This window comes from Promicromonospora sp. NPDC090134 (assembly GCF_044746965.1).
GTDB lineage: Bacteria > Actinomycetota > Actinomycetes > Actinomycetales > Cellulomonadaceae > Promicromonospora.
Genome location: NZ_JBIVCZ010000003.1, coordinates 1 through 55326 on the forward strand (window position 1 = coordinate 1; position 55326 = coordinate 55326).

Below are 55326 nucleotides of genomic sequence, written 5' to 3' on the forward strand. Positions count from 1 at the left end.
CTCATCCGTCAGATCATGCCGACCAACGACCCCGCTCACGACCCCGCATCATGCCGAACCCGCAGGTCAGAACCACAATCCAAAACACGCCCTAGACGATCTTCGGGAAGGCCGCGAGGAGACCCACGCCGAGCAGCAGGAAGACGCCCGCGCCCGCCAGCACGGTCCAGGACCTGCGTGGTGAGTCGAACCGGTTGGCGAGCGCCCCGAGGAACAGGACGAGTGCGAACAGCACGGTGAGCAGCGTGTAGTTGTCACCGCGGCGGTTGTCGGTGAGCGCGTCCGCGAAGTACTCGTCGGCGCGGGTGTCGGCCTCCTGCGCCTCCACCCGACCGGGCGGCACGTACGTGTCCAGCGCGAAGGGGCTCGCCGGCGCGTCCGGGTTCTTCAGCGGACGCGCCGCGAGCCACTCGTCGAAGGCGGGCGTGAAGTGCTCCGTGAACCGCTCCCGCGTGAACTCGGCCAGCGCCTCGTCGTCCTCGGCGGTCGCCTGCAGCCAGATGCCGAACACCTGCAGGTCGACCGCCCGCGCTGCCTCCGCGATCGTCGCCTGGCGGGTGGCCTCGATGCGCTGGGTGGACGCCCGGGAGAACGCGATGGACATCTCCCCGCCCCACTTGCTCGCCTCGAAACCGCTCCACGCGGTGAGCACCGCGGTGATCGCGAGGAGCGCCACGGCCACGTTCTCGACGGACCAGCGGGACACTGTCCGCCGCTGCTTCTCGCTCATGGCGCCCCCCTCCTTCGCGACCTACGTCAGCAGCCGAGCTCGTCCGCCATGGCCTGGCGTGCGTCCTGGACGTTCGCGGCCTCGTCCTTCAGCGACTCGGCGGCGTCGGACACCGTCTCGTCCCCCTGGACGTCGTCGACGGCCTGCTGCAGGCCGTCCCACGCGTCGTCGAGCTCCTGGCCCCGGTCCTCGGCCACGTCGGCGGTGGCGTCGCCCAGCTCCTGCCACGCCTGGCGCACCTCGTCCCGGGCCGCGCTGACCTCGTCCACGGTGGCCTCCGGGGTCACCGTGGTGTCGAAGTCGTCCAGCGCGACGTTCAGCTGCTCCGCCGCGGCACAGGCCTGCTCGGTGTTCTCCTCGGGCGTGTCGCTGGAGCATGCCGCCGTGCCCAGGAGCATCAGGCTCATCGTGACCGCTGTCGTGACCGCTGTCGTTCGTCTCATGTCGATCCTCTCTCAGCTCAGGAGCTTTGCTTTGGCGTCCGCGAACTCTTCGTCGGTGAGCACGCCCTTGCCGTGCAGCTCGCCGAGCTGCGCGAGCTGGGTCAGGAGCGCGTCGTTCGCCCCGTCCGACGGCGGCGCGGCGGGTGCTTGCTGCGCGGGTGCGTACTGCGGTGGCGCGGCCTGCTGGGGCGCGGGCTGCTGGGCCTGGTACTGCTGGTTCTCGTACTGCTGGTTCTCGTACTGCTGGGCCTCGTACTGCTGCTGAGCGCGGCCCGCCTGCCGCCGGCTGATCGCGCCGGCGGTGGCCTGGGCGGTGCCGGCGATGACCGCCGTGCGGGCTGCCGTGCCGATGAGGCCCGGCCGGCCGAAGCGTCGTAAGGGTGCCATGTCGCTGCTCCGTTCGGTGGTGGTGCTGCTCGGTGATGGTGCTGCTCGGTGCTGCTCAGAGCGGGGATGCGGCGGTGTCCGCCAGGGTGGCGATCTCGTTGACCGTCACGGCGGGCACCCGTTCGTGCAGGATCACGTCGGCCTCCGCGGCGACCGCCGCGGTCACCAGGTCGCGCGACCATGTGTGCTCGATCGCGAGGACGAGCACGGAGGTGCCCGGTTCGACCGCCGCGGCGATCTCCCGCAGGTCCTCGTCGCCGGTGAGTCCGGACGCGGGCAGCTCCACCGCGACGAGGTCGATCTCGTCGCCGAGGTCCTGCGCCTCCAGGATCTCGACGTCGCCGCCCTGGTCGCGGCGTACGACGGCGAGGTCGAGCAGCGTGACGGCGCCGGTCGCGCCGACGTCGAGCACGGCCTGGGCGACCGAGGGCGGGACGCGCGGGGTGTCGAAGGCGAGCGCGACGAGCTCTACGGGTCCGAACGAGGGTTCCATGACTACCTCCAGGGCGAGAAGACAGGTAGGACAACAGGTGCGGTCCGGCGGGTGCCGGCCGGGTTCAGTGGTTTCCGGGGCGACCTCGCATCCGGCGGCTGATCGTGAGGACCACGCCGCCGCCCACCAGGAACAGGAGGGCGAGCAGGGCCGTCGGGAACGGGTTCACGCCCGTCCAGGGCAGGCTGCCCGGCGGGACCCCCGGGTCGGCCGGCCCGACGCCGTCACCGCCCCCGGGGCCGCCGTCCGTGCCGCCGCCGGCGTCCCCGCACGCCTCGGGCAGCGTGCCGCCGTCCGACGCGAGGGCCGCGGTCAGGGCCGTGAGGGTGGGCGCCGCCGCGAGGCCGCCGGTCGACGCACCCCACGTGTTGGTCACCTCGACCGGCAGGCAGACGTCGTCGCCGGGCGGCAGGTCGAACGTCGCCGACCGCAGGTCCCCCTCCGCGGGGTCGGCCTGCGTGGTGGTCCCGTCGACAAGGATCGTGACGCTGTCGGCGCTGCCGGCGTCCGTCTCGGTGACCTGGCACGTCGCCCCCTGCGGCAGGTCCTCGTACACCGCCGTCCAGTCGTCGGCGGCGGACAGCGTGCGAGCCGGACCGCCCGGGATCTCGACGTCCACGACCACGCCGTCGACGTCCCGGGTGCAGGCCAGCTCGACGGTGAAGACGTCGTCCTCGTGCGCGGCGGCGTCCGGCCCGGACAGGGTCTTGACCACCTCCACCCGCCCCACGTCGAACGTGTTCGTCACCGCGAGCGCCGCAGGGTCACCGGCCGGCACGACGGCCGTACCGGCGGCGCCGTCGCCGACGGTGGAGACGGTCGTCGAGGTGGCGCCGCCCGTCGCGGTCTCGGTGACGGCGCACTCCGCGCCGACCGGTAGACCGTCGTAGACGACCGGGTCACCCGGCACCAGCTCGCGGACCGCCCCGCCGGGGATCCCGATCGGGGCGCCGTCGAAGGTGCAGGAGAGCGACACCTCGAACGGGCCGGTGCCGTACAGCTCGGCGCCGTCGCCGTCCACCGCCTTGTCGACCGTGATCGTGCCGAGGTCGAACGTGTTGGTGGCGGTCACCTCGGCGGTGTCGCCCGAGCCGACGGTGACGCGGCGCGGCGAGACGCTCGTGGACGTCGCCCCGCCGTCGCCGGGTTCGGTGACCCGGCAGACGGCGCCCGTCGGCAGGTCCGGGACCTGTGCCGTGAGCGGGCCGGCGCCGCCGAGCGTGACGGTGCCGTCGTAGACGACGCGGCGCCCGTCGTCCGTGTCGTCGAGGGTGCACCGCACCGCGAGCGTGAAGGGTCCCGCGCCGTAGGCCTCGGCGCCCTCCCCGTCCACGACCTTGACCAGGTCGAGCGCGCCCACGTCGAACTCGTTGGTGAAGGCGACCTCCGTCGTGCTCCCGTCGGCCCCGTCCGGCGTGACGGTGGTCGTGGCCTCGTCGCCCTCCGTGACCACGGGTTCCTGGCCCTCGTGCGTCACCGTGACGTCGACCGAGGCCGCGCCGCCCGTGCCGGTCTCCGTGGCGGTGCACTCGGCGCCGACCGGCAGGCCGTCGAGCACCACCTCTTCGCCGTCCTCGATGGTCACCACCATCGGGCGCAGCGGCCCGTAGCCGTCCGCGTAGACCGGCTCGCCGAGGAACGTGCAGTCGACCGTGACCTCGAACGGCCCGTAACCGACCGGCTCGCCGTCCTGGTCCACGGCGTCGGTCACGACGTCCTTCGACAGGACCAGGCTCGCCAGGTCGTAGCGGTTCACCGCGGTGAGCGTGACGACCTCGGGTTCGCGGCCGATCGTCACCGACCCGACCACGAGCGCCGTCTGGCCGCCCGCGGGGTCCTCGGTGACCGTGCACTCGGCGCCGTAGGGCAGGTTCGGCACCGTGACCGGGGTGCCCGGCGACACGGTGACCGGGATCGGGTCGAGCTCCTCCTCGACCCAGGTGCCGACGGCCGAGGTGCACTCCACGTTCAGCTCGAACGAGTCGGGCGCGTACGCGGCGCCCTCCCCGGTGACCCGCTTGACCACCTGGAGCGACCCGCTGGCGGTCGCGACCCCGACCTTGGTGCCCTCGGTGGGCAGCAGGTTCAGGGGGCCCTGGGGGGTCTGCACCGTGCCCGAGACGGCAGCCGAGTTGTACGCGATCGCCCCGTCCCCCGCCTCCGGCGCGACGGGCGGAGTGGTCGTGGTGCCCTGGAAGGCGACGAACTCGCCCGGCTCCAGCGGCTGGTCCTCAGGGAAGGTGACGACGACCTTCAGAGCGGTGATCGTCTCGTAGAGCTCGTCGCTCTCGTTCCCGGTGAGCAGGACCCAGCCCGTCTCCGGGTCGTCGGTCGGGCACACCGGTTCGGCCGTGGGCTGCTCGATGTCGTCCCGGCAGTAGTCGGTCGCCGTCGTGTAGGAGAACGCCGTCTCCGCGCCCTCCGGCGCATTGACGAGCTCCGGCGGCGGGTCGTTCGTCAGGACCGGCTTCCACTGGGAGCCGCGCTCGGACTGCGCGTACGACCCGGTGTCGCCCGGGACGGGCAGCCGGTCATAGGCGACCACCTTGGTGATGGGTAGGTTGCCCACGTTGTCGACGCGCACGCGCCAGGTCTCGTTGTGGCCCGGCGCGACGACGGGTGTGCAGGGGTAGGCGTAGAACCCGGCCGCGTTCGGTTCGCACACGGTGTCCGGGTCGGCCGCGGGGTCGACGATCACGTCGAGCTCGTCGTCGTCCGTCGCCTTGACCAGCTTGGACTGGGCGAGCACGCCGGCGGGGATGGTCGTGACGTCGGCATCGGCCTCGCAGGCGCCGGTCGCCTCGTCGAGCCGCGCGGCGCACTCGTCCCACGGCCGGTCACCGGTGACGCCAACGGTGTTGTCCACCACGGTCTGCGCGGGCAGCCCCACCCGGAACTGCACCTGGACCGTGATCGTGTAGGTCTGCCCGACCTCGAGCACCGATCCCTCCGGGAAGGTGAACTCGAGGTTCACGAGGTCGCCGGTCTGGTCGACAGTCACGTCGGCCGGGTCGGTCGGGAGCGGCGGCCCGTTGTCGGGGTCCGGGGGCTCGCCCGCCAGCGCGTACGAGAACGGCTCGTCGACGTCGGCGAGGCGCAGCTGGGCGCCGCCCTGCCCGACCGGCATCGGGTCGGTGACCGTCAGGTCGTAGACCGGCCGGTTCCCCGTGTTGGTGATCGCGATGTTCATCGGGAAGACGGCGTTCGGTGCCTGGGTACCACCGGTCACGGTGCCGTCGAAGTCCTTGACGATCTCGACGCCGTTGCTCGCGTGGACGTACACGACCTGCGCGGACGCGCTGTCGGCACCGCTCACCGGGACCAGGTCCCCCGTCTCCGGGTCGACCACCAGGTCGGCGCCCGTCACCGTGCCGTCCACCTCGTTGCTCGCGACGCCGGGCGCGGTCTCGCCGGGGGCCGGGGGGTTGGCGGCGAGATCGGGCAGCACGGGCCCGCCGGTGCGCAGCTCGTCGCGCCGCTCGACGCTGATCGGCACCGTCTGGGTCGGGTTCGCCGGGTTCTCCCAGATCGCCCCGTCGGCCCGCGTGAACGTGAACCGCAGGCCCTGCACGTCGGCCGGGCTCACCGACCCGGGCAGGGCGAACGCGTCCGACGGCGAGCCGGTGACCCAGCCCCCTCCGGTCACCTCGACGCCGTCGGGCCCCTCGGTGAACGTGCCGCCGGTGTACGCGTCGACCTGTACCCGGTCGATCGGGGACGTCAGGGTCGCACCGTCGAAGCCCGCGAAGTCGTACTGGTTCCAGAATCGCGGGTCGTCGTCGGTCAGCACCATCTCGACCGCCCGGGACGGGCCCTGAGGCTGCCCCGAGAGCGTCATGGTCACGGGGCCCGTGCCGGGCTCGACCACCTGGTCCGGGTCGAAGGACTTGCCGACGACGAGGCTGATGTCCGCGTCCTGGAGCACCATGTCGGCGTCGTCCCAGGCCAGCGGCGCGTCGTCGGTGGTTCCGCCGGGGTCGGTGACCTGCGCCGCCGCCACGTCGGGCACGGGCGAGTAGCCGGCGACGGTGACCGGATCGCCGGTGTACCGGTCCAGCTCGCGCAGCTGCAGCGTCAGGTCGACGCTCCCGGAGGCCTGGCCCGGGATCCGCCCGTCGAACGCGACCTCCACCCCGGTGACGTCCTGCAGGTCGTCCGCCGTGAGCGCCTCGGCCTCCGCCTCCGTGTACGTGGCCGTCGACGTCGTGGTGCCGTCCCAGCGGGTAAGCGTCACGGTCGTCGACCCGGTGCCGTCGGGCGGCGTGACCACGATCTGCCGGAGCGAGAACGCGTCGAACGGCGACGTCCCGGGGTCGACCTGCACGTCGCCGCTGCCCGTGAGCCCCGGCTCGACGAGCCGGAGCTGGTCCACCCGCGCCAGGGACTCGTTCGTGCCCGTGACCGTGACGGTGGTCGACGGGTAGAACTGCGCCGGGGTGTCCTCCGGCGGCACGGAGATCGGTCCCCCGGTCCAGGTCTTGGTGGCGCCCGCGTTGATCGGCTCGTCGATGATCAGCACGTCCGCGTCGGCGGTGTCGGTGTAGACCTCGCCGCCGAACGTCGCCTCGCCCAGCACCGTGTCGTTCACGAGGCCGGGGTCGGTCGTGTTGTAGATCGTGCCGTTCGTGGAACCGAGCACGGGCTCGCCGGTGCTGCGCCGGTCGTCCCGGACCTGGAACGTGAGCTGCAGGTGGCGCCCGTCGGCCTGCGTCGAGCGCGCCACACCGTCGCCCGGCTGCGGGGTCGTCGGGTCGGTCCCGGTGGTGCGGGACGGCGACTCGACGTAGGTGAGCCGCACCGAGGTCGCCGCGGCCCGTTCCTCGGCGGACGGGGTGTAGCCCGGGAAGGTCCCGTCGCAGGCCTCGGGACAGGGGTCGTCCGCGGCCTCGACCCAGGCGCCGTCGACGAAGAGCTCGACGCTCTCCACCTGGTCGTAGCCGATCAGGGGGTCGACGGCGGGGGTGATCGGCTCGACCTGGACGAGGTCGAAGGCGTCGTAGAACGAGTCGGCGACGTCGGTGCCCGCCGGGTCCGCGATGTCCGAGATCACCATCGGGTCCACGCCGGAGAAGCCGTTCGTCGACCAGGTGATCTGCGCCGTCACCTGGTCCTCGGACCGGGCCAGCACGGAGGGCGGATCGCCGCCGAGGAACGCCTTGTCGACGAAGTCGAGGTCGCCCGACCCGTCCACGGGGAACGGGTCGACCGAAGCGCAGCCCTCGGCGGGCTCCGTGGGTTCCACCGTGCCGGACGAGGCGCTCGACGCCCCGCAGTTGGCGATCGGGTCGTCGCGGTCGGCGGGGCCGTCATACGCGGCGGTGAAGTTGGGCTGGAACGAGGTGCCCGGCGGGAACCCGTCCTCGGAGTCGTAGACGAACTGGACGCCCTCGGCGCCCTCCGGCAGGTCACAGCTCACCGTCTGCGGGCCGGTCCACGGACCGCAGTCCGGTGCGGGCACCCAGTCGCTGCCGTCCCAGTAGTTCACGATGAGCGTCGCCCCGGCCGGCACGTCGGTCGTGCGCACCGAGGTGGCGGTGAAGTTCGCCCAGAACTCCCCGGGGTCCGCCGGGTCGGTGGGGTCCTGGATCACCACCTGGTCCGCCGACGTCGTCGACCCGTCCGGGCCGAACGGCAGGAGCTGCGTCGGGAGCTGGACCACCACGCTCTGACCCGGGATCGCCGGGACGGTCGACGGCGTGATGAGCTTGTCCGTCCGCGTCGCCAGGCGGTCGTCCAGGGTCACGAGGTCGGCCGACGCGGTGTCCTCCGCGTTGGGGATGGTCGCGGTGACCTCGTTCGGGTGCGTGACGTCGTCGACCTCCTGGTCGGGGTCGGTGTCCGCGGTGAACGGGACCGACGCCGCACCGCCGGTGACGATGGCTCCGGTGAACTCCACGGAGAACCCGGTCACCACACAGTCCGCGGGCGGGTTCGGCAGGGTGCCCGCCGTCGTCGTGCTGAGACTGGGCGCGGAGCCGTCCGCGCAGGTGAAGGTGACCGTCGCGGCATCGGCGTCGGCCGGCCACTGGATGCCGGTGCCGTCGCCGGACGGGCCGAACCCGGTGAAGGTGAGCGGGTCGTCGCCCTCGAACGGGCTGGGCGTGCCCGGCGAGGGTTCGGTGATGGTCAGCGAGGTCGTCGGGTCACCCGTGCTCGTCGCGCCGAGCGTCACGGTCGTCGGGGAGCCCGCGCTCACGGTCGCCGGGTCGAACGACTTGCTCGCCGTCACGCTGTTGTCGGGCGGGGTGATGACGTAGGTGTCCTCGTCGGTCACGGGGTCGGACTCGGCGTCGCCGTGCACGACGTACGAGGAGACGTCGTTGGTCACGGTGGTCGCGTCGGTGAGCTCGGTGACGTTCTCGCGCTGCTCCACCTCGACCGGGATCGTGGCCGTGGCCCCCGGCTGGATGTCGCCGCTGAACGTGTAGCGCACTCCCAGCACCGCGGCGGGGTCGACGGAGTCGTCGAGCGGCAGCCACTGGGTGCCGTCCCAGTACTCCTGCGTCACGGTGTCCGCGTTCGGCGGGAGCGTGATGTCGCCCGTCCCGGTGTACCCGAGGTAGGTGAACGGGCTGGGCGAGGCCGTCAGGTCGACGGGATCCTGGACCACCAGCTCGTCCACCGCGTCGTTGGAGGTGTTGGTCGCGGACAGCGTCATCGTGGCTGCGGTGCCCGGTGTCGCTACCGCGCTCGCCGGGTCGATGGACTTCGTCGTCCCGGAGTCCAGCACCAGCGGCACCACCGGCGTCACCGTCGCGTCGGAGGACGCCTGTGTCGCGTTGTCGGCGACCACCGTGGCCGTGTTCGTGATCGGCACGCCGTCCTGGCTGTAGGGCAGGTCCGGGTCGACCTGCGCCGAGACGATGATCTGGCCCTGCCCGCCGTTCGGGACGCTCGGCCAGGTCGCCGTGACCGTGTCCGTCTCCGTGTCGGCGACGATCTGACCGCCGGCCGGGCCGCTCTGGATCGAGGCGCTGACCAGCACCAGACCCTCGGGCAGCTCGTCGGTGACCACGGCGCCGGTGCACGGGTCGGCGTTCGGGTCCGAGCACGAGATCGTGATGACGTACTGGACGGTGTCGCCGGGCTCGTAGGGCCCGGAGCTCACCTCGGTCTTGGCGATGCCCCACTCGGCGGCGGCCGCGGACGGCGCCGTCAGGAGCACGAGCGGCAGCACCATCGCGAGGGCACCGAGGGTGGCGAGCGCTCGCGTGAACCGTCGGCGTGACCCCGGGCCTCGCTCCGACGTCGACGGCGTCATGCGCCCTGCCCCGCCCGCGCGACCGCGGACCGCGCGACCCCGGCGACCAGGCCCAGGATGGCGAACCCGACCACCACGTTGATGAGCGCGCTCGCCAGCTTGCTGTCGAGCGCGGCGTCGGTGGCGAACGGCGCCACGCCCGCGACGACGGTGGCGAGCACGACGATCCAGCTGAAGAACGACAGCGCCCGCGGTGTGCTCAGCAGCAGGAGGTGGACCAGCGCCACGGCGACCAGCGCCGCGACCGCGGCGGCCACCATCAGCCCGATCGTCGACGCGTCACCCCAGACGCCCTCGCCCTCCGGGGCGAGGATCGGGATGCCGAAGACGCCGCGGAAGACGACCACACCGACCAGCGCGATCAGCGCCACGACGAGCGCAGTCGCCACTCCTCCGGACCACAGGACCCGGGCGTCGACCGCCCTCGGTCGCGGAGCCGGATCCTGCGGTTGCTGTCGTTGGTAGGCCATGGATCGTCCTGTTCGCGCGGCTTCGGCTGGCCCCGCGACCATGCGTGGCAGCGCCGGGCGGCGCCCTCACCCGTTGCGGGTGATACCCGCGTGGGCACGTCACCACGACGTCCGCGCGTACACCACCGTCTGGCGCAGCTCGGCGTAGCTCCAGGAGTCCTGGTCCTGGAAGCTCTCCATCTGGGCGCCGTCGTACTCGGTCCAGACGACACGCCTCGCAGCCGCGGCGACGTCCAGCCACGCGGTCCCGTCCTCGTCCGGTCCCGGCCCGAGCGTGGTCAGGGCGGGCACGGCCACCCCGTCCCGTGGTGCCAGCCGCAGGAAGTAGATGTGCTCGCCGTCGGCCCAGAGGACGCCGTCGTCGAATGCGCCGACCGTCCACGCGGAGTCCTCCCGGACGACCGTGGCGTCGCGCGAGCCCGTGTCGAGCGCCACGATCCACTGATCCTGCTCGAACAGCAGCGTGTCTCCGGACAGGTACGCGTAGTGGTTCCACGCCGTGCTCCGGTCGAGCCGCACGAGGTCGCGCAGGCCGGAGCCCGGGGTGAGCAGACCGATCGTGCTGGGCCCGTCGGCGGGATTGCGGGACACGACCACACCGTCCTCACCGTCGGAGATCGCACAGACGTCCGTGGCCACGTCGCGGACGACGCCGGCGTCGGGGGCCCCCAGGTCGACCAGGTCGACGCTTCCTGGACACCGGTCCGGGTCGGCGGGGGCCTCGTTCTCGATGTGCAGGATCGCCAGGGTCTCCCCACCTGCGGCGATCTTCCAGACGTACCGGTCGGGATCTGTCGGGTAGCTCGTGACGGTACTGACCTCCCCGTCCGGCCCCTGCGCCTTGACCACGACCGACCCGTCCTCGCTCTCCTGGGTCCAGGCGACGTGGGTGTCGGTGAGGACCGGGCTGCCGACGCCGGCGTACTCGCGGGGCTCGCGGTCCGAGCCCGGCGAGGCGGCCGTGAGCTGCCAGTGCTCCAGCGCCGACCCGCCGGACGACCGGGTGGCTGCGGGCCGCGCCAGCGCGGTGACCGGCTCGGAGCCGGGTCCGACGTCGGGCCGGTGCAGCGCGGCGACCAGCGTCCCGTCCCGACGGACCGCGAACGGCACGTTGGGGTCCAGCCCGATGCCGGACCCGACCATGACGTCCGGAGGAGTAGCCAGGTCCACGCGGTGGTCGGTGACGTAGTCGACGCACTCGACCGCCCGGCGGGCGTCCTCGGCGTCGAGCGCGTGAACGATCGTGAAGTCCCCGGTCGGGGCGTCCGCGGGGACCGGGATGGTCCTCGTCGCGTCCGGCGCAGGGAGGTCGTGCCCGGCGCATGCGGGGGCGGTGGCCGGCATCTCGGGGATGTCGAGGTCGCCCAGCCCGACGGCGTCGTCCTGCCCGGCCACCGCGTCCTCGTCCCGGACCGGGGCGTCATCACGAGTGGTGTCGATCGCCGGCAGGTGGAACGTCTCCACCAGCCAGCGGTGGGCGGGGCCGGTGACGGCGTCCAGCACCGGCAGACCGACCGGACCGTGCACGACCAGCGCGATGAACGCGCACACCGCGACCCCGGCGACGCCGAGCGCGGCGTCGCGGCGGACCTGACGCGCTGCCGCGGCCTTGCTGCGGGTCAGCGTCTCGCGGCCGTCGAACACCGGCTCGTCCGCGGCCTCCGGAACAGCGGCGGTCAGGAGCGAGCGGAGCCGTTCGAGGCCTCGGGAGCTCGCGGCCTTGACGGTGCCGACCGATCGCCCGATCTCACGGGCGACCTGTGCCTCCGGCAGGTCAAGGACGTGCCGCAGCACCACGACCCGCCGCTGCTGCGGCGAGAGGCTTCCCAGCGCCCGGGCGAGCTCGTCCCGGAGCGCGATCTGTGCGGCGGGGTCGTCCGTGTGCGCGACCGGCAGGTTGTCGTCACCGGGGACGTCGGTCAGCCGCGTCCGACGCCACGCGTCGGTCCGGAGGTTGACCAGCACCTTCCGCGCGTACGCGAGAGGGTTCCCGGCCCGCGCCGTGTCCCAGCGCCGGTAGACCCGCTCGAAGGTGCCCTGGACCAGGTCCTCGGCCAGGGCACGCTCACCGACCAGGAAGTACGCCGTCCGAAACAGGTACGGGCCGTCCTCCTCCACGAACGCGACGAACTCCTCGTCCCGCGACCGGCCGCCCACGCGGACCTCGACCCGTCTTCCCAAGAGTGTCTCCATGCTCCTACCCACGCGCCGGCATCCTCCCAGGTTGAGACCGTATCCGTGCGGCGATCCCGCGGGCGCCCGTGGCAGAGTCCTCCTGTGCCCACGAACGACCTTTCGGCCTGGCTGGCGCGATGGTGCGGAAGTGGTGGTGAAGGCGGGCCCTCCCTCCTAGAGAACGTCCGGGTCGCCGGTGTCCTCGAGCCGTTCGGCGATCGCCGCCCCATGGGCCCGCGCCCAGTCGGTCAGGGCCTCGATGGGGCCGATCAGCGTCCGGCCCAGGTCCGTCAGCGCGTACTTCACTCGCGGGCGCGCCTCACGGTGGGCCTCCCGGTCGACCAGACCGTACCGCTGCAGCCGCCTGAGGGTCTGGGTGAGCACCTTCCGGGAGATACCACCGATCTGCTCGACGAGCTCGCCGTGCCGGTAGGGACGCCGGCTGAGCGCGAAGAGCACGACCACGGACCACTTGTCAGCGATGATCTCGACGGCCAGGCGCGTAGGACAGTCGGCAAGGAAGACATCGGCTACGGGAGCACGCATGGTCGAACGCTACTCAGACCAGCCCGGCAAGAAGGCCGGTGAGCTCGGCCGGAACGGTGACCATGCAGTCGTGCCCGCTACGGACCTCCAGGACCCGCGCCGGGTCACCGTTGGGCTGTACCGCCGGCACCGGACGTCGGACGAGGCCGTCCGGCTCGTACCCGACGCAATGGATGTGCGCACGCGGGATGCGGGCCAGTGCGGGGTTGCTCTGGTCGACACGCTCGACGAAGCAGGAGACCGACTCGTCGCCGAGGGTGCCCCGGAGCCAGGCGACGTCCTGCGGATCGGTCACCCCGAACAGCCCGGCCGGCGCGGGGAGCTCCGGGAGCGGTGGGACACGCCACGGCGAGCTGCTCCCGGCCGCCAGGTCGATCAGGTGCCGGGTGGCGGGCATGACGTCCACCGCGTTCTCGCCGTGCTCAGGAACCATGGCGTCGACGTACACCAGCTGCGCGACATGTTCCGGGATGCGGTGGGCGACCGCCGAGATCACCATGCCCCCGTAGCTGTGGCCGACGAGCACGACCTCTGACACGTCCTTGTCCCGGACGAGGTCCCGGACGAGGTCGACGACGTCGTCCGCGTGCGTGGTGAGGTTCACCTCCGGCCCGAGCCGATCGGCGGTGTCGCCGTGCCCGGTGAGCGTGGGCGCGTGGACGAGGTGTCCACGCGCCTCCAGCAAGGGGACGACACGGTCCCAGCAGGTGCCGTCGTGCCAGGCCCCGTGGACCAGGACAAAGGTGGTCGATGTCGTGATGTCTTCCATGTCCTGGACGCTACGGACCCGAAAGGTACCGGCGGGTACCTGTCGGGAGCACCGTGCGTCACCGACCGGAGCGAGACGACCGCGTCAGGGAGAACATGCGCCCGACAGCCCGGAGAAGGGACCGGAACTCGGCGCGGTTCGGCCGGACACCCAGGCGGGCATACATCATCGCGTTGCCGTACTCGGCCATGCGCACGATCTTGCCGTCGGTGACGTCGAACCGAGTCAGGTAGGTGTTGCGATAGGGGACGCCTGTGCGGGCGACGACCATGTCGCCGGTCCCGAGGAAGAAGACCTCGCGACCGTCAGGGTTGACGGTCCACCGATGGTTGCGCCACACCAGTGGTTCGAACTTGTCGAAGATGCCCCTCGTGTACCCGAGCACCTCTTCCCGGCCGCTCACGTCTGCGACGCAGAAGCCCCGCCGGCGGCCGGCGACGAGCTCCGCGACCCCCTGGTCGCTGATCACGGCGTTCGAGTGCATGAAGAGCTGCTCGACGTCGTCCCTGAGCGTGTCCGCGACGGCCTCGATGTCCTTCGCCTCGACAGCCCGGATGAACTCCCGCGCGGTCTCCAGCGTCGAGCGGGTGGTGGGTCCGGTGCTGGTCATGTTTCCTCCGGTGGCTCTGGTGCAGCGGAATCGTGCACACCATCGAGGATGCGAGCACTCACGACAGCGAGGAAGACCCGACCGAGACTAGTACTGCCGGTGTCACCACACGGCGTCACCGCAGCGGAAGGCAGCACCCCTCCTGAGGAAGAATGGGCCGATGACGAGCACGGACCGGAGCGACCTGGCGCACTACCTGCGGCAGCGCAGGGCGGGGATGACTCCGCCGCTCCTGCCCGGGCAGCCGAGAAGCTCTCGGCGCCGCGTGTCAGGTCTTCGCCGGCAGGAGATTGCAGATCTGACCGGTATCTCCGTGGAGTACTACACCCGCCTGGAACAGGGCCGGGCTCCACGACCGTCGCGAGAGATTCTCGCGGCCCTGGCACAGGGCCTGGCTCTGACCGGGCCGGAGCGCGCCTACCTGTTCCGGTTGGGCGGCGAGTCCCCGCCCGAGCTGCCCAGCCCCGATGGGATCGTCCGCCCAGGGTTGCTGCGGATGCTGCAGGGGCTGGACGACACGATGCCGGTCACCGTGCACGACGGTCGGCTCGACGTCCTGGCCCGGAACAAGCGCGCGGCCGAGCTGCTGCCGCCTCCTGACGAGACCGGACCCTTCGGTCGCAACCTCGCCTACCAGGCTTTCGCGACCACCGCCCTGACTGACCTGCTCGGTGACGGTGCGGAGCAGTTTCTGCGCGTCGCGGCCGCTGAGCTGCGCACGGCACTGAGCCGATATCCCGCGGACGCCTACCTCCGCGACCTGCTCACGGAGCTCACCGCGACCAGCCCGACCTTCCGCAACCACTGGGAGCGCGGCGAGGTCATCACGTGGCGATCGGCGACCAAGCAGCTGCACCACCCCACGTACGGCCGGGTCAGCTTCGACATCGAGCTCCTGCACGACCCGGAGCGAGACCACTGGGTGATGCTCTACACGCCCCGCGACGAGGCGCCGTCGTCGTCGTCGTCCGAGGAGACCGTGCCGACGTGAACTCGGGGTCGGCGTGTGCTCGAGGAAGAGGGGCAGGGGTCGGGCTGCGGGTCCTGCCCGTCAGGCGTTCATCCCGCTGCCGACCGTGACGACCGATCCGGTCATGAACCCCGCTTGCGGGCCCGCCAGGAAGGCGACGACACCCGCGACCTCTTCGGGTGTGCCGTAGCGCGCGAGCGGGACCAGGCTGCGGATGTAGTCGGCGGAATCGCCGTCGGCCGGATTCAGTGCGGAATCGATGGGCCCCGGCTGCACCAGGTTGACGGTGATGTCGGCCGACCCGAGCTCGCGAGCCAGCCCTCGCGGATCGTGCCCGCGTTGTTGACGAGGATGTCGAGACCCCCCAGGCCCTGGGCCACGCGGTGCACGAGCAGTTCGTTTGCCGCCGGATCGGCACCGTTCGCCTGGACGGCGAGACCTCGCCGCCCCATGTTCTCGATCTGACGCACGACCTCCCGCGGCCGGACCTGGTGCCCGCGCGGCCTGCTGCGAGCACCAGGTCCGGTTGGTGCCGGTGTGCCTACTGCCGGATACCGGTTCGCGCGGCCCGCTCGACCCGGGCGACCAGGCGGCTGTTGTGTGCGGCGTGCGCGAATCCCGGGGTGTGGTGGGTGTCTTCGGTGATGTCGCGCGCGAGGCTCGCGTACACCTCGCCCACGTTGATGGAGGCACCGGTCCAGATCTCGGCCGCGGCCGGACCGGTACCCGTGGCGACGGGGCTGTCGGGCGCGTCGAAGTCCACGCTCGAGGTCAATGTGAGGTCGCCGACCTGGACACCGGCGGGGTGGTCGCCGGTCAGCCTGAGCCAGCCGTCGGCGCCGCGCACCTCCAGGCTGAACCGGGCGTCGGGTACGGGCACGCCGGCCAGGACCTGCACCCCCACCGGGGCACCGGACGAGGTCCTGACGATCGCGTCGAGGTGGTCCGGTACCTCACGGGTGGTCGTCGTGCCGGTGTCGACCAGCTTCACCTCGGGCCAGAGCAGCTCCGTGCGCGCATCGATCTCGGTGATCTCACCGAGGACCGTCTCGACCACGTCGAGCACATGGCCCACCGCGATCGTCAGGAAGCCTGCCCCGGCGTCCGCCTTGTCGAAGTACTCGTAGGCGCTCATCGACTCGGGACCGTTTCCGAAGGTCGTCGCGCTGACCCGGGCCGAGAGCAGCCGCCCGAGCCGGCCCTGGGTGATGATCTCGGCGGCCCGGCGCACCGACGGGTTGAGACTGCCCTGCAGCCCGATGGCCGTGTGCAGGGTCCCGGCCGCCGCGGCCATCTCCTCGACCTGCGCGACGCTCGCCCCCAGAGGGGACTCCGAGTACACGGCCTTGCCCGCCGCGAGGGCCGCGAGCACGAGCTCGCGGTGTGCCGGGACCTTGACGGCGACGGTGACGAGGTCGATCGACGGGTCGTTGATCAGCTCGTACGGGTCGGCGTACCAGCGTTCGGCGCCGAACAGCTCGGCGGCCTTCCGCGCGCTCTCCTCACGCCGGGTCGCCACTGCCGCCAGCACGAGCCGCGGCTGGGCGGCCAGCGCGGGGATGTGGGACGCTCCGGCCCAGCTCGCCTTGGTGTCGGCACCGATGATCCCGACGCGGATCACGTTACTTGCCATGGTGTACTGCTCCGTTCGTTCTCGTGGTCCTGGCACGGTCGTCCCGTGCCGCTCGGCTCGCTGCGGAGCCGCTCGTCACCGGTCGATGGCGGCCATGCCGTTGCGGTCATGGCGGTCGCCGGACGCGGGGGCAAGATCGTTCAGCCGGCCGACCTGGTCCGGGCTGAGCCGGATCCCGCCGGCGGCGATGTTCTCCTCGAGGCGTTCGACGCGTCGCGTACCGGGGATGGGGTTGATGTCCTCGCCCTGGGCCAGGAGCCAGGCCAGGGCGACCTGCGCGGGAGCGGCTCCGGCCTCGGTCGCCACCGCCCGGACCTCGTCCACGATGCGCAGGTTGCGCTCCAGGTTGCCGCCGGTGAACCGTGGGTTGGTACGACGCCAGTCGTCGGCGTCGAGGCCGTCCAGAGAACGGATGTTCCCCGTCAGGAAGCCGTGACCCAGCGGGGAGTAAGGCACCAGCGCGATCCCCAGCTCGCGCAGCACGGGCAGCACCGCGTGCTCGGGGTCGCGGGTCCACAGCGAGTACTCGCTCTGGACCGCGGCCAAGGGATGGACGGCATGCGCGCGGCGGATGGTGGCGGGGCCGGCCTCGGACAGGCCGATGTAGCGGACCTTGCCCTGAGTGACCAGGTCTGCCAGGGCGCCGACGGTGTCCTCGATCGGGGTGCCCGGGTCGACACGGTGCTGGTAGTACAGATCGATGTGGTCGGTACCCAGGCGCCGCAGCGACCCCTCCACAGCGAGCCGAATGTTCGCCGGGGTGCTGTCAGCCCCTGGCCGGCCCGTGTGAGACACCAGGCCGAACTTGGTCGCGAGCACCACCTCGTCCCGACGACCTCTGACCGCCCGGCCCAACAGGGCTTCGTTGGCGTAGCCCCCGTACACCTCGGCGGTGTCCAGGTGCGTGACACCGAGGTCAAGGGCGCGCTGGATGGTGCGGACCGAGTCGCCTTCGGACTCGCCCTTGCCCGTGTAGAAGTCAGACATACCCATGACGCCTAGACCGATGCGTGATATTTCGAGCCCGCCCAGTGACGTGGTCTGCATCGAGTGGTCCTCTCCTGGATCGGTACGTCCGTTCCATATCCGGCGGATGGACCGCAATAGAACTTGACGCATCAAGATCAACTTGATGCGTCAAGTTCTACCCTCGCGAACTTGATGTGTCAACAACTGTCGCCGTAGGCTGGCGGCATGGCGAAGACAGCGGATGCACACCGACAAGGCCGGAGGGCTGCGCAAGGGGGCTCGGCATCCCGCGCAGCGACACCTCTGGTCGCGGAAGGGCGTGGCACCGCAGAACCCGGCTCGGACGTGCCCTCTGCGGCGACCACCGAACCGCGATGGCTGACCGACGACGAGCTGGCGGCGTGGCTGGCCAACTCCGCGATCATGATCAGCCTGCCCGCCGCCCTGGACGCCCGGATGCAGCGCGAGTCCCAGCTGACCTTCTTCGAGTACATGGTGCTTTCCGTCCTCTCCGAGGAGTCGGACCGCACCATGCAGATGAGCAGGCTCGCCGAACGCACGTCGGCGTCCCTGTCACGGCTGTCGCACGTCGTCGGACGACTGGAGAACCGCGGGCTCCTTACGAGATCCCGGATCCCCGGGCCTGGACGACGCACCAACACGACGCTGACCGACGCCGGATACGACGTCGTCGTCACGGCGGCACCCGGACATGTCGCAGCGGTCCGCGAGTACCTGATCGACGAGCTCGAGCCCCGCGACCTGAAAGCCTTGCAGCGCATCGGGACGGCAGTCGAGAACGCCATCACCCGTGGAAGGCCTGGGCAGGCCCTTGCGGCGGGGGAATCCCCCGCCGCAACCGCGCCGTAACCTTCCGCCTGCACAGCGCGACGGCGTCGCGGCTCAGGTGTGCCGGACGCCGCGACCTCGCTGGACGCCGCCGCCGAGCTGCGCCGGGGTGTCCACCTACAGGGCCGTCAGGGTCGTTCGATCGTTGCTCACGGCTTCAGCGAGCGCCGGGCCGCAGTGTGCAGCCGTAGTCGATCGGCGCGGCGAGCAGCCGCTGGGCCGGGAGGACCTCCGGACCGCACGACGCCGAGCCCAGGCCGGTCTGGCCGTGGTCCAGGTTCAGCCAGGTGTGCCCGTCCGGGACCAGGTCGTGAGGGTGACGAGCCTGGTCGAGCGCCTCGCTGGTCCACGGCCGCACGGTGAAGTCGAGGGTCGGGTGCGCCTCGATCTCCAGCGTGTGGTCGGGGCCGGACAGGAGCACCCGGGCGGCGTCGATCCGGTTCCCGTTCTCCTGCGGGTACGCGTACGGCGTCTGCATGTCCTGCACGCTCGACCGCCACCGTCCCAGGCGCACCCCGGAGCGGCTGTCGCTGTAGGCCTCGCCGGGTCCGAACCCGTCCCACTCGACCTGGTCGAGGTCGCCGGGCAGCGCGAGCCGGAGCCCGAACCGGGGCAGCTCGGTGGTCCAGCTTCCCTTGGGCCGCGCCTGGACCCGGACGCTGAGCGCGTCGTCGTCCGCCGTCCACCGCAGGGTGACGGTGAGGCCGAGGTCGCTGCCGGGGAAGCCGAGCAGGCCGCGCGTGGTCAGGGCGTCCGGTCCGACGTCGACGGCGTCGACCCGGAACATCGCGTGGTCGAGCCCGATCTGCCGCCACTCCAGCTCCTTCGGCGCCCAGGAGAACGGGCGGTCGTTGTCGATCGGGGCGCGCCAGACGTCGAGGCCGAACGCGTGCACGGGCAGCGACCCGACGGACAGGAGCGCGCCCGTGCGCGGGTCGAACCGGCCGGGACCGAGCACCAGGGCGGGCTCGTCCGACCGGGGCACCGCGCCGTTCGTGGCGGCGACGACATGCCGCGGTACAGCGCGCTGGACCCAGCCGATCTCGTGCCCCGCCTTGGCCCAGGCCGAGTTGCCGTCGAGCTGGGCGGACACGGTGACGACCGCACCCGCCGGAAGCTTGAGGGGTGGCAGCTCGACCACGGCGCTGCGCCGTGCGGGGACCGCGGGCACCGCGAGCTTCTCGTCCACCAGGGTGCGGCCGTCGAGCTGCGCCGTGCGGACGAACCGCAGGTGCTCGGTGTCGGTGTGGTCGTACCGGTTCTCGACCGTCAGCCGGTCGCCGTCGAGCGCCAGCCGGACCGGGGCGTAGACGGCCTTGAGCTGGACGAGCCCGGGTCCGGGCGTGCCGTCGGAGAACGCGAGCCCGTCGGCCACGAAGTTCCCGTCGTGCACCACCTCGCCGAAGTCGCCGCCGTACCCGTAGAACTCGACGCCGTCCGGCGTGGTGGTGCGCAGACCGTGGTCGAACAGCTCCCAGACGAACCCGCCGGCGAGCCGGGGGTGGCGCTCGAAGATCTCCTGGTACTCGGCCAGCCCACCCGGCCCGTTGCCCATGGCGTGCGCGTACTCGCACAGCACGAAGGGCATGTCCCGGCGTCGGGCGTCCAGCTCGGGCTCCGGCCAGGGCTCCTCCTGGCCGAGGCCGATCTGCTCGAGCTGGGCCGGGGTGGTGTACATCCGGCTGTAGACGTCCACGTGCTCGGCCGACCAGTCGCGCTCGTAGTGCAGCGGGCGGGAGGGGTCGCGGTCGCGCGCCCACCGGGCCATCGCGCCGAGGTTCTGCCCGCGACCGCACTCGTTGCCGAGCGACCACATGATCACGCTCGGGCGGTTCTTGTCCCGCTCGACGAGGCTCCGCATCCGGTCGACGAACGCCTCCTCCCAGCGGGCGTCGGACACGGGGTGCCCGTCCAGCTCGTGGAACCAGTCGACGGGGAAGAAGCCGTGGGTCTCCAGGTCAGCCTCGTCGATCACCCACAGGCCGAGCTCGTCGCACAGCTCGAGGAACCGGGCCTGGGGCGGGTAGTGGCTGGTCCGCACGGCGTTGATGTTGTGCCGTTTCATCAGCAGGATGTCGGCCCGCATCCGCTCCTCGCTGACGGCGCGGCCGGTGTCGGGGTCGATGTCGTGCCGGTTCACGCCGCGCATGAGGATCGGCCGGCCGTTGACGAGGAACCGGGGCCCGTCGATCTCGACGCGGCGGAACCCGATGCGCAGCCGGACGCGCTCCCCCGCGCTCACGAGCTCGCCGTCGTACAGCCGGGGTACCTCGGCGGACCAGGGTGCGACGCCGTCGACCACGACGTCCTCCCCCGCGGCGGCGTCGATGCCGAGCTCCGGGACGACGACGCGCGCCGGCACGTCGGCGTCGACCCGCAGCGTGCCGCGGCCGGTCGCGTGGTCGTAGTCGGCGTGGACCGCATGGTCGTCGACGGCGCCCGCCGGGCGGCCGAGGAGCGTCACGTCCCGGAAGATCCCCGACAGCCACCACATGTCCTGGTCCTCGAGGTACGTCGCGGAGGACCACTGGTGCACGCGGACGGCGAGCACGTTCTCTGCGCCGCGCAGCACGTGCTGCGTGACGTCGAACTCCGCGACGAGCCGGCTGCCGGACGTGACACCGAGCTCGACGCCGTTGAGCCACACGCGCCCGACCGAGTCGATGCCCTCGAACCGCAGGAGGATCCGCTCGACGTCCCAGCCGGCCGGCACCCGGAAGCGCCGCCGGTAGTCGCCGGTCGGGTTCTCGTTCGGCACGTGCGGCGGGTCCACGGGGAACGGGAACTTCCGGTTGGTGTACGCCGGGGCGCCGAACCCGTTCAGCTGCCAGTGCCCGGGAACGGGGATCGTCGCCCACGCGCTGTCGTCGAGCGCGAGGTCGCCGAGGTCCGCCGGGCCGTCCGCCGTCGGGCAGAGCCGGAAGGCCCAGGTGCCCCCGAGGGACAGCTCGGGCGCGTCGGAGCGGGCCCAGGCCCGCGCGGGCAGGGTGCCCCGGCGCGGGAGGAAGGCCTCGAGGTAGGACGGTGAGGTGGTGGTCACGTGCTCGCTCTCAGGATGGGCCGATTCGAGGCCGGACAGGGTTTCGGACGGCGCGCGGCCGACGACGGGGGCGTGCTCCGGGGTCACTCCTTCACGCTCCCCGCCGACAGGCCGGACTGCCAGTAGCGCTGCAGGTAGAGGAACGCCACGATGAGCGGCAGGACCGAGACGAGCGAACCCGTGATGACCGTGGAGAACTGGGCGGACGCGCCGCCGCCGGCCTCGCTCGCGGCCTGGAGCTGCGCCAGCCCGACCGTGAGCGGGAAGAGCTTCGGGTCGGTGAGCATGATCAGCGGCAGGAAGTAGTTGTTCCACGTCGCGACCAGCGCGAACAGCAGGACGGTGACGATGCCGGGCGCGAGGAGGCGCAGCACGATCTGCCAGAAGATCCGGAACTCGCCCGCGCCGTCGATCCGCGCCGCCTCGACGAGGCTGTCGGGCACCGCCTCCTCGGCGAAGATCCGCATGAGGTAGACGCCGAAGGGGCTGACCAGCGACGGCAGGATCACGGCCCAGACGGTGTTGGTCAGCCCCGCTCCCGCGAAGAGCAGGTACGTCGGGATGGCGAGGGCGGTGGTGGGGACCATGACGGCGCCGAGCACCACGGCGAACCACAGTCGCTTGCCGGGGAACTCGTACTTCGCGAACGCGTAGCCGGCGGCGGTGGAGAGCAGGGCCGCACCGACGCCGCTGACGACGGAGTAGAGCACCGTGTTCAGGATCCACTGGCCGAACACGCCGTCCTGCAGCGTGAACAGCGTGGCCAGGTTGTCGCCGAGGCGGAAGTCGTCGGCGAACCAGAACCCGAAGCTCGTGAAGAGCCCCGTGTTGTCCTTGGTCGACGCGACCACCAGCCAGACCAGCGGGAGCAGGAAGTACCCGCCGCACAGCCAGAGCAGGACGGTCAGCAGGGTGCTGCGCCGCTCCCCCGGCGGCAGGTTCCCGGAGCGGTTCCGGTGGGCCCGCCGGTTCGGGCCGGCGGGCGGGCCGACGGCGGGTGCGGCGCCGGCCGGGGTACCGGCCGCGGCCCGGGGGCCTTGCTGGGTGGCCGTGGTCATCGGTGCGCCGCCTTCCGCTCGCGGTGGGTGGTGGACAGCTGCACGACGTAGGAGACGATCATGATGACGACGCCGAGCAGGAACGCGATGGCCGCCGAGTAGTTCACGTCCTGGTCGACGAACGCGAGGTTGTAGGCGTAGAGGTTCGGCGAGAACGAGCGGCCGATGGCGTTGGGGGCGATCTCGTACAGGAGCTTCGGCTCGCTGAAGAGCTGGAAGCTGCCGATGATCGAGAAGATGACGGTCAGCAGGATCGCCGAGCGGATCGCCGGGATCTTGATGCTCCAGGCGATGCGGTACTGGCCCGCCCCGTCGATCCGGGCCGCCTCGTACAGCTCCTGCGGTATGGCCCGCAGGGCGGAGTACATGATCACCATGTTGTAGCCGATGTACTGCCAGGTGACGATGTTCATGATCGAGCCGAGGATGGTGCTGCTGGAGAGCAGGTCAGGCGCGTCCAGCCCGAGGGCTTCGAACGCCTGGGCGATGGGCCCGAAGTTGCGGCCGTAGAGGTAGCCCCACATGAGGGTGGTGACGACGCCCGGCACCGCGTAGGGGACGAAGATCGCCACGCGGGCGAACCGTCCGCCGCGTACCCGCCCGCTGTCGAGCGCGAGCGCGAACAGCAGCGCGAGCACCAGCATCACGGGCACCTGGATGACGAGGAACAGCGCCATCCGGCCGACGCCCTCGACGAACCGCGGGTCCGTGAGCGCGCGTGCGTAGTTCCCGAGGCCGACGAACGCGTTGCCGCCGACGAGCTGCTGCGTGAAGAGGCTGAGGTAGCCGGCGTACACGAGCGGCACGACGAGCATCGTGACGAACACCAGCAGGAAGGGCAGGAGGAACGCGTAGGCAGCGACGTGCTTGCGCCGGGTGGCGCTCAGGGTAGGCCGGGCGGCCGGACGCCGCGGGACCGGCCGCGACGTCGGGGGTGAGACCAGAGTCTGGGTCATGGGTGTGGCTCCGTTCGTCCGCCGGGTGCGCGGCTGGCGCGCACCCGGCATCGACTCACTGCTCGACGGTGAATCCCTGCTGCTTGGCGTAGGAGACGAGCTGTTCCTCCCACGCGTCCAGGCCGGCGTTCAGGTCGGTGCGCTCGGTGATCGCGGCGCCGAGCGTCTCCTTGAAGCTGGAGCTGGCGAAGTCGTTGAACGGGAGCCACTGCCAGTCCGACTCGACGGTCTCGGAGATGCCGACGAACGTGTCGTTCACGGTCTCGTCGCCGTAGAAGGGGAGCTTCTGGTCGCGGAACTCGGGCAGCTCCTGCGTCGCGACGAGCGACGGGAAGAGGAACTGCTCGGTGGCGAACATGTTGGTCGCCGCCTCGTCGTGGTTGAGGAACTTCACGAGCTCGGACGCGGCGATCGGGTTGTCGCTGCCCGCCATGACGGTGAGGGCGGACCCGCCCTGGTTACCGGAGGCGGGCGCGGACGCGTCCCACTGCGGCAGCTCGGTCGCGCGCCACTTCCCGCTGGTGTTCGCGGCGGTGCCCTGAAGGAACACGGGACCCCACGCGGCCGCCAGCCAGCTCGCGTACTCACCGCGGGACGTGCGCTGGTACCAGTTGTCGTCGAGCTGCGGCTCGGTGGCCACCAGGTCGTCCTGGATGAGCCCGTCCCAGAACTCGATAACCTGCTTGACCTCCGGGCTGTCGAAGTCGATGGTGACTGTCTTGTCGCCGTCGTACCCGAAGGGGCGGGCGCCCGCCTGCCAGAGCAGGGCGAGGATGGGCGAGAAGCTGTTGCCGGGCAGGTCGGTGATGTAGGCGCCCGTCCTCTCCTTGATCGCGCGGGCGGCCTCGGGGTACTCGTCCCAGGTGGCGGGCGGTTCGACCCCTGCCTTCTCGAACAGGTCGGCCCGGTACAGCTGCCCGGTGGGTCCGACGTCCTGGGGCAGGCCCCAGACCTGCTCACCGGTCGCGACCTGGCCCCAGGCACTCGGCGCGTAGTCCGCCGACAGGTCGCCGAAGCCGTAGGGGCCCAGGTCGAGGACGCTCTTCGTGATGGTGAACGACGGCAGGAACGAGTACTCGATCTGCGCGACGTCGGGGACGTCACCGGACGAGACCGACGTCCGCAGCTTCTGGTACTGCGCCGTCGCGCCGCCCTGGTTGGAGAGGTTGACCTTGATCTCCGGGTACTTCTTCTCGAACAGGGCTATCTCGTTCTCGATGTCCGGTACCCACGACCAGAACTCGAGGGTGGTCGGGGTGGACATCGCCTCGTCGACCTCGGCCTGGGTAGGACCCTCGGCGGTCGCGGCGCCGGTGGTGCCGCCGGCACAGCCTGCGAGGACGAGGGCGGTGGCCGCCAGCGCTGCCACGAGGGCAGGACGGCGTCGCATGTCGGGCATTCGTATTCCTTCCGCCGGGGCGGCTCCACATCGAGCCGCGAGCAGGCATACGTTAACACCCTCCTCGCCTTAAACGTATGCCTTACCAGCGGCTGGCGGATGAATCCTCACCGGTAGCCGACTCCTCGGCGCTCTGGACGAGCAGGTCACGCATCGCGCGGAACGACGCCTCGGGATCGCGGCGCTGGATCGCCGCGGCGGCCTCCGCGTGCAGGTGGAGCGCACCCGGCTGCGGGTGGTCGGGGCCCAGGCCGTGGGCCAGCCAGCCCGTGAGGATCTCGCTCACGAGGGACTCGAGCCGACCGAACATCAGGTTCTTCGACGCGGCCAGGATCAGGGAGTGGAAGCTGACGTCGAGCTCGAGGAACCGCTCCCGGTCCTCGTCCTCGCTCGCAGCCCACATCTGCCCCGCGATGGCGACGAGCTCGGCGATCTGCGCGGAGCTCGCTCGCTGGGCGGCGAGCCGCGCCGCCTCCGGCTCGACGGCGATCCGCAGCTCGACGAGCGAGGCGGTCTGCTCCGCCGCGTCGGGCGAGGCCATGCGCCAGCGGATGACCTGCGGGTCGAAGAGGTTCCACTCCTCCGGCGGGAGCACGACCACCCCGACCCGGCGGCGGGAGACGACGAGGCGCATGGACTCCAGGACGCGGATGGTCTCGCGGGCCACCGAGCGCGAGATCTCGTAGCGCTCCTCGATCTCCTGCAGCGTGAGCGTGCTGCCCGGGGCGAGGGTGCCGGCGCAGATCGCGGTCCCGAGCGCATCCAGGACGCGGCTGTGCAGCCCGCGCAGGGAGTGGGGGGAAGCGGGTCGTGCGCTCGGATCAGACATGGTCGGGAAACTACCATCGGCATACGTAATGGGCCGGTTGCTCCGCTGAGGTCAGACGTTAGCTCGCCTGCGCGCCAGGGTGAGGCATCCGGGTGCCGGCACGGCGCTCAGACGTACGCGGGTAGGCGCCCGGAGCCGTCTCCGCGGTACGGTGCGGAAATATCCTCCGCGAGACAACCGTTGCCGGGACGAGCGGAGTTCCCAGCTGATTCTGAGACGTGGGTGGTGCTGGATGGCAGGCAGGGGCAGACCCCGCGAGTTCGACCTGGACCAGGCGCTGGACGCCGCCATCAACGTCTTCTGGAGCCAGGGGTACGAGGGGACGACGCTCGACGACCTGACCAAGGCGATGGGCATCAGCCGTCCGAGCCTGTACGCCGCCTTCGGCGACAAGGAAGCGACGTTCAAGCGCGCCGTGGAGCGGTACTCGCAGGTCGACCAGAGCTACGTCGAGACGGCGCTGGCCCAGTCCACGGCGCTCGCCGTCGCCGCGGAGTATCTCCGCGGCCACCTCCGCGCCAGCACCAACCCCAACCGTCCACCCGGCTGCCTGACCGTCCAGGGCGGCGTCTCCGGCTCGCAGGCCGACCAACGCGTCGTGAAGTTCCTCGACGCCCATCGGGCCGCCGTCGAGGAACGGCTGGCCGCCCGCTTCAAGCAGGCGATCGCGGACGGCGACCTCCCGCCCGACGAGGACCCTGTGGACCTGGCAAGGTACCTGCTCACCGTCACCGGCGGCCAGGCCATCCAGGCAGGTGCCGGCGCGACCCGTGACCAGCTGTCGCGCGTGGCCGAGCGCGCCCTGGCCGCCTTCCGGCAGACGAGCTGAGCAAGCGCGGCCAGCCCTGGGCACACTCGCCGCGATCGACTGCGGGACGTGCGCGCGGACGCGGCGAGTGTGCCCTCGGGTGTCAGACGTCGAGCTGGTCGCGAACCGCCTGTGAGTCGATCAGGTAGTTCATCTCGTAGAAGCGACCGTCACGGACCTTGTGGAACGAGTACTCGGCGAACTCGAACGTCTTGCCCGTGGGGGCGACACCGAACCACTCCTTGGTGTGGGTGCCCTTGTTGTACAGGCGGGCCGCGACGCGGTCACCATCGATGGCGATGTCCTGGGGCCGCCACTCGAAGTCCGGCACGGAGTCACCGTGCGCCTTGAGCTCCGCGATGATGTCGGCGCGGGTGGCCGCCTTGCCGTTCTCGACGAGCTCGTCGTGGACGAACTCGGTCATACGGTCGAAGTCGTGGGCGTTGAGCGCCTCGATGTAGCGCTCGAAGACGTCCCGGATCTCGCTCTCAGACATGGACATGGTGTTTCCCTCTTCCCTTCCCGGGATTGCCGGGTGTTGTGCACTCGCGGTGGTGATGGGTCGCGACGCCCTCCACGGTCTTGCTGCGGTAGCCGCCGCTGTGGGTTGGGAACCCCGACCCACAGGATTCTATTCCGCGCGGTACAGAATTAGGCCGAGCCTCGACCTGGCACGGAGCGAGCCAGGCGCACGATGCCCGGTTCGGCGCTCGGATGCATGAGAACACCGATCGGCTCGGCGCAAGACAACCTGGGCTCGCAACAGGTAGCTAACATCGACCTCAGCTACCAGGAGCGGCAATGTCGAGACACAGTGCGCGACGGACGCAACGAGCCCCGGTGACGGCTGCCACGGCAGGGCTCGTCCTCGCAACGGCAGCGTGCGCAGGAAGTAGCGGTGGCGGCCCCGTGATCGCCGAAGGCTCCGACCGATATCCGAGCACCACGGCAGAGGACTGGGTCACCTACGCTGATCATGTCGTGATCGCAACCGCCGTCGACGACGAGGCCCTGCCACTCGATGAGGACGACTCCGCCAACGGTGAGGGCGCCGTGGACCGCATGGTGAACATGCAGGTCGATGACGTGGTATGGACGTCAGCAGACCCGCGCCACGAGGCACCCGCGACGTTCGAGTGGAGTGGGTGGGGATGGGCGCTCCAAGATGGCGAGCGCATCGAGATGGCGGGCGCGGATGAGCCGCGTGTCGAGGTCGACCACACCTACGTGATGGCGCTGGTGTACGAGCCTGAGTTCACCGACGGCGGGATCCAATATCCATCAAGTTGGCACAGCCTGGGTTCGGATTCCGTCATCCCCTATGACGGCACCGAGCTCGGCGTCGGGGAAGTCCAGGGCACAGTCCAGAGCGAACCGACGTCCCCCGACCCCGACGCGGTCGACTACTCCCTTGAGGACGAGATGACCGGCAAGGGCGTCGACGAACTGGTGACGGCGCTGAACAGTGCGACGCCGGGCGCCCGTGGAGACTTCGGACCGACCTGGCGAACGAACGACTGAATGCACACCCAGGGCTCCTGCGACATCGCAGCAGCGCACGGCGGACAGCGTGGCCAGGTGACGGCCGGCAGTCAGCGCGCGGGCGGCTGGTTCGGAGATAGTGTCTTCGTCCATGGACATGCTGACTGGCGCGCAGATCGCCGCGGCCAACCTGACCGACTGGCGCAAGCTGGCCCAGGGACTGCATGCCCGCTACCTGGTCGACACCTTCGGCGCCGGCGCACGGTTCGTCGTCGCGGTGGGCGAGGCGGGCGACATGCTCGGCCACCACCCGCGCGTGTCGATCGGCAACGGGTACGTCGATCTCAAGCTGGTCAGCGACGACGCCGTCTACCGCGACGACGAGGGCACCGAACATGTCGTCGAATGGGTGACCCAGCAGGACATCGACCTCGCGCGACGGATCACCCAGATCGCCGTTCACCACAAGATCGACGCCGAGCCGGCCTCGGTCAGTCACATCGAACTCGGGCTCGACACGACGCGCTCCGCGACCATCGCCCCGGTGTGGGCCGCCCTCCTGACCGGGAGCGCCGAGTCCCAGGGCCGCGGGTCCCCCAGCGACGAGATCCGGGATGCGACGGGGCGGGTACCGAACCTGTGGTTCGGGGACGCCGACGAGCACGAGACCCCGCTTCAGCGGTTCCACATCGAGGTCTATGTCCCGCCCGAGGTGGCCGAGGAACGCATCGCCGCCGCGCTCGCTGCGGGCGGGACGGTCGTCGACAACAGCAACGCGCCCATGCTCACCGTGATCGCCGACCAGGACGGCAACACAGGAGTCGTCTGCGTCGACGTGTCCGCTGCGAAGAAGGATTGAGCAGCTCCGGAGCCCGGCATGAGCCGCGGCGGGCGGCCGCTGTCCCGGGATCCTATCGCCGGGCCTGCGCACCCGCGTGAGGTCGAACGCCCGGGGTCGGGAGACCGGCCCGGGGGTCAGCGGCGGTCGACGCGCAGGGTGGTCGCCGTCGCGGCCGGGCTGGTGATCGATCGCACCGCCGACCCGTCGCCGTACTTGGCGTGGTAGGCGCGGTCGATCGCGGCGTCGTGGGCGTCGTCCGGGGTGAACGTCACCTCGGCGGACACACCGCCGGAGTCGATGGCGCCGGTGCCGGTGCGCTGCACGCCTCGGTACCAGGCGCCATCCTGACCCCGGACGGACCGGATGAACAGCGCGTCGTCGACGACGACGTGCCAGACGATCCGGGACGTGCGCAGGGTACCGTCCGGCCGGTGGGCGGCGACCCGCAGCTCCCCGTCCCCGTCGATGGCGGCGAGGTCCTCAGGTGTCCAGGTGGTGCTCATGGTTCCTCCGGTTGTCCGGTCGGCGGTGCGATCTCGTCGAGCGCGCGCAGCGCGTTGAGGGTGCGCGGGTAGCCCACGTACGGCAGGAGCCGGGTGAGCACCGCGAGCAGGCGCGCCCGGTCGTTGCCGACACGGAGGTTGGCCCGCACGTGCCCGCCGACCTGCGGATCGGCGCCGCCCAGCGCGACGAGGTACGCGAGCGTGAGCAGCTCGCGGATGGGCACGTCGATCCCGTCGCGCGTGTAGTGGTCGCCGAAGCAGTGGGCGGAGAGGTAGCGCTGGACGTGCTGCTCGTCCGCCGGCGCGTTCGCGTACATCGCGTCGACCGCGGCGTCGCCGACGATCCGCTTCTGGACCGCGAGCCCTTCGGCGGCGCGCGACGCGGGCGTCACGGTGGCCTGGTCCGGCAGCGGGAGCCCGACCCCGCGCGCGGTGAGCTCCTCGTTCGTGGCGTGCACGGCGTCGACCGCCCGCCCCACGCCCACGTAGGGCACCGCCTGGTACACGACCTCCTTCACCTCGACCGGCGTGACGCCGGCCGCGAGCGCGTCGGTGAGCGCCGCCCGGTACGCGGCTGCTCCGCCCGTCGCGACGAGCGCGGCGAGCACCACCAGGGCCGCGGTCCGGGGTTCGAGAGGGGCGTCGCGCGGCACGTCGTCGTCGGCGAAGCGGTCGAAGATCGCGACGAGCCCCGGGTCGGTCGACGCGAGGGTGGGGTCAAGGGCGCTCATCGGCGCTCCTGCTCGCGGCGCAGCTCGGCGGGCGTGAGCTCGTGGGCGCCGTAGCTGTTGTCGTCGGGGTTCATGGTCACGCCGGGGGCGACGAGCTCGTCGATCCGGTCCAGGACGTCGGGGGTCAGCGTGACGTCCGTCGCGGGCAGGTAGGACTCGAGCTGCTCCATGGTGCGCGGGCCGACGATCGCCGACGTGACGCCCGGGTGGTTGATCACGAACGCGATCGCGAGCTCGATCAGCGTCATCCCCGCCTCCTCGGCGAGCAGCGCGAGCTGCTCGACGACGTCGAGCTTGCGCTGGTTGGCGGGGCTGCTCATGTCGAACCGGGCACCCGGCCGCGCGCTCGACGTCGGGCTGGACGCCGATCCCTTGCGCCACCGGCCTGACAGCCAGCCGCCGCTCAGCGGGCTGTACGTGAGCGTGCCCATGCCGTGCCGCCGGACGGTGGGCAGCACATCCTCCTCGATGCCACGCACCAGGATCGAGTACGGCGGCTGCTCGCTCACGAACCGTTCGAGGTGCCGCTCCCGGGAGGCCCACTGGGCCTCGACGATCTGCGACCCGGCGTAGGACGACGAGCCGAGGTAGCGGATCTTGCCCTGCCGCACGAGGTCGGTCAGCGCGCCGAGCGTCTCGGTCACGTCGGTGTCCGGCGACGGCCGGTGCACCTGGTAGAGGTCGATGTGGTCGGTGCCGAGCCGCCGCAGCGAGCTCTCGACCTCACGCACGATCCACCGGCGGGAACCGCCGCGGTGGTTCGGGTCGTCGCCCATCGGCATGAAGAACTTGGTCGCGAGGAACACGTCGTCGCGGCGTCCGGCGATGGCCTCGCCGACGATCTCCTCGGAGACGCCCGCCGAGTAGACGTCGGCGGTGTCGACCACGTTGATGCCGGCGTCCAGGGCCCGGTGGATGATCCGGGTCGCGTCCTGCCGGTCGTCGTTGCCCCACGGACCGAACATCATGGCCCCGAGCGTGAGCGGGCTGACCTGGACGCCGGTGCGTCCCAGCGGGCGGTAGCGCATGGACTCAGGCCTCCGGGATCTCGCGGCCGAAGGTCTCCAGCGTGATGTCGGCCGGCTCCGGACCACCACGGCGGCCCGTGTCCAGGGCGTCGATCGCGGCCAGCTCCGTGCTTGTGAGCTCGAAGTCGAACACGTCGAAGTTCTCGGCGATGCGGTGCGGCGTGACCGACTTGGGGATGGCAGAACGGCCCTGCTGCAGGTGCCACCGGAGCATCACCTGCGCCGGCGTCTTCGCGTGGGCCTCGGCGATACCCACGATCGTGGCGTCCTCCAGGGTGCTGGTGTGGCCGGCGTCGCGGTAGAACGTGATGCCGCCGATCGGCGACCACGCCTGGGTGAGGATCCCCGCCGCGGCGTCCGCGGCGAGCACCTCGGGTTGCCGGAAGTAGGGGTGCACCTCCACCTGGTTCACCGCCGGCACCACCGTGGCGGTCTGCGCGAGCCGCTCCAGGTGGTCCGGCATGAAGTTGCTGACGCCGATCGCGCGCACCCGGCCGTCCGCCAGCAGCGTCTCCAGGGCCCGGTAGGCCTCGGTCGTCAGATCGAACCGGCTCGGCAGCGCCTGGTGCAGGATCAGCAGGTCGATCGTCTCGACGCCGAGCTTGCCCGCGCTCTTGTCGAACGCGTGCAGGGTCGCGTCGTACCCGTAGTCGCTGATCCAGACCTTCGTCTCGACGAAGATCTCGGACCGGTCGACGCCGGAGCGGCGGATCGCCTCGCCGACCTCACGCTCGTTGCCGTACGCGGCAGCCGTGTCGATATGCCGGTAGCCGGCGCCCAGTGCCGCCTCGACGGCGGCGACCGTCTCGGCCGGCGGGGTCTGGAAGACGCCGTACCCGAGGGCGGGCAGCGCCACGCCGTTGTTCAGGTTCAGGGTGGGGATGGTGCTCATCGTCATGTCCTTCACGCTAGGTACGGTCCGGCCGTCGTGGGAGGCCCTGCTGTTACCCCGAACACCCGTCACTGTCACGCCGGGCAGGTCTGCTGTCGACTGGGTCCCATGCAGACCAACACTCCCGCTGCCGACCGCCCGGCGCACGCCGGGGCCGCGGGCCGGAGTGCCCCGGCCGCCCGACGCGTCATGTCGTTCGACGCGATCGGCACCCGCTGGGTCGTCGACGCCGAGGACGTGCTCGCCCAGGACGTCCGGGAGCGCGTGCGCGCCGTGATCGACGACTTCGACCGGACCTGGTCCCGGTTCCGGCCCGACTCCCTCGTGACACACATCGCCCGCTCCGAGCACGGCGGCACGTTCGAGGTCCCGTCCGGGGACGTGCCCCTGCTCGACCTGTACGACCGGCTCGTCGAGGCCACGGACGGCGCGCTGGACCCGCTCGTCGGTGGCCGCCTCGAGCTGCTGGGCTACGACGCGCGGTACACGCTGCGCCCCGCCTCCGACCATGAGCTCGGTAGGCAGCACGCGGTCCGCCCGTCATGGTTCGACGACGTCGACCGGGCCGGGGCCACGCTCCGGACGCGTCGGCCGGTCGTGATCGACGTCGGCGCGGCGGGCAAGGGCTACCTGGTCGACCGCGTCGCCGACGTGCTCGCGGACGCCGGTCTGCGGCGCTTCACCGTCGACGCCGGCGGCGACCTCGTCCAGCACGGCCGGTCGGGGCTGCGGGTGGGCCTCGAGGACCCGGCCGATCCTCGGCGCGTGCTGGGTGTGGCGACGCTGGACCGGCGCGCGCTGTGCGCCTCGGCGACCAACCGTCGCGCCTGGGGCGAGGCCTTGCACCACCTCCTCGACGCCCGCACCGGACTGGCCGTCCGCGACGTCGTCGCGACCTGGGCGGTCGCCGACTCGGCCGCGGTGGCCGACGGCGTGGCGACCGCGCTGTTCCTCGTCGGCCCGGACCGGCTCACCGCCTTCGACGCACAGTTCGCACGCCTCCTCCCCGACCGCCGGGTCCAGCACTCCCCCGGCGCCGGCATCGAGCTCTTCACCAGCGCAGCACCCGCCGGAGACCCGAACACCCGCACCACGAAGGAGACCGTCTGATGCGACGGACCACAGCGACCGCCCTGACGGCGGCCGGACTCACGCTCACCGCGCTAACCAGCGCGTGCACGACCACCGACCCGGAACCGGCGCAGTCCTCCACCACCCGGCAGACGCCGGGCGACGAGCCGGCCGCGTACCGCGACGGGCAGTACGAGGCGACCGGCTGGTACGGCGGGCTGCCCTCGAGCATCACCGTGGACCTCAGCCTGCGTGACGGCGTCATCACCGACGTCGAGGTCACCCCGCACGCGGAGGACGAGACGTCCCTGGATCTCCAGGAGCGGTTCGCCGAGGCCGTGCCGGACGTCGTCGTCGGACGGAGCATCGACGAGGTCGAGCTCGACAGGCTCGCCGGGTCCAGCGGCACGACACAGGGGTTCAACGACGCGATCGACCAGATCCGGGAGGAAGCCGCAGCCGGCTGAGCCCGGAGTTCCACGGCTCGAACGATCAGCGATGCCCCGACGGGCACGTACGCGAGGAAGCAGCATGACCACCACCACCGGCCGCACGGCGGTGATCACCGGAGCCTCGTCCGGGTCCCCAAGGGGTCAATCCTGTCCACCATGGTCCAAACGCCCGGGAGCATCCGTGCAGCAACAACGCCACTCCCGCCGATGTAGTCGACCTAGATCGGGCAGAGCAGTACGTTTTGCCCCATGAGCAGTGACAGCGACGCGCCTCGGACCGAGGGCGGCGAGAAGACTGAGCGGATGGACCGCCTCCGGGCTCTGCTGAACAAGCCCATCAAGATCCCGGAGTCGGCGTCGGCCGACACCGAGGACGCCGACTACGCCGCAGCCGTGGCAGCCGCCGCGACACCCCAGGGGGCCAGGACTCCGATGTCAGCCGAGGGAAAGACCCCCAAGGGCGCCAAGGCTCCCGTCGAGACGCCGCCCGCGGTCAAGGCCGCCGCCGAGGCGCTGGACCGCCTGACCGAGGAGGAGAAGGAGGCCGTCGTCGAGGGCTCCGGGCCCGGCAAGAGCCGGTCGCGGCGCACCTGGGCCGACGCCTACCTGGCCAAGCCGGACAAGCCCCTGACCCCGGAGGAGGTCCGCGCCGAGCTGACCGTCGCGCTCAAGGAGCAGGGCGCCGACCTGCGGGAGCTCGTCGCGAAGCGGGGCGACACCCAGGAGAAGTCGCTGAAGGAGGCGCTGGAGACAGGTCTCGAACAGGGCCTCGCGGCGGCGCGGGAGAAGACCGTGGCCGAGCTGGCCACCCGGTTCGACGGCCGGCTCGACGAGCAGGCGGCCTCGGCCCAGCGGGCCGCGGCCAAGGCCCGTGCGGAGGCGGAGCGGCTGCAGGGCGAGCTCGACGCGCTCACCACGACCGCCGGCACGCTGCGCGGCGACCTCGACGCGGCGCGCACGGCCACCGATGCGGCGCGCGAGACCGCGGAGGCCGCCACGAGGAAGGCGGCCACCGCGACCACGTTCGCGTGGGTCGGCATCGCACTCGCGGTCGTCGCCGCCGTGGTCGGGGTCGTGGTGTAGCCGCCGCGGGCTAGCGCGGGTCGAGGCGCGGGTCGTCGAGGTCGGTGCCGGCGCGCAGCACGAAGCGCCGGTGCGGCTGCCCGCCCTGCTGTCGCTCGCCGTGGTGGCGACCGCCGTAGTACGTCGGGGCCTCGCGGACCGGTGCGTAGGTGACCCGGGGGCCGGTGAACAGCCCGTCCAGCAGGGCCGCGAACGCCACGTCGACGGGACCGCCGAGCGCCTGACCTTCCATGGATTCGTACATGTGTTCGAGTATATCCGCCGCCTGGACGGGAGTCCACCGAATGCGTTGGCCCGTGCCGCGCCGCCGCCGTTACGGTCGGCGGATGATCCTCAGCCACGACACCACGGGTTCCGGCCCCGCCGTCCTGCTCCTGCACGCCGGCGTCGCCGACTCCCGGATGTGGGACCCGCAGCGTGCTCCCCTGGCCCGGCACCACCGCGTGATCCGCTGCGACCTGCGCGGCTACGGCGACACCCCGCTGACCAGCGCACGCTTCGACAACGCGGGCGACGTCAAGGCGCTGCTCGACTCGCTGGGCGAGCGGCCCGTGGCGATCGTCGCGGCGTCCGCGGGCGGCAAGGTCGCCCTCCAGGTGGCGTCCGAGTGGCCGGACCTCGTGTCGCACCTGATGCTCATCAACTCCGCCTTCGCGCTGCCGCCCACGCGTTCCGTGCAGCGCTTCGCCCGCCGCGAGGACGCGCTGCTGGAGGCGGGTGACGTCGACGGCGCCACCGAGCTCAACGTCGCCACCTGGCTCGGGCCCGACGCGGACGACGACGCCCGCGAGCTGGTGCGCACCATGCAGCGCCGCGCCTTCGACGTGCAGCTCGCCGCCGGCGACGACGTCAACCAGGAGGCCGGACCCGCGATCGACCTGGCGGCGATCACTGCCCGCACCCTCGTGGTCTCCGGCGGCCAGGATCTCGACCACTTCCGCGCCATCGCGAACCACCTCGCCGGGCACATCCCCGGCGCCCGGCACACCCAGCTCGGCTGGGCCGGCCACCTGCCGAACCTGGAGCGCCCCGACGAGACCACGGCGCTGATCACGCAGTTCCTGGACGACCCCCGCGGCTGAGCTCCCGGGCGGCGCCCAGGTAGCCGCGCGTCACGCGGTCCTGCACCCGGCGCGCCGCCGGCGGCACGATCCGGCTGCCCCAGAAGTCGTGCCGGGCCACGGCGTGGATCTCGAAGACGAGACCCGCCCCGTCGCGCAGCACGCGGAAGGACTCCACCCCCGTCTCCGGGTGGTGCGGCAGCGTCGCGTAGGTGAACCCGGCCTCGTCGGGTTCACGGACGACGTCGACCACCCGGCACGGGGCCGTGAACCACAGCGGCCCGACCCGCACGGCCTGTACCACGGTCACGCCCAGGTCGGCCGGCCCGGTCGGGGCGATCGTCAGCCCGGCGCCGCGGTGCACGGCCCAGCCGAACAGCGCGTCGGCGGTGTCCGTCAGGGACGCGCCCGGGTCCAGCGCCACCCGCTCGCGCAGCACGCGGCTGCGCGGCGGCGGGGCCGCCAGCCAGCCGACGTCGGCCACCGGGTCGGCGTGCACGGAACGTTCCAGGACGCGGGCGAGGTCGGGCCGGGTGAGCTGCACCCCGGCACCGTACCCGCCGGCGAGGCCGGACCTCACCCGCCCACCCACCAACCGGCCATATGTCACAGATCGACCTCCGTGTATGTTCCTCACCCATGGCGAGCGACCACGACCCCAGCACCCTCGACGCCCCGATCCCGGCCGGCGGTGTGCCCCGCCACGCCTCCGCGAAGGAGCGCCGCGGCCTGAAGCCCTTCCTCTCCGACCTCAGGGCCGAGGTGCAGAACCAGCTCTCCCGCACCGAGATCCCGGGCCGGGTGCCGCAGGCGGCGTCAGCCACGGCCCCGCACGTCACGGCCGCGCAGGTCACGGCCCAGCAGGCGGCGACGCCGGGGTCCGCACCCGAGCCGGCAACGGGGGCCGCCCACGAGCCGTTCCCGCAGTCCGACGACGCGACGGCGCTCGCGTCCGCCGCGCTCGCGACGGCCGACCACGCGGGGGCCGAGGCCGCCGCGGCCCGCGACGAGGCCGCCGACGCGCGGGCCGACGCGGCGGCGGCGCGTGCCGAGGCGGCGACCGCGCAGGCCACGGCGGCCCGGGCCGATGCCCAGCTCGCGGCCCTCCGCGCGGAGATCGAGGCGGCCCACCGGGAGTTCGAGACCCTGCGGGCCCAGCTCGACGACGACCGGGCGCGCACCCGGCGGCAGGTGCTGATCGCCTGGTGCGGCGCGGGGGTGGCGGCGATGCTCGCCGTGGTCGCGCTGGCCCTCGGGCTCTGACTCAGCTCCGCTACGGCCGCCCGACAAACAAGCTCGACGAACCGGACCGATGAGTTTTTCACCTCCCGGTCGTCAGAACCTCATGACGGAGACCCTTGTCGACGTACCGGGCGCCCTGCTGTGCGCCGAGACCTTCGGCGACCCGGCCGACCCGGCCATCCTCCTGATCGGCGGTATCGGGGGGCCCATGGACTGGTGGCAGGAGGACTTCTGCCAGGCCCTGGCCGACGGCGGCCCGCCGGGCAGCACGACGACCGGCGGCCCGCCGGGCCGGTACGTCATCCGCTACGACCACCGCGACACCGGACGCTCCCGGACCGACCCGCCCGGGGCGCCGTCGTACACCGGGGACGACCTCGCGCTGGACCCGGTGCGCCTGCTGGACGCGCTCGGGATCGGCCGCGCGCACCTGGCCGGGGTGTCGATGGGCGGGGGGATCGCGCAGCAGACGGCGATCGAGCACCGGCGCCGGGTCGCGTCGCTCACGCTGATGTCGACCAGCCCGGTGACGCACGACCCGGACGGGCCGACCCTGCCCGGCCCCACGCCGGAGGCGGCGGCCCAGTTCCACTCGCCGCCGCCGGACCCCGACTGGAGCGACCCGGACGACGTCGTCCGCTCGATCGTCGCGGCGGAGCGAGCGTTCGCCGGGCCCGGCTACGACGAGGCGGCGGCGCTGGCCACCGCCCGCCAGATCGTGCGGCGGTCGATCGACCCGGCGGCCGCGGCCAACCACTTCCTGGTCGAGAGCCGGCCGGTGCGCGGCACGCTCGCCGACATCGCCGTGCCCACCCTCGTGCTGCACGGCGACGCCGACCCGCTGTTCCCGCCCGAGCACGGCGCGGCGCTGGCCGCCGCGATCACGGGCGCCCGGCTCGTGCTGCTGCCCGGAGTGGGGCACCAGTACCCGCCGCGGTCCGCCTGGGACGTGGTCGTGCCGGAGATGCTCGCGATCAGCGCGCCGGCCTGACCGGCCGCGGGGGCCTGGGCACCTCGAACCGCACGGGCAGCTCCCGCGGCGCCGACGAGAACAGCGTCCCGGCCGAGCGCAGCGCCTCCGGCGGCACGGTCAGCGCGACCCCGCCGAGACGACGCAGCGCGGCCTCGACCGTGATCTGCGCGATCAGCGTCGCGGGACGGCGCGCGGGGCAGGCGTGCGGGCCCGCGCCCCACGTGAGGTACGACAGATTGCCCGACTCCAGCCAGATGTCGTCGCCGGTCCCCCGGGACTCGGCGCTCGCGCCCAGGATGCCCGGCACCACCGCGTCGCCCGCCGCGATCGCGCGGTCGCCGAGCGTGGTGTCGGCCAGGGCGAAGCGCGGCGCCGCGTTCGGGGCCGGCGGCGTGGAGCCGAGCACGGCCTCCAGCGTGTCCGGCGCGGACAGCCGGCCGCCCGAGCGCCCGTCGAACCGCGGGTCGGTGAGCCGCAGGCGCAGCGCCTGCGTGATCCACCCGACCTCGAACTCGCTGCCCAGGATCAGCGTGGCGGACACCGCGCTCTGCGCGTCCAGGTCGGTGGGCGCGCTCGGGTGCCGCAGGATCGCCGAGGTCAGGTCGTCCGACGGCGCCGCGCGGCGGTCCGCGATCAGGTCGGAGATCAGCGCGCGCTGCGCGTTGAGCGCCTCGGCACCGGCCGCGCCCTTGGCCTGGAAGACCTTGCGCGAGTGCCCGAGCATCGCGCGGGCCTGCTCCGGGTCGAGGCCGAACATCGTGGACATCACCAGCAGGGGGACGGCCCGCGCGTAGTCGGCGACGAGGTCGGCCTCGCCGGAGGCCAGCACGCGGTCCAGCGCGAGGCCGCACCAGTACTCGACCGTCGCCGCGAGGCGGTGCTCGTCCACGCTCTCGAACGCGTCGTCGACCAGCCGGCGCAGGTGCCGGTGGCGCGCGCCGTCCACGTAGTAGATGCCGTCGCGCGGGGCCAGGACGCCGCCGACGCCGCTGCCCGGGCCGACGGTGCCGTCCGCGAACAGGCCCCAGTTGCGCGCGTCGCGCGAGTACAGGCCCTCGTTGCGCAGCACCGTGACCAGCTCCCGGTGCCCCAGCACGAGCCAGGCCGGCACGCCCGGCTCCAGGAGGACGGGCGCCACGTTCCCCCACCGGGCGCGCAGCCGCTCGTACACCGCGGCGGGGTCGGGGCCGCTCGTGGTCTCGCTCAGCGGCGTGAGGTCGGCCAGGCCGGCCAGGTCGGCCAGGCGCTCCGACTGGGTGGTCGTCGTGACTGTCATGGCTCCCCAGTGTCTGGGCGCGACGGAGGCGCGCTCCATGTCTTTTAGGCGGAATGTACCTCATGTCCCATGCGCCGTAATACATCGACCCTGGTCGCAACCGTTATCCTCGGGCCATGCAGCGGACCATCGCCGTCGTCGGCGGCGGGGCCGCCGGCGTCATCCTCTCGGCCCACCTCGTGCGTGCGGCCGCGTCACACGGGCCGCACCGGCAGGTGCGGGTCCTGCTGATCGACCCCGCGGAGACACCCGGCCGCGGCCTCCCCTACCGGACCACCGACCCCCGGCACACGCTCAACGCCGTGGTCGCGCGGCTCAGCGCCTTCGACGACGACCCGGAGCACCTGCTGCGCTGGTGCACGTCGGCCGGCGTGCCCGCCGAGCCGGGCACGTTCCTGCAGCGCGCCGACTTCGGCCGCTACCTCACCGAGCTGCTCGGCTCGGTGCCCATGCCGGCCGGCACCGCCGTCGAGCACCTGCGCGGCACGGTGGTGGACGTCGTGGACGGGCCCGAGCCGGGCGTCACGCTCACCCTGGCGGACGGCGGCACCCTGCGCGCCGACGCCGCGGTGCTCGCGCTCGGCACCCCGCCGCCCGTGCGGCTGCCCGAGTACGAGGCGTGGGGCGACCGGTACGTTGCCGACCCCTGGTCGCCCGACCTCGACGACCGGGCCGCGGGCGCCCGCCGGGTGCTGGTCGTGGGCACCGGCCTGACCACGCTCGACGTCGTGGCGCACCTGCACCCGCTGCTGCCCGGTGCGACGTTCACCGCCGTCTCCCGGGGCGGCGCCCTGCCCGCGGCGCACGCCGCGGACCCGCTGCCGCCGGCCGTGGAGGTCGACCTGGACGGCACCCTCTCCCCGGCCGGGACGCTCGACGCCGCCGTCGACGTGGTGCGGCGGCGCGCCGCCGCGGAGCGCGCGGCGGGCCGGGACTGGCGCGCGGTGATCGACGCCGTCCGCCCGCAGGTCAACCCCGCCTGGTCCCGGCTGACCGCCGACGAGCAGGCGGCGTTCCAGCGCGAGCACGCGCGCTCGTGGGAGAACGTGCGGCACCGCATGTCGCACGCGATGCGCACCCACGTGGACCGGCTGCTCGCGGACGGCGTGCTCACCGTGTCCACGGTCGAGGCAGGGCTGGGTGGCCCGGGCGCCCCGGGCCGGGACACGTCCGCGTTCGACCTCGTGGTGGGCGCCACAGGGCTGCCGGCCCTCACCTCGCCCGGCTGGAACCCCCTGGTGGACGCCCTGGTCGCGCGCGGCGTGATGCGCCCCCACCGGCTCGGCACGGGCCTCGACCTGACGACGGACGCCGCGCTGGTCGACGCCGCCGGCGTCGGCCACCCGCGGCTGCGCGCCATGGGGCTGGCCCGGCGCGGGCTGGAGTGGGAGTGCACGTCGGTGCCGGACCTGCGGCGGCAGGCCGCCGGGCTGGCCCAGGACCTGCTGGCGGAGGACCTGCCGGGCTAGAACTGGTCATCGAACTGCCATGTCACGGTTGCCCTGCGGCAACGCGTGGGGTGAAGTCTTCCCTCGAACACCCACCTGTCAGACCGACCGGGACGAGGGAATCAGATGCCTGGACCTGCACGAACACTCACGCTGGCCGCCGGTACGACGGCGGCCGTGGTCGCCCTGGGGATCGCGGCGGCGGGATCCGCCGCGGCGGGGCCGACGGCGGCGAGCGCTGCCGCGAGCCCTACCGCGAGCTCTGCCGAGGTGTCCGCCGCGAGCAATGCCGACCTGGCCCAGCGCTGGGCGCCGATCCACTACCAGGACGTGGACCAGACCGGGACCAACGCCCTGGGCGGACGCTCGGACTACCTCGCCGCCTACGACTTCGACGGCGACCTGAACGCGCGCAACAACTGGGAGAACACCGGCAGCCACGCACTGGCCGCCACCGCGTACTACTCGGTCATGGAGACGTCGACCCACTGGTTCGTGACCTACATGTTCTTCCACCCGCGGGACTGGTCGGACTCGATCTTCGACACGGAGCACGAGAACGACGCCGAGGGCGTCATGGTCGCCGTGCAGAAGGACGGCTCCGCCTACGGCGTCCTGCGCGGGGCCGTGACGGTGGCGCACAGCGACTTCTACTCGTACACGCCGCAGGGCAGCACCTGGGGCGCGGGCGCCGAGACGATCGACGGCACGCTGCAGATGGCGACCAGCCCGCACGACGGCCTGACCCACCCGGTCACCGCCCAGGAGGCCAAGGGCCACGGGCTCAAGGCGCGCCCGGGCTACGACATCAAGGGTGACGGCGTCATCTACTACCCGGCCGGCCGTGCGGAGGTGCCGGAGCACCCGGACGACCGGGACGTGTCCTACCGCCTGGTGGACGTCCACGCCTCCGGCGGCCTGTGGACGCAGCGGGACAACACCCAGCTCTTCGCGAGCGCGGGCACCTTCGCGGGCGACACCTCGGGCACCTGCGGCGACGGCGGCATCTCCTGCACGCAGAACTCCGCGAACGCCCCGTGGGGCTGGGACGACGGCGACGACGTCCCCGGCCGCGGCGCCCTGGCGACGGACCCGGCGGGCCTGTCGGCGAGCTACTTCCGCATCCCGGAACCGCTGAACCGCACGTACACGACCACCCCCTACTGACCCGCCCCGCCGCCGCCCCACCCCCGAGGCGTTGACCACAGCAGTTCCTGCCAGGAGATGGCCTCTCGTGGCAGGAACTGCTGTGGTCAACACCCGGGGTGGTGGGGGCTGCGGCCGGCCTGGGTTCAGGCTCAGGTTGAGGGTGGAGGTTCTGTCCCGCTCACCCTCAGGTCGAGGTTGAGGGTCAGGCCGCCGGGCCGTCCGCCGCCTCCAGCGGCTCGCCGGCGCCGAAGCGGAACAGCGGGTCCGCCGTGTCGAACGGGACGTCCGAGCGGGACTCCTCGACCGCCGCCGTCGACCGGGGCAGGTCGAACGGCAGCCGGCCCTCGGGCGGGACCGCCCCGGTGAGCGCGTCGAGCAGCGCGGGGGTGCCCACGCCGAACGTGACGACGAGCGTGGTCGTGCCGGGCAGCTCGACCAGCGGGGTCAGGATCGCCGGGCGGTCCAGGTGCACGTCCACCACGGTCGGCACGGCCGCGGCCACCTCGGCGACGTGGGCCACGACGTCGTCGGCGAGCTCGAGCGACCCCGCGTGGAAGAAGCTCTCGAAGCCCGGGCCGCGCTGTTCGAACGGCGGGTCGAGGCGCAGCAGCGCCGCGTCGGCCTCGGCCGGCGAGGCCACGCGCCGGAACCCGGCGATCTCGCCGTCGGGCACCCCCTCCGCGTACAGGCGCAGGCCGGGCGCGAGCGGCAGGCGCGCCGCGCCGCCCGCTCCCCCGCCGGCGACGCCGCCAGCCGCACCGACGACGCCGCCCGCGGCGGCGCCCGCGTCGGCGCCCGCGTTGCGCAGCACCGTCACGGACCGGGACTGCGCCCGCCGGCCGGCGGCGACCAGGTCCGCGCGCCCGACGACGACGGCCGCGGCGTCCTCGTCGACGTACCGGCGGTCGTCGAACAGGCCGAGCTCGAACTTCTCGGCCAGCAGGCGCCGCACCGAGGCGTCGATGCGCTCCTCCGGCACCCGGCCGGACTCCACGAGCTCGACCACGTGCTCCGGACAGGCCTCGCCGCCGAGCTGGTCGGCGCCGGCGTCCAGGATCTTCGCCACCCGCTCCAGCGGGCTGAGGTGCTCCACGCCCCAGGCGCGGGCGGGGAACGGGAGGCCGAACATCTCGACGTCGGTCACCAGGCCCCAGTCGGTGCAGATGATGCCGTCGAAGCCGAGGTGCTCGCGCAGCAGCCGGGTCAGCACGCCGCGGTTGAAGCCGAACCCGACCTGCTCGACGTCCTCCGGCCCGGCACCGAGGTCGGCCCGGAGGCCCACCGGCATGCCGTAGTACGGCATCATCTGCCGCGTGCCGGCGGCGAGCAGCGCCTTGAACGGCTCCAGGTGCAGGTCGAACCGGCCGCCCGGGTAGACCTGCTCGCGGCCGTAGGCGAAGTGCGGGTCCTCGCCGTCGAGCTGCGGGCCGCCGCCCGGGAAGTGCTTGGTCATCGTGGACACGCTGTCGCGGCCGAACGCGCCGTCCAGGCCTGCTTTCCGCGCGACGTCGCCCCCGGCCTGGAGGCCGTGCACGTAGGCGGCGCCCAGGCGTCCGGTGAGGTCTGCGTCCTCGCCGAAGGTGCCCCCGCCGCGCGCCCAGCGGGGCTCGGTCACGAGGTCCACCTGCGGGTGCAGCGCCGTGCGGATGCCGACGGCGAGGTACTCCTGCCGGGCGGCGTCGGCGTGCTCCTCCACGAGCCGCTCGTCGCGGGTCGCGGCCAGGCCCAGCGTCTCGGGCCACTGCGAGAACGGCCCTGACAGCAGGGCCGCGCCCGGGTTGTCCGTGAAGCCGTGCCGCGGGTCGGAGGCCACCGTCACGGGGATACCCAGGCGGGTCCCGGCCGCCAGGCGCTGCAGCCGGTTGTGCCAGACGGCGAACTCGCGGGCGGTCGGCGGCGCGGCCAGCACGTTGAGGTGCGTCATGTGCCGGTCCAGCACGAGCTCGGACGTGCCGGGCATGCCGTGGTCGGACGGCTCCCCGGCGAGCGTCCCGCCGGGGCCCACCTCGACCATGGTCTGGAACATCTGACCGGCCTTCTCGGCCAGGGTCATCCGGCCCAGCAGGTCGGCGACCCGCTCGGCGACGGGCAGCGCGGGGTCGCGGTACGCCACCGCCTCGGGCCCTGCCTCGCGGCCCGCCTCGGTCGCCGTCATCGCGCACCCCGGATGAACATGGTGCTCACGGCGCCGATCACGACCACCAGCGCGCCCACCAGGAACAGCGACGTGTAGTTGCCGCCCGCCCCGGAGGCCGGGCCGATCGCCAGCAGCGCGGGCGCGAGGGCCGGCGCGAGCGACTGCGGCAGGGCGTTGGCGATGTTGAACACGCCCATGTTCTTGGCGGCCTCCGTCTCCCGGTTGGGCAGCACGTCGGTCACGAGCGCCAGGTCGACGGCGAAGTACGCGCCCAGGCCCGCGCCGAACAGCGCGGCCCCGAGGTACAGGTGGCTGGGCGCCCCGGCGAACGCGAAGACGAGCAGGCCCGCGCCCGCGAGCACGGTGGAGACGATGACGAACACCTTGCGGCGGCCCGTGCGGTCCGACACCGCGCCGCCCGCGGCGCCCGCCAGCAGCAGCACGGCCGCCTGGAGCACCATGAGGCGCAGCTGCCAGCCGAGCGCCGTCGGCTCGTCCATGCCGAACCGGTCCTGCAGGAAGTACACCTGGTAGCTGTTGTACAGCGCGAAGCCGAACAGCAGCAGGAAGCGCCCGGCGAAGGCCCAGCCGAAGTCGGGGTGCTTGCGCGGCGAGACCCAGAAGCCCGCGAGGAAGCGGCCCAGGTGGAACGGCTCGACGTCGGCCGGGTCCAGACGGCGGTCCCGCAGCACGGCGACCAGCGCGAGGACCCCCACGATCGCCAGCGCGGTGGGCAGCAGGAACAGCCAGGCCGAGCCCGCGCCGGCTGCCGTGAGCCAGGCGGCGATGCCGATGCCGGCCAGCGGCGCGAGGTTCTGCGCGATGCCGAGCCAGCCCGAGACCCGGGCGCGCAGGCGCTCGGAGACCTGGTCCGGCAGCAGCGCCTGCAGCGCGGCCTGCGTGCCGTTGAACGCCGTCTGCGCGACGGCCCAGCCGATCGCGACCACCGCGATGTTCGGCGCGACCGCGATGATCGCGATGCCGGCGGAGCCGAGCAGCACGCCCCACAGCAGCCAGGGGCGGCGCATGCCGAGGCGGGAGGTGGTGCGGTCGGACAGGGCGCCGGCGAGCGGGTTGGCCACGAACGCGAAGAACGCGCCGACGCCGGTCACCAGCGCCAGGTCGGCCGCGCGGGACTCGGGGGTGGACAGGGCGCTGACGCGCAGCGCCAGGGTGCTGATCACCGGGGTCAGGAGCGCCACGTAGAGCGCGAAGAACGCGGCCACGTAGGCGAGGACGAGGCCGGTGCCGCCGGCCCGGCGCTGCGTCGGGTCCTGCGTCGGGGGCTGGGCCGGGCGCGGCAGCGCGGCCGCCGGGTCCTGGGGCGCGGGAGGCGAGTCGAGGGTTGCCATGGTCTCTCCTGAGTGGGGCAGCACTGCCCCGGCTGGTCGGGCTCCCGGCGGGCCGCTGTCGACGACGGCCTACCAGGTGGTAGTTTTTGAATTTCTACCACTCGGTAGGTTTGCAACGCAACAGACCAGGCTAAGGAGCGCACCCATGACCATCGAGGAGACCACCGAGGCCCCGGCAGCCGTAGTTCCGGGCACCACCGGCCCGGGTTCGGGCCGCGCGTTCGACGTCGAGCGCGTGCTCGCCGCCCTCACGCTCGAGGAGAAGGCGTCGCTCCTGTCGGGCCTGGACTTCTGGACCACGCAGCCGGTCGATCGGGACGGCGTCGCCGTGCCCGGCGTCATGGTCACCGACGGCCCGCACGGGCTGCGCAAGCAGGCCGAGTCCCCCGACCACCTGGGGCTCGGCACCTCCGTGCCCGCCACCTGCTTCCCGCCCGCGGCCACGCTCGGCTCCACCTGGGACCCCGCGCTGCTGCGCCGCGTCGGTGAGGCGCTGGGCCGCGAGACGCGCGCCAACGACGTCGCCGTGCTGCTGGGCCCCGGCATCAACATCAAGCGCTCGCCGCTGAACGGGCGCAACTTCGAGTACCTGTCCGAGGACCCGGTGATCTCGGGCGAGCTCGGCGCGGCCCTCGTGGCCGGCATCCAGTCCCAGGGCGTCGGCACCTCGCTGAAGCACTTCGCGGCCAACAACCAGGAGGCCGACCGCATGCGCGTCTCGGCCGACGTCGACGAGCGCACGCTGCGCGAGATCTACCTGCCCGGGTTCGAGCGCGTGGTCAAGAAGGCGCAGCCGTGGACGGTGATGTGCTCGTACAACAAGATCAACGACGTCTACGCCTCGCAGAACCACTGGCTGCTCACCGAGGTGCTGCGCGACGAGTGGGGCTTCGAAGGACTCGTCGTGTCCGACTGGGGCGCGGTGCGCGACCGCGTCGCCGCCGTCGCCGCCGGGCTCGACCTGGAGATGCCCGCCTCGGGCGGCCGGACCGACGCCGAGGTGGTCGCCGCGGTCCGCGCGGGCACGCTCGACGAGGCCGTGGTCGACGTCGCGGCGCGCCGCGTGCTGCACCTGGTGGCGCGCTCGCTGCCGGCGCTCGACGCCGCCGCCGCTTCCGGCGAGGGCTTCGACGTCGACGCCCACCACGCCCTGGCCCGCGAGGCCGCGGCCGCCGGGACGGTGCTGCTGAAGAACGACGCCGTCCCCGCGGGCTCTTCGGGTGATGGCGCGCCGCTGCTCCCGCTCGCCTCCGCCGACGGCGTCGCCGTCGTCGGCGAGCTGGCCCGCACGCCGCGCTACCAGGGCGCCGGGTCCTCGCAGGTCAACCCCACGCGGCTCGACGACGCGCTGTCCGCGCTGCGCGCCGCGACGGGCGCCGAGGTGCCGTTCGCCGCGGGCTACACGGTCGACGGCGCCGACGCCGGCTCGGGCACGGACGCGGCGGCGCTGCTGGCCGAGGCCGTCGAGGTGGCCCGCGCCGCCGGGACGGTGCTGGTGTTCCTGGGGCTGCCCGCCTCCTACGAGTCGGAGGGCTTCGACCGCGCCCACATGGACCTGCCCGCCGAGCAGGTGGCGCTGCTGGAGGCCGTCGCGGCGGTCAACCCGCGCGTCGTGGTGGTGCTGGCGAACGGCTCGGCCGTCTCCGTCGCGTCGTGGCGGCACCTCGCCCCGGCCGTGGTCGAGGGCTGGCTGGGCGGCCAGGCCGGCGGATCCGCCGTCGCCGACGTGCTGCTCGGCGCGGTGAACCCGGCCGGGCGCCTCGCCGAGACGATCCCGCTGCGGCTGGAGGACAACCCGTCCTACGGCAACTTCCCCGGCGAGCTCGGCCACGTCCGCTACGGCGAGGGCCTCCTGGTGGGCTACCGCTGGTACGACGCGCGGCAGGCGGACGTCGCCTACCCGTTCGGCCACGGCCTGTCCTACACCACGTTCGCCTACGACGGCGTGGCCGCCGAGGTGCTGCGCCCTGACGCGACGGCGGCGGATGACGACGCCGCGCACGGCGCCGCGGTGCGCGTGCGGGTGACCGTCACCAACACGGGCGACCGGCCGGGCGCCGAGGTGGTGCAGGTGTACGTGGGCGATCCCGCGGCCCAGGTGCAGCGCCCGGAGCGCGAGCTCAAGGCGTTCGGCAAGGTCGACCTGGCGCCGGGCGAGTCGCGCGAGCTCACCCTCGACCTCACGGGCCGCGACCTGGCCTACTGGCACCCCGTGCTGCGCCGCTGGGTGGTCGAGGACGGCGAGTTCGTCGTCTCCGTGGGCGCGTCGTCGCGCGACCTGCGCGGCTCGGCCACCGTCGTCGTCGACGGCGAGGACGTGCGCCTGCCGCTGGAGCCGCTGTCCACCGTGGCCGAGGCGATGGACCACCCCGTCGTCGGGCCGCATGTCCAGGCCCTGGTGCACGGCGGCGGCGTGGCCGACGACATGCTCGGGATGATCGGTGACATGCCGCTCACGGTCGTCGCCGACTTCGGCATGGGCGGGTTCGACCGCGACGCCCTGACGGCGCTGCTCGCGGAGGCCAACAACTAGCGCAGGATGAGGTCCAGGTAGCCGCGCAGGTCGGCGGCCATGTCGACCCGCTCGGCGCCCGGCCGTTCCAGGGAGAACAGCCACTGGATCTGCAGGCCGTCCATGAGCGCCACCACGGTGCGCGCCGCCTGGTCCGGGTCCACCCCGGGAGCGAGGCCGCCCCGCGCGGCCCGCTCCCGGAGGAGCTGGGACTGCTCGCCCAGCACGCGCGCGTACCGGCGCCGGAAGTACTCGTGCGCCGGGTGGTCGGGCGACGTCGCCTCGGTGGACAGCCCGGCGAACAGCTCGACGAGCGGACGGCGCAGGCGATTGCGCTCCACGAGGTTCAGCAGGGCCTCGAAGTAGTCGGAGCCGCGTTCGACGTCCTCCTGGAAGGACTGCTCGTCCACCGCGTCGCGATACTCCAGCACGGCCTCCAGCAGGGCGGCCTTGTTGGGGAAGTGGTGCAGCAGGCCCGGGTGGGAGATCCCCACCCGGGCCGCGATGTCGCGCAGGGACGCGCCGTGGAAGCCGACGTCGGCGAACACGAGGATCGCCGTGCGGATGATCTCCTGCTGCGTCGCGCGGCCCTTGGCGTACCCACCACGCGAGCCGGTGGTGGTGGCGCCGGTCCTGGTGGACGGGCCGGTCTGAGCGCTCACGGACATGCGCCCAACGTACCCCGGCGGGGGCGGCGCGACGGTTTCGGGCCGCTCCGCCTCAGGCGAGGCGGGCGCTGGCCACGATCTCGCGGCCCACGTCCAGGCGGACGTCGGCCAGGCGGACACCGTCCGGCAGCTTCTCGGCGAGGTCGACGTCCCGGCTGGTGGCGGCCTCGACCTTGCCGCGGATCGTCCCGAGCAGCGCGGCGACCAGCGGGTTGCCGCTGCCGAGCTGCACGTCGCGCACGGCGAGCACCATGTTCTCGTCGATGCTGACCGACGCCGTGGCCTGCACCCGCGCCGAGAGGAACACGCCCTTCCTGATCGCGGCGTCGACCCGGAGCGTCGCCGCCCGCGGACCCTGCGAGACCACGTCGAGGTCCAGCCCGGTCAGCGTGATGCCCTGCTGCAGCAGCACGACGGTGAGCACCCCGCGCGCCGTCGCGACCAGGCCCGCCTTGTCGACGGCGACCCGGGCGTGGCCCGAGACCGGGTGGTCGGCGCTGGGCTCGACGGGCTGGATGCCGACACGGCCGTCGGAGCCCTCGACCCAATCGAACCGCAGGTCGGTCAGCTCCGCGGTGATGTCCACGGGCAGGTCCACCGCGACGAGCTGGTGCGCGTCCAGGCGGAGGTGGCGCAGCGTGCCGGGCTCGCGGCGGACCACCTCGGGGTGCCAGCGCTTCGCGGCCGACGCGGGCTGGGCGGGGTGGCCGGGCTGGGCATGGTGGCCGGGCAGGCCGTTGTGGGCGGGCTGGGTGGGCTGCGCCGCGGCCTCCGGCAGGCGCACGACGACGCCCGACAGGTCGATGACGGCGGACGCGATGTCCGCGCCGTCGAGCTCCGCGGTGACCGGCGCGCGGTCCAGCCCCACGGCCTGGCCGCCGACCTCGTCCGCGAGCGTCGCGCGGATCCGCGCCTCCAGGTCGGCACCGAGGGCGGGCCGGGGTGCGGTGCCGAGCGGGATCGGGTCGGGCGCGGGGCGGCCGGCGGGCTGGGCGGGTGCGGGGCGCTGGGCGGCGTCGGTCATGGACGCGAGACTAGCCGTGATCGCGGGGGCGGCGTCGGTGACCTGCGGTGCGGGCCGGACCCGGCCGTCGTCGGACGGGCCGGGCCGGACCCGGCGCCGTCAGACGCGGCCCTGGTTGAGGCGGCGCTGCAGGGTCATGACCGCGCGGGAGTCGCGGGAGATGACGCCGTCGACCGGGGTGCCGAGGTAGCGCTGGAGGGCGCGGATGGTCTGCGGTCCGATCTTGCCGTCGCGCTGGTCCGCGGGCATGCCGATCTTGCGCTGCAGGGCGGCGATCACGCGGGAGCCCTGGGCGTCGGTGACCCAGCGCCAGCCGGTGGTCAGGCCCGGGTTGACGTCGCGCCAGGCGACGCTCTGGGACGAGACCACACCGTCGACCGTGGTGCCGAGCTCCTGCTGGAGGCGGCGGGTCGTGGACGAGCCCCAGAAGCCGTCGACGGTCAGGCCGCCGGGCTCCCCCGGGCTGGGCGGGGTGGAGCCCGCGCCGGCGCGGATGTCGTCGAGCCGGGCGTACAGGTTGCGCCCCGGGCAGGCGGTCTGCGAGACGTCGCGGTGGCCGCCGAGCGGCGCGCCCTGGGTCCACCAGCGGCCCTTGCCGGCGCCGTAGATGGCCGCGGCCGTGGAGATCTGGGCGGCGGTGGGGTTGTTGGTCTCGTAGTTGCCGGCGAAGCAGATGGACCGGGAGGTGCTGTTGCGCCCGCCGGTGTGGGTGCCGCGGCGGTTCCAGCTCACGCCCTGGTAGGCCCGGCCGGAGGGGAAGATCACCACGTTGTACGAGATGCCGGTGCCGAACCGGGTCTGGCCCACGCTCTCCAGCGCGCGCATCTGCTCGGCCTCGGCGGCCACGCTCGCGCCGGGCGAGAGCTGCGCGGTGACCGAGTGGTGCACCCACACCTCGACGGCGGGGCCGGTGAGGGTCAGGTCCCCGTCGGGGTAGCGGGCGCCCCAGGACGCGCGGGTCGCGATGCTCACCGTGGCGGTGGGCTCGACGTACGGCTCGGGCGGTTCGGGGGTCGTGGTGGGTTCGGGGAGCTCCGGTGTCTCGGGCGGCTCGGCGGGTTCCGGGGCCGCGTAGGGCTCGGTCACCTCGCCCTGCGGCTCGTCGTCGGACGCGAGCACCTCCAGCACAACGCCGCCCTCACCGTTGATCTCGTACGTCTCAGCCACGGTTCCCCCTCGCGCCATGTTCCGTATATGTCGGTCATGTCTACCACCGTGCGGCGGGCGGGGCGACCCCTTAGCGTGCGGGTATGACCACCGCCTGGTCCCTCACGATCGACTGCGCCGACGTCCGCGCGGTCGCCCCGTTCTGGATGCTCGCGCTCGGCTACGGCGAGCGGCCGCCGCCCGCGGGGTGGGGCACGTGGGAGGACTGGCTGGCCGCCCAGGGCGTGCCCGAGGAGGAGTGGTACGACGTCGCCTATCTCGCCGATCCCGAGGGCCGGCTGCCGTCCGTGTCGTTCCTCAGGGTGCCCGAGCCCAAGACGGTCAAGAACCGCGTGCACGTGGACCTGCAGGTCTCGGGCGGACGCGACGTCCCGCCCGGCCTGCGCGAGGAGCGCATCCGCGCCAAGGTCGCCGAGCTGGTCGCGGCAGGCGGCACCATCGCGTGGGAGGCCCCCGGGCCGGCGGGACTGGACCACGTCACGGTGCGCGACCCGGAGGGGAACGAGCTCTGCGTGGTGTGAGGGGCGTGGGGTGCGTCCCGGCCTGTCGGGCGCGGGCCGCGCTTGTACTGTGTCGAGCGTGATCAGCATCGACGCCGAGTCCTCCGTCCCGCCGTACGAGCAGGTGCGCACCTCGCTCGCCCAGCAGATGGCGGACCGGACCCTGCCCGTCGGCGCCCGGCTCCCGACCGTGCGGGCCCTGGCCGCCGACCTCGGGATCGCCGTCAACACCGTGGCCCGCGCGTACCGCGAGCTGGAGGCGGCCGGGCTCGTCGAGACCCGGGGCCGCGCCGGGACGTTCGTCAGCGCGGCGGGCAACCAGCGCCTCGCCCTGGCCCAGGACGCCGCGGCGCGGTACGCGGAGACGGCCCGCGCCCTGGGGATCAGCCGGGCCGAGGCCCTGGAGATCGTCTCGGCGGCGCTGCGGTAGGAGTACTCGCCGCCGACGTCGGCAGTTTGCCGCACGAACTCGGCAGTTCCCTCCCGCGTCGGCAGTTTGCCGCACAAAGTCGGCAGTTGGCATCGAGGTCGGCACAGGCCTGTGCCGACCTCGATGCAGACTGCCGACCGCAGGGAACTGTCGTTCTCGGCGCGTGTCGTTCTCGGCGGGGCTCGTTCGTCGTCCTCATGGACGCCCGGCCGATGAGCTTCGGTGTGGTCGGTCGTCGGTACGTGGAGAGGGCGTCGTCCCGCACACCGAGCAGCCCGTCGACCAAGGAGAGCACATGACCGCGACACACGAGCACCACCCCGACCAGGCCGGCACCGCGAGCGCCCAGCCTGACTCCCCCGGCGTGCCGCCCGTCGTCGACCGGGCTGCCTGGCAGGCCGCGCGCGACAAGCTGCTGGTGCGGGAGAAGGCGCACACGCACGAGGGCGACGCGATCGCGGCGGCGCGGCGCCGGCTGCCGATGGCGGAGGTCGACGCGGGCGCCGTCGTCGTCGGACGGGACGGGCCCACCACGCTGCTGGACCTGTTCCACGGCCGCGAGGAGCTGGTCGTCTACAAGCACATGTGGCACGCGGGCGAGCCGTTCGAGAACCAGTGCGAGGGCTGCACGCTGACCTACTGGGCGGTGCAGGACCCGGCCTACCTGACCGCGCGCGGCGTCTCGTTCGCGGTGTTCGCGAAGGCGCCCTACGCGGAGCTCGCGCCGTTCGTGGAGTTCATGGGGTACCCGGAGCACTGGTTCTCCGTACTGGACTACTCCGAGCAGGACGGTGCGGACGAGATCGTGGGCGGCGGCGAGTTCGGCACCTGGGTGTGCTTCCTGCGGCAGGGCGACCGCGTCTACCTCACCAACTCCGTCACCGGGCGCGGGGCGGAGGCCACGATGCCGGCGCTCGCGCTGCTCGACATGACGGCGCGCGGCCGCGTGGAGGCCTGGCAGGACTCCCCCGAGGGCTGGCCGGAGGGCCGGTCGGCGGGCTGGTTCTGGCGTTCCGACGCGGACGGCGCCGGGAACGGCGGAGACGACAGGGTCGAAGGGAGGCCTGCCGTCCAGTGGTCCCGCCCGGGTGCGACGCCGGTGGCGGCGGGCAGGCACCGCCACCACCACTGACGGGGGGCGGTGGGGCGTCCAGCCCTCGCCGGACCGCCGGGGAGCCGGGGAGCCGGACCGCCGGGGAGCCGCCAATAGTGCGCTTCTACCCAGCCATTGGGCCCGAAATCACGCCGTTTCCGGGCCCAATGGCTGGGTAGAAGCGCACTATTGGCGCCCCCCACCCGCGCGTCCAGTCGGACGGGTCCGGGCGGGCGCGGCGGGTCGGGCGGGTCCGGTCAGCGCTGGTCGGCGCGGATCGCGGCGCGTACCCGTGCCGAGCGCGAACCCACGCGGTTGGTGGCGCCCGTCCGGTAGGCCCGGGCCTGCTGGTCGGCGTGCACCCCGGCCGCACCTGAGCGGGCGTGCTCGGCACGCTCACGCACGGCCTCGGCCGGGAGCGCGTGCTTGTGCCGGGTGCGGTTCTTCTTGTTGCTGCTCACGCGTCTCACCTCCGTCCGGTGCGTCAGCGACGCCCGACCGTAGCGGCCGGACCCGTACGCGGTCAGCGGATTTTCGCGGCCGGTTGTTCCCGCTGGTCAACGCGCGGTCCCGGGCTCGGCATACTTGCGCGGATGACCACCGCAGCGCAGCACCCGGTCCGCCACGTCGACATCCAGCACGCACCCCTCCGGCACGACGACGACGCACCCGCCGACACCACGCCCACCAGCGTCGCGCCCCTGCGCCTCGCCTACCGCGAGGCCGGCGACCCCGCCGCCCCGGTGCTGCTCCTGCTGCACGCCCTCGGCGAAAGCTCGCTGTCCTGGGATCCCCTGCTCGACGACCTCGCGGCGCTCGGCCACCGGGTCCTGGCCCCGGACGCCCGGGGCCACGGCGACAGCGACCGGCCCGGGCAGTACTCGTACGAGGTGATGACGGCCGACACCCTCGCGTTCTGTGCCGCGCTCGACGTGACCGCCCCGGGAGACCTCGCGATCGTCGGGCACTCGATGGGCGCCGTCACCGCGGCCCTGGTCACCGCCGCCCTGAACGCCACCACCCAGCCGGCCACCACCCAGCCGGCCACCACCCAGCCGGCCACCGCCGAACCCGCCACCACCCCCGTCACCCGCCTCGTCCTGGAGGACGCCACCCCGCCGCGCCCCGGCGGGCCGCGGTTCGAGCCGTTCGACGAGCCGGACCACCCCGTCCCGTTCGACTGGCCGCTCGTCAACGCGCTGCGCGCCCAGCGGAGCGAACCCGACCCGGCCTGGTGGGACGACGCGCTGCGGATCGAGGCGCCGGTGCTCGTCGTCGCGGGCGGCCCGACGAGCAACGTGGACCAGGCGGACCTCGCGGAGTTCACCGCCCGCGTGGCCCACGGCCGGCTCGTGGAGATCCGCGTGGGCCACATGGTGCACCACGAGGCCCCGGACGAGTTCCTCGCGGCCGTGAGCGACTTCCTGCGGCGGTAGCCGGGCCGCCGCACGCGGTAGCCGGGCCGCCACGGCCCGTTCACCCCGCGGCCGTGCGGCGCTCACCTGGGCGAAGACCTCGGCCAACACACTGAGCCGACCCTTCCCCGGACACGTCAGGAACAAGTCATGTCCTCATCCAGGTGGCGCCCAGCACCGCGCCCCAGCCGTCCCGCCGGTACCCGGGCGGCGCTCGCGGCGGGGGTGGTGACGCTCCTCGCGCTCACCCCCGCCGTGACGCTGCCCGCGGCGGCCGAGCCCGCCGCTGCACAGGCCGCCTCACCCCAGCAGGCGACGGCGCACTCCCGCGAGCTCTCCCCGTTCGACGCCGTCGACCCCTTCATCGGCACCGAGCTCGACACGACCGAGAACAAGAGCAACGACGCCTACGGGAACACGTTCCCGGGCGCGACGGCGCCGTTCGGCCTGGTCCAGTCCAGCCCCACGACCTACCGCGAGGGCAGCAACGGCGAGAAGGGCGGCTACGAGTACACCGCCGACCGGATCCGCGGCTTCGGCATGACCCGGCTGTCGGGCACGGGCTGCACGGGCAACTACGGCGGCTTCGACTTCCCGGTGCTGCCCTTCACGGGCGCCCTGCCCGACGGCGCGCTGCCGACCGACCCGGCGGCGAACATCCGGGACTACTACCTGCCGTTCAGCCACGACGACGAGCGCGCCGAGCCCGGGTTCTACGAGGTCACCACGAGCAACGACGTGACCACGCAGCTCACCGCCACCCAGCGCACCGCCGTCAGCCGGTTCGAGTTCCCGCAGGGCGCCGACGGCGCCACCCTGCTGCTCGACGTCGCCGGCTCGAACAACTCGATCCGCGCCAGCGAGGTGACGATCGACGCGGAGCGCCGCACCGTGACCGGCACGGTCACGGCGGGCGCCGTCTGCAACCAGGGCACGTACTACACGGTCCACTTCTCCGCGACGTTCGACCAGCCGATCCGCAGCCACGGCGTGTGGGACGACGGCCAGGTCACGCCCGGCCAGGACCACGCCGTGGGCACCGACAAGAAGCACGGCACGGGCGCCTGGCTCGGCTTCGAGCCGGGCAGCACCGTCACGGCCCGCATCGGCCTGAGCTACACGAGCGTCGGGAACGCCGCGCTCAACCGCGTCACCGAGGTACGGCACAAGAGCTTCGACGCCGTCCGCGCGGGCGCCCGCAACGCCTGGCGCGAAGCGCTGGGGACCATCGAGGTGGACGGCGGCGACGGCCCCGACGCCGGCTCGGACACCGACGCCGAGCGCACCAAGCTCTACACGGCGCTCTACCACGTGCTGCAGCAGCCGAACGTGTTCGAGGACGTCAACGGGCAGTACGTGGGCTACGACGGCGACCTGCGCCGCGTGGAGAAGGGCCGGCAC

52 protein-coding genes (1 of these 52 only partly in view) are annotated in these 55326 nt (G+C 72.8%); 19 read left to right on the forward strand and 33 right to left on the reverse strand.

Going from position 1 to position 55326, the window contains the following annotated elements:
* Window positions 1–91: 91 nt before the first annotated feature.
* From ACIPN7_RS09675 to ACIPN7_RS09720, 10 genes are all read right to left on the reverse strand, one after another.
* The gene (locus ACIPN7_RS09675; RefSeq protein WP_400540449.1) at window positions 92–730 is read right to left on the reverse strand and encodes a hypothetical protein; all 639 of its coding nucleotides are present in this window, start codon (window positions 728–730) and stop codon (window positions 92–94) included.
* A gap of 26 nt (window positions 731–756) precedes the next feature.
* The gene (locus ACIPN7_RS09680; protein WP_400540450.1) at window positions 757–1173 is read right to left on the reverse strand and encodes a hypothetical protein; all 417 of its coding nucleotides are present in this window, start codon (window positions 1171–1173) and stop codon (window positions 757–759) included.
* Between the two features lie 12 nt (window positions 1174–1185).
* Window positions 1186–1560 carry an SHOCT domain-containing protein gene (locus ACIPN7_RS09685; protein WP_400540451.1) on the reverse strand — a complete coding sequence of 125 codons (375 nt, stop codon included), beginning with the start codon at window positions 1558–1560 and terminating at the stop codon, window positions 1186–1188.
* Window positions 1561–1615: 55 nt separating this feature from the next.
* Complete coding sequence (locus tag ACIPN7_RS09690; protein WP_400540452.1) at window positions 1616–2053, reverse strand: DUF6325 family protein; 438 nt, start codon at window positions 2051–2053, stop codon at window positions 1616–1618.
* 64 nt (window positions 2054–2117) lie between these two features.
* Window positions 2118–9314, reverse strand: coding sequence for a DUF5979 domain-containing protein (locus ACIPN7_RS09695; protein ID WP_400540453.1), 7197 nt, complete (start codon window positions 9312–9314; stop codon window positions 2118–2120).
* A complete protein-coding gene (locus tag ACIPN7_RS09700; protein ID WP_400540454.1) occupies window positions 9311–9826 on the reverse strand; it encodes a DUF6069 family protein in 516 nt (171 codons plus the stop codon). Before ACIPN7_RS09700 ends, ACIPN7_RS09695 begins: the two co-directional genes overlap by 4 nt.
* Window positions 9827–9883: 57 nt before the next feature.
* A complete protein-coding gene (locus ACIPN7_RS09705) occupies window positions 9884–11965 on the reverse strand; it encodes a SigE family RNA polymerase sigma factor (protein ID WP_400540455.1) in 2082 nt (693 codons plus the stop codon).
* Between the two features lie 168 nt (window positions 11966–12133).
* Entirely contained in the window at window positions 12134–12505 is a 372-nt protein-coding gene (locus tag ACIPN7_RS09710; protein WP_400540457.1) for a winged helix-turn-helix transcriptional regulator, read from the reverse strand.
* 13 nt (window positions 12506–12518) lie between these two features.
* Window positions 12519–13274, reverse strand: coding sequence for an alpha/beta fold hydrolase (locus ACIPN7_RS09715; protein WP_400540459.1), 756 nt, complete (start codon window positions 13272–13274; stop codon window positions 12519–12521).
* Window positions 13275–13332: 58 nt separating this feature from the next.
* Window positions 13333–13884, reverse strand: a complete 552-nt coding sequence (locus tag ACIPN7_RS09720) for a nuclear transport factor 2 family protein (protein WP_400540461.1) — start codon at window positions 13882–13884, stop codon at window positions 13333–13335.
* Window positions 13885–14044: 160 nt separating this feature from the next.
* Between ACIPN7_RS09720 and ACIPN7_RS09725 the strand changes: the two genes are divergently transcribed.
* Window positions 14045–14875, forward strand: a complete 831-nt coding sequence (locus ACIPN7_RS09725; protein WP_400540463.1) for a helix-turn-helix transcriptional regulator — start codon at window positions 14045–14047, stop codon at window positions 14873–14875.
* A gap of 60 nt (window positions 14876–14935) precedes the next feature.
* Here ACIPN7_RS09725 and ACIPN7_RS09730 read toward each other — a convergent pair whose 3' ends face one another.
* The 4 genes from ACIPN7_RS09730 to ACIPN7_RS09745 form a co-directional block, all read right to left on the reverse strand.
* Window positions 14936–15172 (reverse strand): SDR family oxidoreductase, encoded by a 237-nt coding sequence (locus tag ACIPN7_RS09730; protein ID WP_400541961.1) that lies wholly within the window; start codon window positions 15170–15172, stop codon window positions 14936–14938.
* The gene (locus ACIPN7_RS09735; protein ID WP_400541964.1) at window positions 15100–15471 is read right to left on the reverse strand and encodes an SDR family NAD(P)-dependent oxidoreductase; all 372 of its coding nucleotides are present in this window, start codon (window positions 15469–15471) and stop codon (window positions 15100–15102) included. The genes ACIPN7_RS09730 and ACIPN7_RS09735 overlap by 73 nt, the downstream gene beginning before the upstream one ends.
* Window positions 15396–16487, reverse strand: coding sequence for a Gfo/Idh/MocA family protein (locus tag ACIPN7_RS09740; protein ID WP_400540465.1), 1092 nt, complete (start codon window positions 16485–16487; stop codon window positions 15396–15398). The genes ACIPN7_RS09735 and ACIPN7_RS09740 overlap by 76 nt, the downstream gene beginning before the upstream one ends.
* A 75-nt stretch (window positions 16488–16562) precedes the next feature.
* Window positions 16563–17534: an aldo/keto reductase gene (locus ACIPN7_RS09745; RefSeq protein ID WP_400540468.1), complete on the reverse strand. Its 972-nt coding sequence runs from the start codon at window positions 17532–17534 to the stop codon at window positions 16563–16565.
* A gap of 147 nt (window positions 17535–17681) precedes the next feature.
* On the opposite strand from ACIPN7_RS09745, the gene ACIPN7_RS09750 reads away from it, so the two are divergent.
* Window positions 17682–18326, forward strand: a complete 645-nt coding sequence (locus ACIPN7_RS09750; RefSeq protein ID WP_400540471.1) for a MarR family winged helix-turn-helix transcriptional regulator — start codon at window positions 17682–17684, stop codon at window positions 18324–18326.
* Window positions 18327–18462: 136 nt separating this feature from the next.
* Here the strand turns inward: ACIPN7_RS09750 and ACIPN7_RS09755 are convergent, their stop codons facing one another.
* From ACIPN7_RS09755 to ACIPN7_RS09775, 5 genes are all read right to left on the reverse strand, one after another.
* Window positions 18463–21345 (reverse strand): glycoside hydrolase family 2 TIM barrel-domain containing protein, encoded by a 2883-nt coding sequence (locus ACIPN7_RS09755; RefSeq protein ID WP_400540474.1) that lies wholly within the window; start codon window positions 21343–21345, stop codon window positions 18463–18465.
* Window positions 21346–21428: 83 nt separating this feature from the next.
* Window positions 21429–22403, reverse strand: coding sequence for a carbohydrate ABC transporter permease (locus ACIPN7_RS09760; protein ID WP_400540477.1), 975 nt, complete (start codon window positions 22401–22403; stop codon window positions 21429–21431).
* Window positions 22400–23359, reverse strand: coding sequence for a carbohydrate ABC transporter permease (locus ACIPN7_RS09765; RefSeq protein WP_400540480.1), 960 nt, complete (start codon window positions 23357–23359; stop codon window positions 22400–22402). The genes ACIPN7_RS09760 and ACIPN7_RS09765 overlap by 4 nt, the downstream gene beginning before the upstream one ends.
* 55 nt (window positions 23360–23414) lie before the next feature.
* Window positions 23415–24758 (reverse strand): extracellular solute-binding protein, encoded by a 1344-nt coding sequence (locus ACIPN7_RS09770; protein ID WP_400540483.1) that lies wholly within the window; start codon window positions 24756–24758, stop codon window positions 23415–23417.
* An 82-nt stretch (window positions 24759–24840) separates the two neighbouring features.
* Entirely contained in the window at window positions 24841–25587 is a 747-nt protein-coding gene (locus tag ACIPN7_RS09775; RefSeq protein WP_400540486.1) for a FadR/GntR family transcriptional regulator, read from the reverse strand.
* A gap of 232 nt (window positions 25588–25819) precedes the next feature.
* Between ACIPN7_RS09775 and ACIPN7_RS09780 the strand changes: the two genes are divergently transcribed.
* Window positions 25820–26416: a TetR/AcrR family transcriptional regulator gene (locus tag ACIPN7_RS09780; RefSeq protein WP_400540489.1), complete on the forward strand. Its 597-nt coding sequence runs from the start codon at window positions 25820–25822 to the stop codon at window positions 26414–26416.
* Between the two features lie 82 nt (window positions 26417–26498).
* Here ACIPN7_RS09780 and ACIPN7_RS09785 read toward each other — a convergent pair whose 3' ends face one another.
* Entirely contained in the window at window positions 26499–26897 is a 399-nt protein-coding gene (locus tag ACIPN7_RS09785) for an ester cyclase (RefSeq protein ID WP_400540492.1), read from the reverse strand.
* Window positions 26898–27304: 407 nt separating this feature from the next.
* On the opposite strand from ACIPN7_RS09785, the gene ACIPN7_RS09790 reads away from it, so the two are divergent.
* Window positions 27305–27916, forward strand: a complete 612-nt coding sequence (locus ACIPN7_RS09790) for a hypothetical protein (protein ID WP_400540495.1) — start codon at window positions 27305–27307, stop codon at window positions 27914–27916.
* A 112-nt stretch (window positions 27917–28028) separates the two neighbouring features.
* The gene (locus tag ACIPN7_RS09795) at window positions 28029–28736 is read left to right on the forward strand and encodes a VOC family protein (protein ID WP_400540498.1); all 708 of its coding nucleotides are present in this window, start codon (window positions 28029–28031) and stop codon (window positions 28734–28736) included.
* A gap of 116 nt (window positions 28737–28852) precedes the next feature.
* Here the strand turns inward: ACIPN7_RS09795 and ACIPN7_RS09800 are convergent, their stop codons facing one another.
* From ACIPN7_RS09800 to ACIPN7_RS09815, 4 genes are read right to left on the reverse strand one after another with little or no spacing between them, the layout of a single operon-like run.
* Window positions 28853–29221, reverse strand: coding sequence for a DUF2255 family protein (locus ACIPN7_RS09800; protein ID WP_400540501.1), 369 nt, complete (start codon window positions 29219–29221; stop codon window positions 28853–28855).
* Entirely contained in the window at window positions 29218–29952 is a 735-nt protein-coding gene (locus ACIPN7_RS09805; protein ID WP_400540504.1) for a carboxymuconolactone decarboxylase family protein, read from the reverse strand. Before ACIPN7_RS09805 ends, ACIPN7_RS09800 begins: the two co-directional genes overlap by 4 nt.
* Entirely contained in the window at window positions 29949–30980 is a 1032-nt protein-coding gene (locus tag ACIPN7_RS09810; RefSeq protein WP_400540507.1) for an aldo/keto reductase, read from the reverse strand. The genes ACIPN7_RS09805 and ACIPN7_RS09810 overlap by 4 nt, the downstream gene beginning before the upstream one ends.
* A gap of 4 nt (window positions 30981–30984) precedes the next feature.
* A complete protein-coding gene (locus tag ACIPN7_RS09815; RefSeq protein WP_400540510.1) occupies window positions 30985–31878 on the reverse strand; it encodes an aldo/keto reductase in 894 nt (297 codons plus the stop codon).
* A gap of 102 nt (window positions 31879–31980) precedes the next feature.
* On the opposite strand from ACIPN7_RS09815, the gene ACIPN7_RS09820 reads away from it, so the two are divergent.
* The 3 genes from ACIPN7_RS09820 to ACIPN7_RS09830 all read left to right on the forward strand — a co-directional run bounded on the left by ACIPN7_RS09820 (window position 31981) and on the right by ACIPN7_RS09830 (window position 34478).
* Window positions 31981–32982 carry an FAD:protein FMN transferase gene (locus ACIPN7_RS09820; protein WP_400540513.1) on the forward strand — a complete coding sequence of 334 codons (1002 nt, stop codon included), beginning with the start codon at window positions 31981–31983 and terminating at the stop codon, window positions 32980–32982.
* Window positions 32982–33410 carry a hypothetical protein gene (locus ACIPN7_RS09825; protein ID WP_400540516.1) on the forward strand — a complete coding sequence of 143 codons (429 nt, stop codon included), beginning with the start codon at window positions 32982–32984 and terminating at the stop codon, window positions 33408–33410. Before ACIPN7_RS09820 ends, ACIPN7_RS09825 begins: the two co-directional genes overlap by 1 nt.
* A 234-nt stretch (window positions 33411–33644) precedes the next feature.
* Window positions 33645–34478, forward strand: a complete 834-nt coding sequence (locus tag ACIPN7_RS09830; RefSeq protein ID WP_400540519.1) for a hypothetical protein — start codon at window positions 33645–33647, stop codon at window positions 34476–34478.
* 10 nt (window positions 34479–34488) lie between these two features.
* Here ACIPN7_RS09830 and ACIPN7_RS09835 read toward each other — a convergent pair whose 3' ends face one another.
* A complete protein-coding gene (locus ACIPN7_RS09835) occupies window positions 34489–34722 on the reverse strand; it encodes a hypothetical protein (RefSeq protein ID WP_400540521.1) in 234 nt (77 codons plus the stop codon).
* A gap of 82 nt (window positions 34723–34804) precedes the next feature.
* Here ACIPN7_RS09835 and ACIPN7_RS09840 point away from each other — a divergent pair, with 82 nt between their 5' ends.
* Window positions 34805–35560 (forward strand): alpha/beta fold hydrolase, encoded by a 756-nt coding sequence (locus ACIPN7_RS09840; RefSeq protein WP_400540524.1) that lies wholly within the window; start codon window positions 34805–34807, stop codon window positions 35558–35560.
* On the opposite strand, the gene ACIPN7_RS09845 is transcribed toward ACIPN7_RS09840, so the two are convergent.
* A complete protein-coding gene (locus ACIPN7_RS09845) occupies window positions 35529–36083 on the reverse strand; it encodes a DUF1990 family protein (RefSeq protein ID WP_400540527.1) in 555 nt (184 codons plus the stop codon). The two genes, ACIPN7_RS09840 and ACIPN7_RS09845, sit on opposite strands and share 32 nt — an antisense overlap.
* Window positions 36084–36178: 95 nt before the next feature.
* On the opposite strand from ACIPN7_RS09845, the gene ACIPN7_RS09850 reads away from it, so the two are divergent.
* Window positions 36179–36802 (forward strand): hypothetical protein, encoded by a 624-nt coding sequence (locus tag ACIPN7_RS09850; protein ID WP_400540530.1) that lies wholly within the window; start codon window positions 36179–36181, stop codon window positions 36800–36802.
* Between the two features lie 82 nt (window positions 36803–36884).
* Window positions 36885–37772, forward strand: coding sequence for an alpha/beta fold hydrolase (locus ACIPN7_RS09855; RefSeq protein WP_400540533.1), 888 nt, complete (start codon window positions 36885–36887; stop codon window positions 37770–37772).
* Here the strand turns inward: ACIPN7_RS09855 and ACIPN7_RS09860 are convergent.
* Entirely contained in the window at window positions 37756–39030 is a 1275-nt protein-coding gene (locus ACIPN7_RS09860; RefSeq protein ID WP_400540536.1) for a hypothetical protein, read from the reverse strand. The two genes, ACIPN7_RS09855 and ACIPN7_RS09860, sit on opposite strands and share 17 nt — an antisense overlap.
* Window positions 39031–39146: 116 nt before the next feature.
* On the opposite strand from ACIPN7_RS09860, the gene ACIPN7_RS09865 reads away from it, so the two are divergent.
* Window positions 39147–40499, forward strand: a complete 1353-nt coding sequence (locus ACIPN7_RS09865) for an FAD/NAD(P)-binding protein (RefSeq protein ID WP_400540539.1) — start codon at window positions 39147–39149, stop codon at window positions 40497–40499.
* A gap of 105 nt (window positions 40500–40604) precedes the next feature.
* Window positions 40605–41645 carry a hypothetical protein gene (locus ACIPN7_RS09870; RefSeq protein ID WP_400540542.1) on the forward strand — a complete coding sequence of 347 codons (1041 nt, stop codon included), beginning with the start codon at window positions 40605–40607 and terminating at the stop codon, window positions 41643–41645.
* Between the two features lie 184 nt (window positions 41646–41829).
* Here ACIPN7_RS09870 and ACIPN7_RS09875 read toward each other — a convergent pair whose 3' ends face one another.
* Both ACIPN7_RS09875 and ACIPN7_RS09880 read right to left on the reverse strand, forming a co-directional pair.
* A complete protein-coding gene (locus tag ACIPN7_RS09875; RefSeq protein ID WP_400540545.1) occupies window positions 41830–43782 on the reverse strand; it encodes a glycoside hydrolase family 3 protein in 1953 nt (650 codons plus the stop codon).
* Window positions 43779–45116: an MFS transporter gene (locus ACIPN7_RS09880; protein ID WP_400540548.1), complete on the reverse strand. Its 1338-nt coding sequence runs from the start codon at window positions 45114–45116 to the stop codon at window positions 43779–43781. The genes ACIPN7_RS09875 and ACIPN7_RS09880 overlap by 4 nt, the downstream gene beginning before the upstream one ends.
* A gap of 145 nt (window positions 45117–45261) precedes the next feature.
* Here ACIPN7_RS09880 and ACIPN7_RS09885 point away from each other — a divergent pair, with 145 nt between their 5' ends.
* Window positions 45262–47649 (forward strand): glycoside hydrolase family 3 C-terminal domain-containing protein, encoded by a 2388-nt coding sequence (locus ACIPN7_RS09885; RefSeq protein WP_400540551.1) that lies wholly within the window; start codon window positions 45262–45264, stop codon window positions 47647–47649.
* Here ACIPN7_RS09885 and ACIPN7_RS09890 read toward each other — a convergent pair.
* From ACIPN7_RS09890 to ACIPN7_RS09900, 3 genes are all read right to left on the reverse strand, one after another.
* A complete protein-coding gene (locus tag ACIPN7_RS09890; RefSeq protein ID WP_400540554.1) occupies window positions 47646–48296 on the reverse strand; it encodes a TetR/AcrR family transcriptional regulator in 651 nt (216 codons plus the stop codon). The genes ACIPN7_RS09885 and ACIPN7_RS09890 overlap by 4 nt on opposite strands.
* 52 nt (window positions 48297–48348) lie before the next feature.
* Window positions 48349–49320 (reverse strand): hypothetical protein, encoded by a 972-nt coding sequence (locus ACIPN7_RS09895; RefSeq protein WP_400540557.1) that lies wholly within the window; start codon window positions 49318–49320, stop codon window positions 48349–48351.
* Between the two features lie 99 nt (window positions 49321–49419).
* Window positions 49420–50487: an N-acetylmuramoyl-L-alanine amidase gene (locus ACIPN7_RS09900; RefSeq protein WP_400540560.1), complete on the reverse strand. Its 1068-nt coding sequence runs from the start codon at window positions 50485–50487 to the stop codon at window positions 49420–49422.
* 83 nt (window positions 50488–50570) lie between these two features.
* Between ACIPN7_RS09900 and ACIPN7_RS09905 the strand changes: the two genes are divergently transcribed.
* From ACIPN7_RS09905 to ACIPN7_RS09915, 3 genes are all read left to right on the forward strand, one after another.
* The gene (locus ACIPN7_RS09905) at window positions 50571–51008 is read left to right on the forward strand and encodes a VOC family protein (RefSeq protein WP_400540562.1); all 438 of its coding nucleotides are present in this window, start codon (window positions 50571–50573) and stop codon (window positions 51006–51008) included.
* A gap of 49 nt (window positions 51009–51057) precedes the next feature.
* Window positions 51058–51417, forward strand: a complete 360-nt coding sequence (locus ACIPN7_RS09910; protein WP_400540564.1) for a GntR family transcriptional regulator — start codon at window positions 51058–51060, stop codon at window positions 51415–51417.
* A gap of 295 nt (window positions 51418–51712) precedes the next feature.
* Window positions 51713–52549 (forward strand): DUF899 family protein, encoded by an 837-nt coding sequence (locus ACIPN7_RS09915; RefSeq protein WP_400540566.1) that lies wholly within the window; start codon window positions 51713–51715, stop codon window positions 52547–52549.
* A gap of 218 nt (window positions 52550–52767) precedes the next feature.
* Here ACIPN7_RS09915 and ACIPN7_RS09920 read toward each other — a convergent pair whose 3' ends face one another.
* On the reverse strand, window positions 52768–52971 hold the full coding sequence (locus tag ACIPN7_RS09920) for a hypothetical protein (RefSeq protein WP_400540569.1): 204 nt from the start codon (window positions 52969–52971) through the stop codon (window positions 52768–52770).
* Window positions 52972–53103: 132 nt separating this feature from the next.
* Between ACIPN7_RS09920 and ACIPN7_RS09925 the strand changes: the two genes are divergently transcribed.
* The gene (locus tag ACIPN7_RS09925) at window positions 53104–53946 is read left to right on the forward strand and encodes an alpha/beta fold hydrolase (RefSeq protein ID WP_400540572.1); all 843 of its coding nucleotides are present in this window, start codon (window positions 53104–53106) and stop codon (window positions 53944–53946) included.
* Between the two features lie 129 nt (window positions 53947–54075).
* Window positions 54076–55326: the 5' portion of a GH92 family glycosyl hydrolase gene (locus ACIPN7_RS09930; protein WP_400540575.1), read on the forward strand. It continues 1773 nt past the right edge of the window; 1251 of the gene's 3024 nt are visible here — the first part of the coding sequence; its start codon is at window positions 54076–54078; the stop codon falls past the right edge of the window.

Excerpts from the sequence above, each read along its gene's own strand:
- ACIPN7_RS09675 (WP_400540449.1), bottom strand. The coding sequence starts at position 730 with ATGAGCGAGAAGCAGCGGCGGACAGTGTCCCGCTGGTCCGTCGAGAAC.
- ACIPN7_RS09680 (WP_400540450.1), bottom strand. The coding sequence starts at position 1,173 with ATGAGACGAACGACAGCGGTCACGACAGCGGTCACGATGAGCCTGATG.
- ACIPN7_RS09685 (WP_400540451.1), bottom strand. The coding sequence starts at position 1,560 with ATGGCACCCTTACGACGCTTCGGCCGGCCGGGCCTCATCGGCACGGCA.
- ACIPN7_RS09690 (WP_400540452.1), bottom strand. The coding sequence starts at position 2,053 with ATGGAACCCTCGTTCGGACCCGTAGAGCTCGTCGCGCTCGCCTTCGAC.
- ACIPN7_RS09695 (WP_400540453.1), bottom strand. The coding sequence starts at position 9,314 with ATGACGCCGTCGACGTCGGAGCGAGGCCCGGGGTCACGCCGACGGTTC.
- ACIPN7_RS09700 (WP_400540454.1), bottom strand. The coding sequence starts at position 9,826 with ATGGTCGCGGGGCCAGCCGAAGCCGCGCGAACAGGACGATCCATGGCC.
- ACIPN7_RS09710 (WP_400540457.1), bottom strand. The coding sequence starts at position 12,505 with ATGCGTGCTCCCGTAGCCGATGTCTTCCTTGCCGACTGTCCTACGCGC.
- ACIPN7_RS09715 (WP_400540459.1), bottom strand. The coding sequence starts at position 13,274 with ATGGAAGACATCACGACATCGACCACCTTTGTCCTGGTCCACGGGGCC.
- ACIPN7_RS09720 (WP_400540461.1), bottom strand. The coding sequence starts at position 13,884 with ATGACCAGCACCGGACCCACCACCCGCTCGACGCTGGAGACCGCGCGG.
- ACIPN7_RS09725 (WP_400540463.1), top strand. The coding sequence starts at position 14,045 with ATGACGAGCACGGACCGGAGCGACCTGGCGCACTACCTGCGGCAGCGC.
- ACIPN7_RS09740 (WP_400540465.1), bottom strand. The coding sequence starts at position 16,487 with ATGGCAAGTAACGTGATCCGCGTCGGGATCATCGGTGCCGACACCAAG.
- ACIPN7_RS09745 (WP_400540468.1), bottom strand. The coding sequence starts at position 17,534 with ATGCAGACCACGTCACTGGGCGGGCTCGAAATATCACGCATCGGTCTA.
- ACIPN7_RS09750 (WP_400540471.1), top strand. The coding sequence starts at position 17,682 with ATGGCGAAGACAGCGGATGCACACCGACAAGGCCGGAGGGCTGCGCAA.
- ACIPN7_RS09760 (WP_400540477.1), bottom strand. The coding sequence starts at position 22,403 with ATGACCACGGCCACCCAGCAAGGCCCCCGGGCCGCGGCCGGTACCCCG.
- ACIPN7_RS09765 (WP_400540480.1), bottom strand. The coding sequence starts at position 23,359 with ATGACCCAGACTCTGGTCTCACCCCCGACGTCGCGGCCGGTCCCGCGG.
- ACIPN7_RS09770 (WP_400540483.1), bottom strand. The coding sequence starts at position 24,758 with ATGCCCGACATGCGACGCCGTCCTGCCCTCGTGGCAGCGCTGGCGGCC.
- ACIPN7_RS09775 (WP_400540486.1), bottom strand. The coding sequence starts at position 25,587 with ATGTCTGATCCGAGCGCACGACCCGCTTCCCCCCACTCCCTGCGCGGG.
- ACIPN7_RS09780 (WP_400540489.1), top strand. The coding sequence starts at position 25,820 with ATGGCAGGCAGGGGCAGACCCCGCGAGTTCGACCTGGACCAGGCGCTG.
- ACIPN7_RS09785 (WP_400540492.1), bottom strand. The coding sequence starts at position 26,897 with ATGTCCATGTCTGAGAGCGAGATCCGGGACGTCTTCGAGCGCTACATC.
- ACIPN7_RS09795 (WP_400540498.1), top strand. The coding sequence starts at position 28,029 with ATGGACATGCTGACTGGCGCGCAGATCGCCGCGGCCAACCTGACCGAC.
- ACIPN7_RS09800 (WP_400540501.1), bottom strand. The coding sequence starts at position 29,221 with ATGAGCACCACCTGGACACCTGAGGACCTCGCCGCCATCGACGGGGAC.
- ACIPN7_RS09805 (WP_400540504.1), bottom strand. The coding sequence starts at position 29,952 with ATGAGCGCCCTTGACCCCACCCTCGCGTCGACCGACCCGGGGCTCGTC.
- ACIPN7_RS09810 (WP_400540507.1), bottom strand. The coding sequence starts at position 30,980 with ATGCGCTACCGCCCGCTGGGACGCACCGGCGTCCAGGTCAGCCCGCTC.
- ACIPN7_RS09815 (WP_400540510.1), bottom strand. The coding sequence starts at position 31,878 with ATGACGATGAGCACCATCCCCACCCTGAACCTGAACAACGGCGTGGCG.
- ACIPN7_RS09820 (WP_400540513.1), top strand. The coding sequence starts at position 31,981 with ATGCAGACCAACACTCCCGCTGCCGACCGCCCGGCGCACGCCGGGGCC.
- ACIPN7_RS09825 (WP_400540516.1), top strand. The coding sequence starts at position 32,982 with ATGCGACGGACCACAGCGACCGCCCTGACGGCGGCCGGACTCACGCTC.
- ACIPN7_RS09830 (WP_400540519.1), top strand. The coding sequence starts at position 33,645 with ATGAGCAGTGACAGCGACGCGCCTCGGACCGAGGGCGGCGAGAAGACT.
- ACIPN7_RS09835 (WP_400540521.1), bottom strand. The coding sequence starts at position 34,722 with ATGTACGAATCCATGGAAGGTCAGGCGCTCGGCGGTCCCGTCGACGTG.
- ACIPN7_RS09840 (WP_400540524.1), top strand. The coding sequence starts at position 34,805 with ATGATCCTCAGCCACGACACCACGGGTTCCGGCCCCGCCGTCCTGCTC.
- ACIPN7_RS09850 (WP_400540530.1), top strand. The coding sequence starts at position 36,179 with ATGGCGAGCGACCACGACCCCAGCACCCTCGACGCCCCGATCCCGGCC.
- ACIPN7_RS09855 (WP_400540533.1), top strand. The coding sequence starts at position 36,885 with ATGACGGAGACCCTTGTCGACGTACCGGGCGCCCTGCTGTGCGCCGAG.
- ACIPN7_RS09860 (WP_400540536.1), bottom strand. The coding sequence starts at position 39,030 with ATGACAGTCACGACGACCACCCAGTCGGAGCGCCTGGCCGACCTGGCC.
- ACIPN7_RS09865 (WP_400540539.1), top strand. The coding sequence starts at position 39,147 with ATGCAGCGGACCATCGCCGTCGTCGGCGGCGGGGCCGCCGGCGTCATC.
- ACIPN7_RS09870 (WP_400540542.1), top strand. The coding sequence starts at position 40,605 with ATGCCTGGACCTGCACGAACACTCACGCTGGCCGCCGGTACGACGGCG.
- ACIPN7_RS09875 (WP_400540545.1), bottom strand. The coding sequence starts at position 43,782 with ATGACGGCGACCGAGGCGGGCCGCGAGGCAGGGCCCGAGGCGGTGGCG.
- ACIPN7_RS09880 (WP_400540548.1), bottom strand. The coding sequence starts at position 45,116 with ATGGCAACCCTCGACTCGCCTCCCGCGCCCCAGGACCCGGCGGCCGCG.
- ACIPN7_RS09885 (WP_400540551.1), top strand. The coding sequence starts at position 45,262 with ATGACCATCGAGGAGACCACCGAGGCCCCGGCAGCCGTAGTTCCGGGC.
- ACIPN7_RS09890 (WP_400540554.1), bottom strand. The coding sequence starts at position 48,296 with ATGTCCGTGAGCGCTCAGACCGGCCCGTCCACCAGGACCGGCGCCACC.
- ACIPN7_RS09895 (WP_400540557.1), bottom strand. The coding sequence starts at position 49,320 with ATGACCGACGCCGCCCAGCGCCCCGCACCCGCCCAGCCCGCCGGCCGC.
- ACIPN7_RS09905 (WP_400540562.1), top strand. The coding sequence starts at position 50,571 with ATGACCACCGCCTGGTCCCTCACGATCGACTGCGCCGACGTCCGCGCG.
- ACIPN7_RS09915 (WP_400540566.1), top strand. The coding sequence starts at position 51,713 with ATGACCGCGACACACGAGCACCACCCCGACCAGGCCGGCACCGCGAGC.
- ACIPN7_RS09925 (WP_400540572.1), top strand. The coding sequence starts at position 53,104 with ATGACCACCGCAGCGCAGCACCCGGTCCGCCACGTCGACATCCAGCAC.